The sequence below is a fragment of the Aliivibrio sp. SR45-2 genome (assembly GCF_963890165.1).
GTDB classification, from domain to species: Bacteria; Pseudomonadota; Gammaproteobacteria; order Enterobacterales; family Vibrionaceae; genus Aliivibrio; species Aliivibrio salmonicida.
The window spans coordinates 1-57,671 of the sequence record NZ_CAWPRC010000161.1 but is presented as its reverse complement, the minus strand read 5'-3'; the positions used below and the strand labels follow the sequence as shown (position 1 = coordinate 57,671).

At 38.7% G+C, this 57,671-nt stretch carries 49 protein-coding genes, 4 tRNA genes and 4 pseudogenes (1 of these 57 running past the window's edge); 25 read left to right on the top strand and 32 right to left on the bottom strand.

From position 1 onward, the window contains the following. The 4 genes from pstB to AACV33_RS12535 form a co-directional block, all read right to left on the bottom strand. A protein-coding gene (gene pstB, locus AACV33_RS12550) for a phosphate ABC transporter ATP-binding protein PstB (RefSeq protein ID WP_017022192.1) crosses the window boundary here: on the bottom strand, positions 1 to 724 show its 5' portion. The gene continues 26 nt to the left of window position 1, outside the view; the window shows 724 of its 750 coding nt (coding positions 1–724); its start codon is at positions 722 to 724; its stop codon lies off the left edge, out of view. Between the two features lie 74 nt (positions 725 to 798). After that, positions 799 to 1,653, bottom strand: a complete 855-nt coding sequence (gene pstA / locus AACV33_RS12545) for a phosphate ABC transporter permease PstA (RefSeq protein ID WP_017022193.1) — start codon at positions 1,651 to 1,653, stop codon at positions 799 to 801. 4 nt (positions 1,654 to 1,657) lie between these two features. Then, a complete protein-coding gene (gene pstC / locus AACV33_RS12540; RefSeq protein WP_012550647.1) occupies positions 1,658 to 2,584 on the bottom strand; it encodes a phosphate ABC transporter permease subunit PstC in 927 nt (308 codons plus the stop codon). A gap of 76 nt (positions 2,585 to 2,660) precedes the next feature. Further along, a complete protein-coding gene (locus AACV33_RS12535; RefSeq protein WP_017022194.1) occupies positions 2,661 to 3,482 on the bottom strand; it encodes a phosphate ABC transporter substrate-binding protein in 822 nt (273 codons plus the stop codon). A gap of 342 nt (positions 3,483 to 3,824) precedes the next feature. Between AACV33_RS12535 and AACV33_RS12530 the strand changes: the two genes are divergently transcribed. Further along, on the top strand, positions 3,825 to 5,456 hold the full coding sequence (locus tag AACV33_RS12530; RefSeq protein WP_182699298.1) for a methyl-accepting chemotaxis protein: 1,632 nt from the start codon (positions 3,825 to 3,827) through the stop codon (positions 5,454 to 5,456). Positions 5,457 to 5,541: 85 nt separating this feature from the next. Here the strand turns inward: AACV33_RS12530 and moeB are convergent, their stop codons facing one another. Then, on the bottom strand, positions 5,542 to 6,291 hold the full coding sequence (gene moeB / locus AACV33_RS12525) for a molybdopterin-synthase adenylyltransferase MoeB (protein WP_182699297.1): 750 nt from the start codon (positions 6,289 to 6,291) through the stop codon (positions 5,542 to 5,544). A gap of 11 nt (positions 6,292 to 6,302) precedes the next feature. Then, on the bottom strand, positions 6,303 to 7,547 hold the full coding sequence (moeA, locus tag AACV33_RS12520; protein ID WP_182699374.1) for a molybdopterin molybdotransferase MoeA: 1,245 nt from the start codon (positions 7,545 to 7,547) through the stop codon (positions 6,303 to 6,305). A gap of 153 nt (positions 7,548 to 7,700) precedes the next feature. Here moeA and folE point away from each other — a divergent pair, with 153 nt between their 5' ends. Beyond that, entirely contained in the window at positions 7,701 to 8,354 is a 654-nt protein-coding gene (folE, locus tag AACV33_RS12515; protein WP_012550500.1) for a GTP cyclohydrolase I FolE, read from the top strand. Positions 8,355 to 8,421: 67 nt separating this feature from the next. On the opposite strand, the gene cls is transcribed toward folE, so the two are convergent. After that, positions 8,422 to 9,876, bottom strand: coding sequence for a cardiolipin synthase (cls, locus tag AACV33_RS12510; RefSeq protein WP_017022198.1), 1,455 nt, complete (start codon positions 9,874 to 9,876; stop codon positions 8,422 to 8,424). A gap of 275 nt (positions 9,877 to 10,151) precedes the next feature. Here cls and AACV33_RS12505 point away from each other — a divergent pair, with 275 nt between their 5' ends. Continuing rightward, entirely contained in the window at positions 10,152 to 11,498 is a 1,347-nt protein-coding gene (locus AACV33_RS12505) for a sodium-dependent transporter (RefSeq protein ID WP_017022199.1), read from the top strand. Positions 11,499 to 11,590: 92 nt separating this feature from the next. On the opposite strand, the gene AACV33_RS12500 is transcribed toward AACV33_RS12505, so the two are convergent. The 4 genes from AACV33_RS12500 to AACV33_RS12485 form a co-directional block, all read right to left on the bottom strand. Continuing rightward, complete coding sequence (locus AACV33_RS12500; RefSeq protein WP_023603529.1) at positions 11,591 to 11,989, bottom strand: YchJ family protein; 399 nt, start codon at positions 11,987 to 11,989, stop codon at positions 11,591 to 11,593. A 12-nt stretch (positions 11,990 to 12,001) separates the two neighbouring features. Continuing rightward, entirely contained in the window at positions 12,002 to 13,204 is a 1,203-nt protein-coding gene (locus tag AACV33_RS12495) for an EAL and HDOD domain-containing protein (RefSeq protein ID WP_017022201.1), read from the bottom strand. 115 nt (positions 13,205 to 13,319) lie between these two features. Next, on the bottom strand, positions 13,320 to 14,045 hold the full coding sequence (gene lpxH, locus AACV33_RS12490; protein ID WP_182699296.1) for a UDP-2,3-diacylglucosamine diphosphatase: 726 nt from the start codon (positions 14,043 to 14,045) through the stop codon (positions 13,320 to 13,322). Positions 14,046 to 14,101: 56 nt separating this feature from the next. After that, entirely contained in the window at positions 14,102 to 14,599 is a 498-nt protein-coding gene (locus AACV33_RS12485) for a peptidylprolyl isomerase (RefSeq protein ID WP_182699295.1), read from the bottom strand. 148 nt (positions 14,600 to 14,747) lie between these two features. On the opposite strand from AACV33_RS12485, the gene cysS reads away from it, so the two are divergent. Continuing rightward, positions 14,748 to 16,136 carry a cysteine--tRNA ligase gene (cysS, locus tag AACV33_RS12480; protein WP_017022203.1) on the top strand — a complete coding sequence of 463 codons (1,389 nt, stop codon included), beginning with the start codon at positions 14,748 to 14,750 and terminating at the stop codon, positions 16,134 to 16,136. Between the two features lie 81 nt (positions 16,137 to 16,217). After that, complete coding sequence (locus AACV33_RS12475) at positions 16,218 to 16,796, top strand: thymidine kinase (RefSeq protein ID WP_017022204.1); 579 nt, start codon at positions 16,218 to 16,220, stop codon at positions 16,794 to 16,796. Between the two features lie 87 nt (positions 16,797 to 16,883). Here AACV33_RS12475 and AACV33_RS12470 read toward each other — a convergent pair whose 3' ends face one another. Beyond that, entirely contained in the window at positions 16,884 to 19,418 is a 2,535-nt protein-coding gene (locus AACV33_RS12470; RefSeq protein ID WP_182699294.1) for a glycosyl hydrolase family 18 protein, read from the bottom strand. Positions 19,419 to 20,048: 630 nt separating this feature from the next. On the opposite strand from AACV33_RS12470, the gene AACV33_RS12465 reads away from it, so the two are divergent. The 6 genes from AACV33_RS12465 to AACV33_RS12440 all read left to right on the top strand — a co-directional run bounded on the left by AACV33_RS12465 (position 20,049) and on the right by AACV33_RS12440 (position 28,011). After that, the gene (locus tag AACV33_RS12465; protein ID WP_182699293.1) at positions 20,049 to 21,713 is read left to right on the top strand and encodes an ABC transporter substrate-binding protein; all 1,665 of its coding nucleotides are present in this window, start codon (positions 20,049 to 20,051) and stop codon (positions 21,711 to 21,713) included. A 108-nt stretch (positions 21,714 to 21,821) separates the two neighbouring features. Continuing rightward, entirely contained in the window at positions 21,822 to 22,742 is a 921-nt protein-coding gene (oppB, locus tag AACV33_RS12460) for an oligopeptide ABC transporter permease OppB (RefSeq protein WP_017022207.1), read from the top strand. A 15-nt stretch (positions 22,743 to 22,757) separates the two neighbouring features. Next, entirely contained in the window at positions 22,758 to 23,660 is a 903-nt protein-coding gene (oppC, locus tag AACV33_RS12455; protein WP_017022208.1) for an oligopeptide ABC transporter permease OppC, read from the top strand. Positions 23,661 to 23,710: 50 nt separating this feature from the next. Next, entirely contained in the window at positions 23,711 to 24,676 is a 966-nt protein-coding gene (locus AACV33_RS12450) for an ABC transporter ATP-binding protein (protein WP_017022209.1), read from the top strand. Further along, positions 24,676 to 25,668 carry a murein tripeptide/oligopeptide ABC transporter ATP binding protein OppF gene (oppF, locus tag AACV33_RS12445; protein WP_017022210.1) on the top strand — a complete coding sequence of 331 codons (993 nt, stop codon included), beginning with the start codon at positions 24,676 to 24,678 and terminating at the stop codon, positions 25,666 to 25,668. Before AACV33_RS12450 ends, oppF begins: the two co-directional genes overlap by 1 nt. 207 nt (positions 25,669 to 25,875) lie before the next feature. Beyond that, the gene (locus tag AACV33_RS12440; protein ID WP_255458470.1) at positions 25,876 to 28,011 is read left to right on the top strand and encodes a methyl-accepting chemotaxis protein; all 2,136 of its coding nucleotides are present in this window, start codon (positions 25,876 to 25,878) and stop codon (positions 28,009 to 28,011) included. Positions 28,012 to 28,113: 102 nt separating this feature from the next. On the opposite strand, the gene AACV33_RS12435 is transcribed toward AACV33_RS12440, so the two are convergent. From AACV33_RS12435 to focA, 4 genes are all read right to left on the bottom strand, one after another. Beyond that, a complete protein-coding gene (locus AACV33_RS12435; RefSeq protein WP_182699291.1) occupies positions 28,114 to 29,280 on the bottom strand; it encodes a cupin domain-containing protein in 1,167 nt (388 codons plus the stop codon). Positions 29,281 to 29,343: 63 nt separating this feature from the next. Next, complete coding sequence (gene pflA / locus AACV33_RS12430) at positions 29,344 to 30,081, bottom strand: pyruvate formate lyase 1-activating protein (RefSeq protein ID WP_012550515.1); 738 nt, start codon at positions 30,079 to 30,081, stop codon at positions 29,344 to 29,346. A 163-nt stretch (positions 30,082 to 30,244) separates the two neighbouring features. After that, positions 30,245 to 32,521: a formate C-acetyltransferase gene (pflB, locus tag AACV33_RS12425; protein ID WP_012550516.1), complete on the bottom strand. Its 2,277-nt coding sequence runs from the start codon at positions 32,519 to 32,521 to the stop codon at positions 30,245 to 30,247. 397 nt (positions 32,522 to 32,918) lie between these two features. Next, positions 32,919 to 33,734, bottom strand: a complete 816-nt coding sequence (focA, locus tag AACV33_RS12420) for a formate transporter FocA (RefSeq protein WP_051108265.1) — start codon at positions 33,732 to 33,734, stop codon at positions 32,919 to 32,921. A gap of 574 nt (positions 33,735 to 34,308) precedes the next feature. On the opposite strand from focA, the gene AACV33_RS12415 reads away from it, so the two are divergent. The 4 genes from AACV33_RS12415 to AACV33_RS12400 all read left to right on the top strand — a co-directional run bounded on the left by AACV33_RS12415 (position 34,309) and on the right by AACV33_RS12400 (position 37,450). Beyond that, positions 34,309 to 35,079: an ABC transporter ATP-binding protein gene (locus AACV33_RS12415; RefSeq protein WP_017022215.1), complete on the top strand. Its 771-nt coding sequence runs from the start codon at positions 34,309 to 34,311 to the stop codon at positions 35,077 to 35,079. A gap of 84 nt (positions 35,080 to 35,163) precedes the next feature. Then, positions 35,164 to 35,940: an ABC transporter substrate-binding protein gene (locus AACV33_RS12410; protein ID WP_012550519.1), complete on the top strand. Its 777-nt coding sequence runs from the start codon at positions 35,164 to 35,166 to the stop codon at positions 35,938 to 35,940. Positions 35,941 to 36,029: 89 nt separating this feature from the next. Beyond that, positions 36,030 to 36,770 (top strand): ABC transporter permease, encoded by a 741-nt coding sequence (locus tag AACV33_RS12405; RefSeq protein WP_182699290.1) that lies wholly within the window; start codon positions 36,030 to 36,032, stop codon positions 36,768 to 36,770. Between the two features lie 2 nt (positions 36,771 to 36,772). Then, positions 36,773 to 37,450: an ABC transporter permease gene (locus AACV33_RS12400; protein ID WP_012550521.1), complete on the top strand. Its 678-nt coding sequence runs from the start codon at positions 36,773 to 36,775 to the stop codon at positions 37,448 to 37,450. A 284-nt stretch (positions 37,451 to 37,734) separates the two neighbouring features. Here AACV33_RS12400 and grxB read toward each other — a convergent pair whose 3' ends face one another. From grxB to AACV33_RS12385, 3 genes and pseudogenes are all read right to left on the bottom strand, one after another. Further along, entirely contained in the window at positions 37,735 to 38,385 is a 651-nt protein-coding gene (gene grxB, locus AACV33_RS12395) for a glutaredoxin 2 (protein WP_017022218.1), read from the bottom strand. Between the two features lie 153 nt (positions 38,386 to 38,538). Beyond that, a complete protein-coding gene (gene xthA, locus AACV33_RS12390; protein WP_012550523.1) occupies positions 38,539 to 39,345 on the bottom strand; it encodes an exodeoxyribonuclease III in 807 nt (268 codons plus the stop codon). Positions 39,346 to 39,433: 88 nt separating this feature from the next. Then, positions 39,434 to 39,775, bottom strand: a pseudogene (locus AACV33_RS12385) (tyrosine-type recombinase/integrase); the annotation flags it as partial. An 88-nt stretch (positions 39,776 to 39,863) separates the two neighbouring features. Between AACV33_RS12385 and AACV33_RS12380 the strand changes: the two are divergent. Beyond that, positions 39,864 to 40,396 (top strand): annotated as a pseudogene (locus AACV33_RS12380) (IS1595 family transposase); the annotation flags it as partial. Between the two features lie 11 nt (positions 40,397 to 40,407). Here AACV33_RS12380 and AACV33_RS12375 read toward each other — a convergent pair. Continuing rightward, positions 40,408 to 40,530: pseudogene (locus AACV33_RS12375) on the bottom strand (IS6 family transposase); the annotation flags it as partial. A 587-nt stretch (positions 40,531 to 41,117) separates the two neighbouring features. Here AACV33_RS12375 and AACV33_RS12370 point away from each other — a divergent pair. The 3 genes and pseudogenes from AACV33_RS12370 (at position 41,118) to AACV33_RS12365 (ending at position 43,403) form a co-directional block, all read left to right on the top strand. After that, positions 41,118 to 42,710 (top strand): methyl-accepting chemotaxis protein, encoded by a 1,593-nt coding sequence (locus AACV33_RS12370; RefSeq protein WP_182699288.1) that lies wholly within the window; start codon positions 41,118 to 41,120, stop codon positions 42,708 to 42,710. 73 nt (positions 42,711 to 42,783) lie between these two features. Continuing rightward, a pseudogene (locus tag AACV33_RS21540) lies at positions 42,784 to 42,902 on the top strand (DNA methyltransferase); the annotation flags it as partial. A gap of 225 nt (positions 42,903 to 43,127) precedes the next feature. Continuing rightward, positions 43,128 to 43,403 carry a transposase domain-containing protein gene (locus AACV33_RS12365; protein ID WP_255458469.1) on the top strand — a complete coding sequence of 92 codons (276 nt, stop codon included), beginning with the start codon at positions 43,128 to 43,130 and terminating at the stop codon, positions 43,401 to 43,403. Positions 43,404 to 43,626: 223 nt separating this feature from the next. Here the strand turns inward: AACV33_RS12365 and AACV33_RS12360 are convergent, their stop codons facing one another. From AACV33_RS12360 to AACV33_RS12340, 5 genes are all read right to left on the bottom strand, one after another. Further along, on the bottom strand, positions 43,627 to 43,848 hold the full coding sequence (locus AACV33_RS12360; RefSeq protein WP_244886296.1) for a hypothetical protein: 222 nt from the start codon (positions 43,846 to 43,848) through the stop codon (positions 43,627 to 43,629). Between the two features lie 177 nt (positions 43,849 to 44,025). Then, positions 44,026 to 44,109 (bottom strand) — tRNA-Tyr (locus tag AACV33_RS12355). 87 nt (positions 44,110 to 44,196) lie between these two features. Then, positions 44,197 to 44,280, bottom strand: a tRNA-Tyr gene (locus AACV33_RS12350). Positions 44,281 to 44,367: 87 nt separating this feature from the next. Continuing rightward, a tRNA-Tyr gene (locus AACV33_RS12345) sits at positions 44,368 to 44,451 on the bottom strand. Between the two features lie 87 nt (positions 44,452 to 44,538). Further along, a tRNA-Tyr gene (locus AACV33_RS12340) sits at positions 44,539 to 44,622 on the bottom strand. A gap of 303 nt (positions 44,623 to 44,925) precedes the next feature. Between AACV33_RS12340 and AACV33_RS12335 the strand changes: the two genes are divergently transcribed. Next, positions 44,926 to 45,984, top strand: a complete 1,059-nt coding sequence (locus tag AACV33_RS12335) for an efflux RND transporter periplasmic adaptor subunit (protein WP_182699287.1) — start codon at positions 44,926 to 44,928, stop codon at positions 45,982 to 45,984. Beyond that, on the top strand, positions 45,984 to 49,094 hold the full coding sequence (gene vexH / locus AACV33_RS12330) for a vibriobactin export RND transporter permease subunit VexH (protein WP_182699286.1): 3,111 nt from the start codon (positions 45,984 to 45,986) through the stop codon (positions 49,092 to 49,094). The genes AACV33_RS12335 and vexH overlap by 1 nt, the downstream gene beginning before the upstream one ends. Before the next feature lie 87 nt (positions 49,095 to 49,181). Here vexH and queC read toward each other — a convergent pair whose 3' ends face one another. Both queC and AACV33_RS12320 read right to left on the bottom strand, forming a co-directional pair. Further along, entirely contained in the window at positions 49,182 to 49,865 is a 684-nt protein-coding gene (gene queC / locus AACV33_RS12325) for a 7-cyano-7-deazaguanine synthase QueC (protein WP_182699285.1), read from the bottom strand. A gap of 105 nt (positions 49,866 to 49,970) precedes the next feature. Then, complete coding sequence (locus tag AACV33_RS12320; RefSeq protein WP_182699284.1) at positions 49,971 to 51,035, bottom strand: PLP-dependent cysteine synthase family protein; 1,065 nt, start codon at positions 51,033 to 51,035, stop codon at positions 49,971 to 49,973. 119 nt (positions 51,036 to 51,154) lie between these two features. On the opposite strand from AACV33_RS12320, the gene AACV33_RS12315 reads away from it, so the two are divergent. Continuing rightward, positions 51,155 to 51,622 carry an Lrp/AsnC family transcriptional regulator gene (locus AACV33_RS12315; RefSeq protein ID WP_012550527.1) on the top strand — a complete coding sequence of 156 codons (468 nt, stop codon included), beginning with the start codon at positions 51,155 to 51,157 and terminating at the stop codon, positions 51,620 to 51,622. A gap of 68 nt (positions 51,623 to 51,690) precedes the next feature. On the opposite strand, the gene tesB is transcribed toward AACV33_RS12315, so the two are convergent. Then, positions 51,691 to 52,554 carry an acyl-CoA thioesterase II gene (tesB, locus tag AACV33_RS12310; RefSeq protein ID WP_023603512.1) on the bottom strand — a complete coding sequence of 288 codons (864 nt, stop codon included), beginning with the start codon at positions 52,552 to 52,554 and terminating at the stop codon, positions 51,691 to 51,693. A gap of 262 nt (positions 52,555 to 52,816) precedes the next feature. Between tesB and AACV33_RS12305 the strand changes: the two genes are divergently transcribed. Then, positions 52,817 to 53,305, top strand: a complete 489-nt coding sequence (locus tag AACV33_RS12305) for a YbaY family lipoprotein (RefSeq protein WP_017021005.1) — start codon at positions 52,817 to 52,819, stop codon at positions 53,303 to 53,305. Positions 53,306 to 53,346: 41 nt separating this feature from the next. Here AACV33_RS12305 and AACV33_RS12300 read toward each other — a convergent pair whose 3' ends face one another. Beyond that, entirely contained in the window at positions 53,347 to 53,649 is a 303-nt protein-coding gene (locus AACV33_RS12300; protein WP_017021004.1) for an MGMT family protein, read from the bottom strand. 116 nt (positions 53,650 to 53,765) lie between these two features. On the opposite strand from AACV33_RS12300, the gene AACV33_RS12295 reads away from it, so the two are divergent. Next, complete coding sequence (locus AACV33_RS12295; protein ID WP_182699283.1) at positions 53,766 to 54,506, top strand: hypothetical protein; 741 nt, start codon at positions 53,766 to 53,768, stop codon at positions 54,504 to 54,506. 81 nt (positions 54,507 to 54,587) lie between these two features. Here the strand turns inward: AACV33_RS12295 and AACV33_RS12290 are convergent, their stop codons facing one another. The 3 genes from AACV33_RS12290 to AACV33_RS12280 are packed head-to-tail and all read right to left on the bottom strand — an operon-like array spanning position 54,588 to position 57,080. Continuing rightward, positions 54,588 to 55,499 carry a metal ABC transporter substrate-binding protein gene (locus AACV33_RS12290; protein ID WP_182699282.1) on the bottom strand — a complete coding sequence of 304 codons (912 nt, stop codon included), beginning with the start codon at positions 55,497 to 55,499 and terminating at the stop codon, positions 54,588 to 54,590. Next, on the bottom strand, positions 55,492 to 56,373 hold the full coding sequence (locus tag AACV33_RS12285; RefSeq protein ID WP_182699281.1) for a metal ABC transporter permease: 882 nt from the start codon (positions 56,371 to 56,373) through the stop codon (positions 55,492 to 55,494). The genes AACV33_RS12290 and AACV33_RS12285 overlap by 8 nt, the downstream gene beginning before the upstream one ends. Then, positions 56,373 to 57,080: a metal ABC transporter ATP-binding protein gene (locus AACV33_RS12280; RefSeq protein ID WP_182699280.1), complete on the bottom strand. Its 708-nt coding sequence runs from the start codon at positions 57,078 to 57,080 to the stop codon at positions 56,373 to 56,375. Before AACV33_RS12280 ends, AACV33_RS12285 begins: the two co-directional genes overlap by 1 nt. A gap of 255 nt (positions 57,081 to 57,335) precedes the next feature. Here AACV33_RS12280 and AACV33_RS12275 point away from each other — a divergent pair. After that, on the top strand, positions 57,336 to 57,671 hold a 336-nt coding region (locus AACV33_RS12275; protein WP_182699279.1), incomplete at its 3' end, for a DUF1007 family protein.

The window sequence follows — 57,671 nt, the reverse complement described above, 5'->3', positions numbered from 1 at the left end:
CTTGAGTACGGTCATCTTTAGGGTTTGAGAAAATAACATGAGTGTCATTATGCTCGACCAATTCACCCATTAAGAAGAACGCGGTTTTATCTGAAATTCGGCGAGCTTGTTGCATTGAGTGAGTAACGATAACGATCGTGTAATCTTGTTTTAGTGTTTCCATTAACTCTTCAATTTTGTGTGTTGCAATTGGATCCAGTGCTGATGTCGGTTCATCCATTAAGATGACATCAGGTTCCATTGCGATAGTACGAGCAATACACAAACGCTGTTGTTGTCCACCAGATAGGCCAAAAGCATGAGATTTTAAGCGATCTTTTACTTCATCCCAAAGAGCAGCACTGCGAAGTGACTTTTCAACGACGGCATCTAGTACTTTTTTGTCTTTTACGCCTTGTGCTTTTAAGCCATAGGCAACGTTTTCATAAATGCTCATTGGAAATGGGTTCGCTTTTTGGAAAACCATTCCAACTTTGATTCGTAAATCGGCAACATCGATATTACCGTAAATGTCATGGTCATCTAAACTAACAAAACCAGTAATTTTTACGCCAGGAATTAAATCATTCATGCGGTTCAAACAACGTAATAATGTTGATTTTCCACAACCAGAAGGACCGATCAAGGCGGTTACTTGTTTTGCAGGGATCGGTAAGTTAATGCCTTTTAATGCTTGGTTTTGTCCGTAAAAAAGATCTAGGTTTTCAATATTAAATTTGTTCATTGTGTTTTCCTTACTGATCGCATCTTATGCCGTGCAATCAGTCAATAATTAGTGATAGATAATAAATCGATTAATTAAGACGCTTTATTGATTTTTCGAGCCAATAGCTTCGTTAGCGTGTTAATTATTAATACAAGAACAATCAATACTGTCGCTGTTGCGTAAGCTTGATTCCATTCTTCGATGGTAAATAATTCAGTGGTTAATTTGTACAGGTGAACGGTTAATGTTCTGCCTGAATCAAGCAATGAATCAGGAATACGTGCCACCATACCAGCGGTTAAGAATACAGGTGCGGATTCACCAATAACACGACCAATACTTAAAATAACAGAGGTTAAAATACCTGGCATTGCGCTTGGTAGTATTAAGCGCCAAATGGTATAGATTTTTGATGCCCCTAAACCATAAGAGCCTTCTCTAAAGGTTTGAGGTACAGCCATTAATGCTTCTTCTGTTGTACGAATAATCACGGGTAAGATTAAAATACTCAGCGTAAGCGCACCGGATAAAATAGAGAAACCTAATCCTAAAATACCGACAAAGAAAGTCATACCAAATAGACCAAAGATTATCGATGGAATACCCGCTAATGATTCTGTACAGAAGCGAATGACTTTAACGAGTTTACTGCCTACTTTTGCGTATTCGGTTAAATAGATGGCCGTCATGATCCCGAGTGGCGCGGCAACCGCAATTGAAGCTAATACCATGTAAAGGGTGGCGACGATCATTGGGAAGATACCGTGTTCTTCACCAGTACGAGTGTAGTTATCGGTAATGAATGACCAACTTACGTGTTGTAGGCCATTCGATAAAATGTACCACATTATCCAAAATAGAAAGCCGACGGTGATGGCTGCTGAGAACCAGATGAATCCTGCTGCGATCTGATCTTTTATGTGACGTTGTTTTTTAAGTTTATTCATTGTCTTATCTCGCTGTTTCACGATTTAGATAAAGAAGAATGCCATTCAGAGACATGATAAAGACGAGTAATACTACGCCTGTTGCATATAGAGCACTGGCGTGGATGCCACTTGCGTATGACATTTCAATCGCAATGTTTGCTGTTAATGTACGCGCAGAATCTAAGATACCTTCTGGCATGGCAGGGGCGTTCCCCATAACCATAATGATAGCCATTGTTTCTCCAAGAGCGCGAGCAATACCTAAAATGACACCCGTCATAATGCCTGAACGAGCAGCAGGAAGAAGAATACGGAAAATTGTGAATATTTTAGAAGCGCCAAGGGCCAATGAACCTTCTTTATAGGTCGCTGGGACGGCTCTGATTGAGGTTTCTGATACCGTGATTACGGTAGGTAAAATCATAACACCTAAAACGATAATACCCGCAAGGATAGTGTTACCTGCAGGGACTTGAAATACGTCTTGAATCAATGGAACAATAATAACAAGGCCAAAGAAGCCATAAACAACCGATGGGATGCCAGCCAGTAATTCAACCGCAGGGCGGATAATATCGGCAAGGCGTTTAGGCGCGATTTCAGCGATAAAAATAGCCGTAAGGATACCGATTGGAACACCGACGAGAACGGCACCAAAGGTAGAAACAACGGATGCAACGATCATGGTGAAAACACCATAAAGAGCTGGTGGTAGCCAATCTTGACCTAAAACGATGCCACTAACACCAACTTGTTGAAATGCAGGAATACTTTCTTTAACGATAAAATACGCAATGGTGGCTAAAGATAACGTACCGATGATGGCACAGCTGAGAAATAATACGTGGAAAATACGCTCTCTCCAATCCACACGTTTTTTCTGTCGTAACGGATTAAGAGAAGGCTTGTCTTGATTGACAGTATCTTGATTATTCATGGCGATGGTCATAATAAATACTCACATGTCGAAAAATTCGAAATGGAAAAGCCTGGCCTTTGCAGGCCAGGAAAATTAAGGTAATAAATTAGTTAACTGAAATGTAGCCGTTCTTTTCAACTAGATTTTGTGCTGTTTCGTCTGTCATCCAGTCTAGGAATTTTTGAGTTTCTACTGATGGCTTACCTTCACGGTACAGTACAAGGAAAGGACGAGAGACTTTGTATGTGCCATTTTTAATATCAGCAACGCTTGGTACTACGTTATCGATAGAAAGGGCATGAACTGAGTTATCTACGGTACCTAAAGAGATATAACCAATAGCGTATGGGTTGCTTGCTACCATTGTTTTTAGCGCGCCGTTGCCATTTGCTACTTGAGCTCGTTGAGAGATAGCCGATACTTTCATACCTGAGATTTTTTTCTTAAGACTCATGATGTCTTCGAATGCGCCACGAGTACCTGATGCCGTGTCGCGTGTAATTGCAACGATTGGCTTATCTTCGCCACCCACTTCTTTCCAGTTTTTCACTTCACCTTTGTAGATAGCGGTAACTTGTTCTGACGTTAGGCCTTTAAGTGTATTGCTTGGGTTAACCACAACAGCGATACCATCGTGTGCAACCACTAATTCTTTTAATGTCGCTTCTTTTTCTGATGCTTTTAGATTACGTGATGACATACCTAAATCCGCAGAACCATTCTTCGCTGCTTTTACACCAGCAGAAGAACCAGGGCCTTGAACTTCGATATAAACGTTAGAGTGGTCTTTCATGTAGGTTTCAGAAAAAACTTCCATAAGAGGGGTCACGCTGCTTGAACCAACTGCAGAAATTGTTTCTTTCGCTGATGCTGGTAATGCTACTACTGAACTCAGAATTGCTAGTGCGCCGATAACTGACTTTTTCATTTTCATTTCCTTTGAGGCATACGTGCCGTAATTAAGTTGACGAGGCCACTTTAGGAAACTTATGTGACAGTAATATTTCAGTTTTCTTAAAAGTGTATGACATTCTGGTTTTTTTATTAAAAAGGCGTATTCATTAGAAATGAATGTTATTTAATCTTATTGTTCAAATTCATAGCGTTATGTGTTTTTTATTGACGTAAATGTAAAATTTGACGGTTTTTTTGTATTGATTATTGAACGGTTTGTAAAAATAGATCTACGTCACAGTGTACTATTTGAAAATAAAACCAGAGATAATGACATTATTAACAATTATTTTTGAGAGTGTTATGAGGGTAAATAATGCGTAAGTTGATCAATGGTTTTTCTATTAAAGTTCAGGTTTTAATTCCTGTATTACTTATTTCTATCATTATGACTGGGGGCGTGTTGCTCGCTCGTGGTGATTTTGAAGCATCAATGACGAACATGGCGTCTGCTTCGAATGAATTAAGTGAAAGCAAAGATGAGCTAGCAACCATTATCAACACAACGTATGCAATGCGAATCAGTGCCGTTTATAGTTTGTATGATTCTGAAGAATTAAAGAAATTAGCGGCTAATCTAGATTCAGGATTTAGAAAAAATATCATATCAATGGATAAATTAAGGAAGATGAATGGGCTTTCTCAAGAGATTGATACGTTAAAATCAGCAATGAATTACTACGTTCAATACAGTAAATCACCAATGATGCCTCTATTGAAAGAAAAGCATACTGGTGAATACAATACGACAAAGTATGATCTGGCTCGTACTGAGTACAGGCGTGCAGGTGCTGCCATGGTTAACGCCATTGATGAGTTATCAGCAAAATTGAATCAAGTGGTTGAAACGGAAGTTTCCAAAGCAAAAATGGCGCATGATGCGACATTAACACAAGTGACTATTGCCATTTTTATTGCCATTTTTGTATCGCTTATTTGCGCTTGGTGGTTAGCAAGTATTATTGTTGCACCAATTGGTACAATACAACAAATTATGCAGCGCATTGCGAAAGGTGATTTGAATGTAACGGTTAATGAAGAAGGGGATAATGAAATTACCGCCCTTAGCCGTGATATTAATACAACGGTACATCAACTGCGTACGACTATTGATTCGATGGTTCGTATTTCTGAAGATGTGGCTTCAGCGTCAACGGAACTGGCTACGGTGATGACACAAGCTCAAGTAAATTCAGATCAAGAAAAGCAAGAAATTGAGCAAGTTGCTTCTGCCGTAAATCAATTATCAAGTACCGCGGATAATGTAAATAGCAGCGCGTTAAATGCAGATACCGCAGCGCATCAAGCGAGTGAAATGGCCTCTCATGGCTTAAAGTTATACCAAGAAAGCACGGACGCAAGTTTAAAAATGGTCGATCAAATCACATCAGCTGCGAATGTGGTGACTGGCTTAAAAGAACAATCTGAAAAGATCGGTAATGTGATTGACGTGATTCAAAGTATTTCAGAGCAAACAAATTTATTGGCATTAAACGCTGCGATTGAAGCAGCTCGTGCGGGAGAAAGTGGACGAGGCTTTGCTGTGGTGGCGGATGAGGTTCGTATGCTTGCTGCTCGTACTCGAGAATCAACTCAAGAAATTCAGGTGATTATTGAAGAGTTGCAAGTGCAGTCGACAAAAGCCAATGATGGAATGCAATCAAGTCTTGATGTATTGGCGAATGATCAAGCATTAGCGAGCCAAGTCAATGAGGCTTTGATGAGCATAATGGGATCGGTTAATGGTATAACTGCGATTAATACACAAGTAGCGACAGCGGCAGAAGAGCAAAGCCAAGTTACGAATGACATTAATCGTAACATCACAAATATTCATGAAATTGTAAATCAAAACGTAACGGGTATTACACAGAGTGCGGCTGCAAGCCATGAATTGTCACAGTTAGCAGAGCAACAGAAACAACAGTTAACCTATTTTAAATTGTAGGATCTTTGTTTTAAGTCGAAATGAAAAAAGGCGTTAATCCAAATGGGTTAGCGCCTTTTTATTGATCTTGATATTGTGGAACGTGCTATTTACCGCATACAGAGCAGTGGGGTGTTTTTGCTAATTTCATCTCACGCCAGTTCATTGAAAGGGCATCTAAGATCAGAAGTTTCCCGATTAAGGGTTGTCCGTAATTAGTTAATACTTTGATGGCCTCAAGAGCTTGTGTTGCACCAATAATGCCAACAACAGGAGACATTACACCGGCTTCAACACAAGTAAGCGCCTGCTCACCAAATAAACTACTTAAGCATTGATAACAAGGCTCGTTATTTTGATAAGTATAAACGCTCACTTGGCCTTCCATACGAATTGCCGCACCTGAGATTAACGGTGTTTTAGATTCAAAGCACAGTCGGTTTAACTGATTTCTGGTTTCTACGTTATCGGTGCCATCTAACACTAAATCATGAGATGAAATAAGAACACGTAACTCATCATCAGATAAACGTTTATCAATAGGGGTAATATGACAATTAGGATTAATACGGTTTAAGGCATTTTTCGCTGAAATGACTTTCTTTTCACCAATGGTATCGTCGCAATGCAAAATTTGACGTTGCAAGTTTGAGAGTTCGACAACGTCATCATCAACCAGTGTCATTGACCCTAATCCGGCAGCGGCTAAATATTGAGTTGAAGCACAACCTAACCCGCCAGCACCAATAATGAGAATGGTGCTGTCTTTGAGTTTCTCTTGGCCTTCAAAATCAAAATTTCTCAAAATGATTTGACGATTATAGCGCAGCATCTCTTGATCAGATAATTCAGACATTGGGATCACTTCTAATAAAGAGAGGCGTTAAATAGTTCGATATTAACGGTTTCGCCAACACTAACACGATCACGCTCTCGTTCCAGAACAACAAAACAATTAGCAATACTCATTGAGCTAAATGCTCCTGAACCTTGATTGCCCGTAGTGGCCACTTCAAATTGACCTTTATCATTGATGGAGTAAATACCGCGTTGATAATCAGTACGACCAGGACGTTTTTTAAAGACCGTCGTTGCCACTGCTGGGATCGCTTTAGGCGCTTCCCATTTAGAGTGACCTGCAAGTTTCGCTAGCATCGGCTGAACCAATACATACATTGTTAACATTGCAGAAACGGGGTTTCCCGGTAAACCACAGAAATAAGAATCAGGCAGCTGACCAAAGGCAAAAGGTTTACCCGGTTTTATGGCTAATTTCCAAAAGCCAATTTGGCCTAATTCATCTAAGATGTCTTTTGTGTAATCGGCTTCACCAACACTCACACCACCTGATGTCACCACCACATCCGCTTCTTTATCAGCTTTAAGAAAGACGTCTCTTAGCGTTTGTGGGCAATCTGGAATAATACCAAGGTCAATGGCTTCACAACCAAACCTCTCGATTAATACTTTAATACCGTAGCGATTACTGTCATAGATCTGACCATCTTCGAGTGGTTGACCTAATGGTGTCAGTTCGTCACCCGTTGAGAAAAAGGCAACTTTAGGTTTATGAACGACGGGAATATCATTAATACCAAGTGAAGCAATTAATGGAATGTCTCTTGGTGTTAAGCGGTGACCTTTCTCTAAGACGGTTTGTCCTTGTGAAACATCATCACCAATCGGACGAATATTGGTTTGAGGTTTTATATCAGAAAGAGTGACATCAAACGTAATGTTACCATCAGAATTCGAGGTGAGTTCTTGCATAATAACGGCATCACAACCAACAGGGATCTTCGCACCAGTCATGATTCTAATTGTGCTTTGTTCTTGCCATTCACCTTCAAAAGGAATACCAGCAAAAGACTTACCTGCAACTGGTAATGTCAGAGAGAGTGCTAAATCAGACAGACGAACTGCATAACCATCCATTGCTGAGTTTGAAAAAGGAGGAACGTTAATTGGGGAGCAAATATCTTCAGCCAAAACAAAACCAATGGCATCAGAGAGAGGCAATGTTTTTGCTAATGAAATAGGGGTAACTTGGGATAAAAGGGTATCCAATGCCGTTTCTACGGGGATGAGACCTTGAGTTGCGCAGCAATCCATCATGATATTCTCTGAACTAGTAGTAATAAGGAAGAACATTACCATATTTTGGTGCTGAACATCTAATAGACCCATGAAAATCAGGGTGTATTTATTTTACAGAGCGGGTATCCTTAGCGCAGGATTTTTAAATAGAATACTCTGGAGTATATGATGTCATCATTCAGTGAATCAGCCATTTTGGTGCGTGATGCTCTTGTTGCGCGTGGCCTTGAGACGCCAATGAAAGAAAATGGAATTAGTCGTGAAGAGAAAAAAGAACGTATTGAAGAGCATATGCGTGAGATCTTGTCTCTGCTTACTCTCGATCTTAGTGATGACAGCCTTGAAGAGACGCCTCATCGAATTGCTAAGATGTACGTTGATGAAATCTTTTCTGGGTTAGATTATGCGAATTTCCCTAAAATTACCGTCATTGAAAATAAAATGAACTGTGATGAAATGGTTCGAGTGAACGACATTACATTAACGAGTACGTGTGAACATCATTTAGTGACGATTGATGGAAAAGCCACCGTTGCTTATATTCCTCGTGAAAAGATCATTGGTCTATCGAAGATTAATCGTATTGTTCGATTTTTTGCCCAGCGTCCTCAAGTTCAAGAGCGTATGACACAGCAAATATTAGTGGCACTGCAAACATTGCTTGGCAGTGACGATGTTGCGATCACAATGGAAGCGACACATTATTGTGTTAAGTCTCGTGGTGTCATGGACGCGACGAGTAGCACAACGACAACTGCGCTTGGCGGGATTTTCAAACGTAATCCAGCGACAAGACATGAATTTTTAAGTGGCATTCGTTAATATTTACGGATGCTAAAAAAGCCCACGATAATTAAATTATCGTGGGCTTTTTAATTTATGTTTTGTTTTAAAGTAAGGGGCTAAACATAGAGAAGAAACGCTCAGTAAATCGATGAGCCCAATTTCGTTGCTGCCAATTTTCTAAAACAATCGCATCAGAATGTTCTAGGTAGCCATCTAATACCCACGTTAATTGTTTTGTAAATTCAGGATCATCAACAATCAAACTGACTTCAAAATTCAACCAGAAGCTGCGCATATCTAAATTCACAGTACCAATAATGCAATAGTTATTATCAATGACCACTGATTTAGTATGCAATAACCCGCCTTTAAACTCAAAGATATGAACCCCTGCGTTTAGAAGCGTTTCAAAGAATGATTTTGAAGCCCAACTTACCATTAATGAATCGTTCTTCTTGGGTAAAATTAACGTAACTTTTACTCCTCGGTGAGCTGTGGTTCTTAAGGTATGGAGCAATAACTCACTAGGAACAAAATAAGGTGTTGTGATTGTGAGTGATTCTCTAGCTTGATTAATTGCTGTGATCAATACTTGCTGAATAATGTCATCTGGCATACCCGGACCCGAAGGCACTACCTGAGTAGTGTGGTTAAATGGGTCTATTTCAAATGGGCATTCAGGTATTGTTGGCAGTGCTCGTATTCCCGTTTCTACTTCCCAATCCCATGCATAAATCGTATTTAAGATCGCTACATTAGGGCCGGTAATACGAACCATTACGTCAACCCATTGGCCTACGCCCGAATTTTGTTTGAAATATTGAGGATCGACTAAATTCATTGATCCTGTATAGGCAATTTTATTATCGATAACGACAATTTTTCGATGTAATCGTAGGTCAAGTCGTCTAAAGAACATACGGAATGGACTCACGCTTAAGGCTTCAACAATATTGACCCCAGATTCTCGTAACATTCTTGGCCAGTGGCTTTTGAAAAAATCAATACTCCCAGCCGAATCCAGTAAAACATTAACGGTTACGCCTCGTTTAGCCGCTTGAATTAATGCGCTTGCGACACCATCGGCTAATCCACCATGATGCCAAATGTAGAATTCCATATTGATTTCATGCTCTGCTTTTTCAATATCTCGAATAATGGCGGTCAAAATTTCTGACGGGGTATTTAATAAAGAAAGGGTGTCGCCACTTAATGCTGGAATACCTAATCGATTTGAACACAAATTATGAATGGATGAAATTCGATGTGAAATAGAATGAGGCTGATGAGACTGACAGTGATGAACTTGAGCAAACCACTGTTCATAAGGAGTAAACATTGCTTTTGCTCGCTCACCACGAGTACGGCCTAAATTAAGCTCACCAATTAAGAAATAAGCCATTACACCAATAACGGGAAGGATATAAATAACCATTAACCAAGCAAGAGAGACGCCTACAGGCCTTGGTTTAAAGACGACACGAATCGTTACCCCGGCGACTAAAAGCCAATACAAGATAAAGCTAACGATAGTGAGTGCTTGGTAGAACTTATCCATTCGTGATTTCATATATATAGAGAGAATATGTATTAATATCAGGACTTGAGGCAAAAGAGTAGGTAAAGGGGATAAAAATTCGAAATAAGAGAGGTTTGATTGTTTTGTAAACAGGTTATAACAAAAATAGAGAGTTTTGTTATAAAAATAAAAAGCATCGCTTTCAATTTTATTCTTAAACTGGTTTACTTGCCACTATTCTAATAATTTTAATACATACGGTATGTAAAATATAATTTACAACCTGTAATTTCTCAAGCACAGATGGAATAAACATGGATAGTAATGCTTCAAGAGGTCAGTTTACCTCAAAATTAGGTTTTATTATGGCAGCTGCAGGTTCAGCTGTTGGTTTAGGTAATGTATGGGGTTTTCCTACAAAAGCTGCCAGTAATGGTGGCGCTGCTTTTTTATTAATGTACCTTTTAATGGTTTTCCTATTGGCTTTCCCTATGTTAGTCGCAGAGCTAACCATTGGTCGTCATGGGCAATCTAACCCTATTGCTTCTCTAAAGAAAATTTGGACTAAAAATAAGCTCGCCGCTGGAGTGTTTGGTTTTATTGCCATGCTGGCCGCTTCTATGATTTTAAGTTTTTATTCTATTCTTGCTGGTTGGTTAATGGGCTTTGCTGCTGCTCCTATTTTAGAAATCATAGGCCTACAAAGTGTTGCTGATTGGTTAGTGAATTTTGGTGACAGTCGTAATGTGGTATTAACGATTCTATTTTCTGTATTTACTATTTATGTTGTTCAGAAAGGTGTTGCTGATGGTATTGAAAAGTGGTCAACACGTTTAATGCCAATGCTATTTATATTATTCGGGATCATGATTGCTTATATCTTTACTCAAGATGGTGCAATGGAAGGCCTTAAAATGTATCTAGTGCCTGACTTCTCTCACATCAATAGTGGTTTGTTAGTCGATGCTATGGGGCAGGCCTTTTTCTCTCTATCATTAGGTGTTGGCTCAATGATGGTATACGGTTCATATTTAAAGAAAGATGTGAATATTCCTAAAACGGCAGCTCAAGTAGCGGCTATTGATACCGGTGTTGCTTTTGCCGCAGGTCTTCTTATCCTTCCTGCGATGTTTGTTGCTAAAAATAATGGCGTTGAGATATTTAATGAAGCGGGTCAATTGATCAGTTCTGGTGACCTTGTCTTTGCTGTGTTACCTGCGATGTTTGAAACGATGGGGGGAATGGGTGTTGTTTTAGGTACGGCTTTCTTTGTACTCATGGTAATTGCTGCATTAACGTCTTCGATCTCACTGCTTGAAGTTCCTGTTTCTTGTGCGCAAGAAGAGTTAAAAACGGACAGAACAAAAGCAACGTGGCTTATTGGCGGAGCGATTCTTGTTCTGAGCTTATTTATTGTCTTTAATTTTGGCACATTGTTTGGATTGATTGCAGACATCTCTACGGTTTATATGCAACCGCTGCTAGGGGTTGTTTGGGCTATCATTGTTGGTTGGATTTGGAATCGTAATAAGGTATTAGAAGAGATCAAACAGGGTAACCCTGAGATTGCACAAGGACTATTCTGGAAAATTTGGCCTTGGTATGTACGAGTTGTATGTCCAGTCGCTATTCTTGTTGTATTTATGGTTTCTATTCTTTAAATATAAAAAGTAAAAATAAAAACGCCGCATTTAAATAAATGCGGCGTTTTTTATGTGTTTATTATCTTTCAACAAGAGCCATTGAGCTTAAATTATTCAATTTCACCATCAATGTAATACCATTTGCCATTTTCTTTAAGAAAACGAGAGTGCTCTTTTAGTTGATGAAGTTGATTGTTTTCTGAGTATGTTGCTTTAAAAGAAACGAAACCCTCATAAGGACTCATTGTTGATAAGTGACTTGATAGTACTTTTAGCTTTCGCCACTCTAATTCTGTGGATTCGACAATACCGTCTCTAAATTCTTCTGCATGACAAGAGGGATGATAGGTATCAATAATGTACTGAACAAGTTGTTTAACATGAGCTGAATAACGTGAACGCATTAGTAGTTCGGGTGTTTTTGCTAGTTCATGTTGATTATGAATAGGTTCACAACAAACTGAATAATTTTTTTTAGTGCCACAAGGGCAATGGTTGTTTTTAGACATTATTACACTCGTTTAGTGGGCTAAATCATCGACCCATTCAGCGGATTCATTATAACAAGCTGAGAATTCTTGTTCAGTGATATGTAGATCAGAACAACATTTAGCGACAATGTCCCAATCGGCTTTTTCGTAGCTCTCTATCGCAAGGATAAGAGATCCAAGAGGGCCTTTTCTTAATGTTAGGGCGTGTTTTATTTCATCTGAAATAGGGAGATGTTGGATCAATACTTCTAAGGGTTGATCTAATAATGGCTCTAATAACGAAAATAAACCGACTAAAAAGGCTTGGCTTGGTTCTAAGTTGATTTTTGTTTTATTAACGATCAATTCGCACAATTTAGCGCGATGGATCGACAATGTATAAAGAGATTGAGGCTTATGTTGGGTTGCATGAGCGACAGCAACCAAAGATACGAATTGACGTAATTTGGTTTCACCAAGATATACTAAAGCTTGCTTGAATGACGTGATAGGCTTGTCTATTACTGATGATGAGTTGACAAATCTCAGCAATTTATAAGATAACGAAACATCTTGAGCAATGTGTTTTTCAACCGCCACAAAATTAACAGTAGGAGCAGATATTTCTTGGTACAACTGTATTATTGACAGTTGATTGGGTTGAATCGCACGTTGTTGCAACATTTCAGGTTTACTAAAGAAATATCCCTGAAAATACGTAAAACCAGCTTCTTTTGCTTGCTCGAACTCTTCGTATGTTTCTACTTTTTCAGCCAAAAATACAATGTTGTATTTTGCACAGTGGCGTATAAATAGTTTTGCTTTTAGAACTGGAGTTACACGCATATCAAACTTTATGATGTCGATATAAGGTAAAAAAGGTGTCCATTGAGGGCTTGGCTCAAAATCGTCTAAAGCAAGCTTATACCCTCGTTCGGATAGCGTTTTAATCGCTTCAAGCAATTCGGGGGTAGGAATGCAATCTTCAAGAATTTCAATAACGAGGTTGCTAGCATTAAATAACGTAGGTACTAAGTTTAATAAACTTTGCTGTGGAAAGTTTACAAAACCTAATTTGTCATTGGTCGCATTACAATGGGAACTTAAAAAATGGTCTGATAATAGACGACTCGTTGCTTCTTCAGCTTCTACTGCAGGAAATGTATTTTTAGGCCCGTCTCTAAATAAGAGTTCATACCCAATCGTGTTCTTTTTTAGGTCTAAAATAGGTTGACGAGCAACGTATGAATACATGAGTTCTTTTCTCTACAGCATACTGGAACAATGAGTTTTAATGATAATCGTATTTACACAAAAAAACTATGTCTCAATAATGATTAAGCACCAAATGAACGCTTATAACTGTGAGTTATTTAAAGCTTTTATTTAAAAGTGTAAATGTATTGTCTTTATAGGTAAGTATTGAGCCTTGTGTGTACCAATCTCCAAGCACAATTCTTGTCATTTGATTATCATTTACTGTGAAAACATGAGTGTCTGGACGATGAGTATGACCATGAATTAATAGGTTGACGCCTTCTTTATGCATGACTCTTTCGACTTCACTTTGGGTGACATCCATTATTGATAATGTTTTATGCTGTTTTTTTTCTTTTATTTTATCTTGTACATTTTTGACAATACGCTGGCGAATAAATAACGGGATACGATTGAAAACCCACTGTAGCCACGGTTGATGAACTTTTGCTCTGAATTCTTGATATTTAACGTCGTCAATGCAAAGCGTGTCACCATGCATGATCAGCACTTTTTTTCCATCAACATCAATTACGGTATGATCGGCAAGTAAGGTGATGCCCGTTTCTTTACAGAATCGTTTATTTAATAAAAAGTCACGGTTTCCTTGGATGAAAAAACAATGGACACCTTGGTTGGTTAATGTCGTAAAGGCATTTTTAATTAATGAACTAAATGAAGAGTTATCATCATCACCAATCCAAAATTCGAAGAGATCACCTAAGACATACAGCTCTTTAGCGTGTACGGCTTCATTCTCCATAAAATCAAGAAAGCAGGTTGTGATTTCAGGGCGAGTAGGGCAGAGGTGCAGATCGGAGATAAATAGGATAGTCATAAGTCACATTGTAGTAGATAAAATGCCAGCGATTAACGCTGGCATAAAAAGAACAATTATTCTGTAATTGTTGTACCAGTGATGAATACTTCTTCAACAGGTACATCTTGGTGTACGTAACCGTAGTTACCAGTTGCAACACCTTTGATTTTGTTTACTACGTCCATGCCGTCAACAACTTCAGCAAATACACAGTAACCCCAACCATCTACAGACTCTGATTTAAAGTCTAAGAATTTGTTGTCATTAACGTTGATGAAGAACTGAGAACTTGCAGAATGCGGTTCCATAGTACGAGCCATCGCTAATGTGCCTACTTTATTGTTTAGGCCATTGTTTGCTTCATTTTTGATTGTTGCGCGGCTTGTTTTTTCTTCAAGACCAGCAGTCATGCCGCAGCCTTGAACCATAAAGCCATCAATTACACGGTGGAAAAGTGTGTTGTCGTAGAAACCATCTTGACAGTATTGTAGGAAGTTAGCACAAGTTACTGGTGCTTTGTCTTCATGAAGTTTAACTGTAATGTCACCAAAAGAAGTGTGAAGGATGATCATGGAATTACCTTTGTAATTGTATTTAAATAGAATTTTATTTTACCTAAGATTAAGTCGGATCTACAGGGAATTTTCTTGCTATCATTACTTATTATAGGTTTAATAGCCTTTATATATCCTTAAAACAAATAACGAGTAAAAAAAGAACATGTTGAAAATATATAATTCCCTAACACGCCAAAAAGAAGAATTTAAACCAATTACCGAAGGTAAAGTCGGTATGTATGTGTGTGGGGTTACGATTTACGATTTGTGTCATATTGGCCATGGTCGTACTTTTGTATCTTTTGATGTGATTTCTCGTTACTTACGTTTTTTAGGCTACGATCTTACATTTGTTCGTAACATCACTGATATTGACGATAAAATCATTAAACGTGCTGCTGAAAACAACGAAAGCTGTGAAGCACTAACTGAACGTTTGATCGCAGAAATGCATGCGGATTTTGATGCTTTGAAAATGAAACGTCCAGACGTTGAACCACGAGCGACTGAATACATTACGGAAATTGTAGAATTAGTTGAGCGCTTAATTGAACGTGGCTTTGCATACGTTGCTTCAAATGGCGATGTAATGTTTGAAGTAAAGAAATTTGATGAATATGGTCGTCTTTCTCGTCAAGATCTTGAACAGCTTCAAGCGGGCTCTCGTGTGACTCTTGAAGAAACAAGTGTTAAGCGCAGTGGAATGGATTTTGTTTTATGGAAAATGTCTAAACCAGGTGAGCCTACATGGGAATCCCCTTGGGGTCCCGGTCGTCCCGGTTGGCACATTGAATGTTCTGCGATGAACTCTTCTATTCTAGGTAATCATTTTGATATACATGGTGGGGGGTCTGATCTTATGTTCCCACATCATGAGAATGAAATTGCTCAATCATGTTGTGCGCATGACGCTAAGTACGTAAATACTTGGATGCACAGTGGTATGGTGATGATTGATCGTGAAAAGATGTCTAAGTCATTAGGCAACTTCTTTACTATCCGTGACGTATTAGCGCATTACGATTCAGAAACGGTTCGTTACTTTTTAATGTCTGGTCATTACCGTAGTCAATTGAACTACAGCGAAGAGAATTTAAATCAAGCTCGTTCTTCATTAGAGCGTCTATATACTTCGTTACGTGGCCTTGATTTAACGGTGACACCTGCGGGTGGTGAAACGTTTGTTACTCGTTTCTCTACGGCAATGAATGATGATTTCAATACACCAGAAGCTTATTCAGTGTTGTTTGAAATGGCGCGTGAAGTAAACCGTTTAAAAACCGAAAATATCGAAGCCGCATCGAAACTTGGTGCATTAATGCGTGAATTGGCTGAGGTATTAGGTTTATTGTCACAAGAACCAGAAGCTTTCTTACAAGGTGATAGCGGCAGTGATAATGAAGTGGCTGAAATAGAAGCATTGATCAAAGCGCGTAACGATGCTCGTGCAGCAAAAGATTGGTCAGCAGCCGATGCCGCTCGTGATGCCATCGCAGCGTTAAATATTGTATTAGAAGATGGCCCAGAAGGAACAACTTGGCGTCGTAAATAATATAAACCGTTTTATGTAAAGGGCTGGTTTTTCCAGCCTTTTTTATTACCAAATTTTTAAACTTTAATAGAGGACACATTTGTGGCTCAAATGTACTTTTATTACTCGGCAATGAATGCGGGTAAATCAACAACACTTCTTCAATCGTCTTTTAATTACCAAGAACGCGGAATGAATCCTGCGATTTTTACTGCGGCTATTGATGATCGTTATGGTGTAGGAAAAGTGAGTTCTCGTATTGGCTTAGATGCCGATGCGCATTTATTTAATACCGATATGGATATGTTTGAAACGATTAAAACGCTGCATGAAGCAAAAAAAATACATTGTGTATTAATCGATGAATGCCAGTTTTTAACGAAAGAACAAGTTTACCAATTAACAGAAGTCGTCGATAAATTGCATATCCCAGCGTTATGTTATGGGTTACGTACTGACTTTTTAGGTGAGCTATTTGAAGGCAGTAAATATTTATTATCATGGGCTGATAAATTGGTTGAGTTAAAAACCATTTGTCATTGTGGTCGTAAAGCGAACATGGTTATTCGTACTGATGAGCATGGTGTTGCTATTGCTGATGGTGATCAAGTTGCTATTGGTGGTAATGAATTATATGTATCCGTTTGCCGAAGCCATTATAAAGAAGCACTAGGTAAGTAATTATACTTAGTTCTAATTGATAAAAAGTAAGGCCGAATTCAAAGTCATGAATTTGGCCTTTTTTATATTGATTATAATAAGTTGGTATTAGTTACAAGCAGAGATACCTACTTCTTTCCATACTCCCCAATCACCAGAGGTCGATGGATCATCACCTTGAGTCCACCATTTAGCTTCCCATACTTTACCTGAGTTAGAAACTTGGTCACCACCATTATAAACAGCGGATGCATCCCATGCATTATCACAAGTTACAGGCGGATCTCCTGCATCTTTTAGCACAGTAACACTTACTGTTACTGTATTTGATGCTTGTCCGTCATTTGCTGTGACAGAGAATGATAGTGGAGTATCTACCGTATAAGAATCAGCAATAAAGGTGACTGTAGACCCTGTAACCGTTGCATCGATTCCTGATGGAACTGCCCACGTAAACGTTAGAGGGTCACTTTCTGCATCAGTAGAAGAAGAGGCATCTAGCGTTACTACATCCCCTTTATTAACCGAACTTGGTGCAATAATTATGGCTACTGGTGGGGTATTAACCGGCTCAGTTCCTTTAACGGTTACGACTACAGAGACTGAATCAGAAGCTGTTGCGCCTTTATCATCCGTTACCGTTAAGGTGAATTGAAGAGTTTCCGATTGAATAAAACCATCAGTTACAAAACTAGCATTAACCGTATTGTGATTACTTAACGCTACCGCTGGTCCAGATATTTGAGTCCAAGTATAAGATGCGATTGTTCCATCACTGTCTGATGATAATGAACCATCAAGTTGAGCTGTTGCTGGAGTGGTTACCGTAATATCGACACCAGCATTAGCAATTGGTTTTTTATTCGCAGGAGGGGTTACCGTTCCACCAGCAAGGCCTTCTTGCATTGCATTAAGAATATCACCGTTATCAGCATCTATCTCCCATGCGAATAAACCCCCTAAACCTAAAGAGCGAACGTATTCCCCTTTTGCTAATACAGATTGTTTATTATCATAAGTAATTAGATCGCCATTACTTGGGTCATAAGCAAAAGCTGCTTGTGCGGCATCATCGTAACCTACTTCTACGCCTGCTTTATTTACGTAATTAGTGACGACATCTTTGTAATCAATAACGCCAGCTTCCCAAGAACCCGCAACTTTACCATTACCAACGCCTGTCATTGGGTTTGTTGGATCAGTCATGCTTTCACGTGTCACGCCAGTCCAACCACGAGCATACATACCAGCACCAACAACCAGTTTCTTAGCATCAACACCTTGCGCTAGCAGTAAATCGATAGCATTAGAGATGGTATAAGCTGGGCCTTTTCTAGGTTCGCCTTTATCGTCTAATCCTGTGCCATCACATTCACCTTGTGACATATGTGAGCCACAGTAAACCGCAGTTTGATGTCCAACGACGTTATTCCAACCACCGAAGAAATCATAAGTCATGGCAAAAATGTAGTCCATGTATTGAGAGGCTGCTGCATAATCAACATCTTCAATTTTATCGTAACCAGCACCAATCGCAGACGTTAGTTCATAAGTTTTTCCTGTTTCAGCACTTAACTCATCAAGCATAGCTCTCAGCTCTTGCATTAAAGCAACATAAGCTGGGCCGTCATTTACAGGGTCACCACCGGTCGAACTTGCACCGTCACCACCTGGGAATTCCCAGTCAATATCAACGCCGTCGTAGAATTTCCATGTTTTAAGGAATTTCTTAACCGAAGTGACGAAAATGTCACGTTTAGATTTATCAACAAAGTCATAGAAAGGGTCTGATAAAGTCCAACCGCCAATAGAAGGAACAATTTTCAGGTCTGGATAGCGTTGTTTAAGAGCCATCATTTGACCATAGGTTCCTTTATATGGCGTGCTATGTACATGACCGGATTGTGGCTGCGGCATTTGAACGGCTGCCCATGGGTCATGAATAACAACTTCATAATCAGGAGTGCCAGCACACGCACGATTTAGAGCCGCTAAACTGTTTCCGTTTTCGATTTCACCTAAAGAGGGATTAGGACCACAAATAGGAATAAAGCCATAAAGAATATGAGTTAGATTTTGTGCCGGTATTTGGTCTACGGCAAATTTACGACCGTAAACGCCCCATTCAACAAAGTAAGCACCAGAGACCATACCCTCAGGGGTTGTGTAATTACCATTTGCAGGATCGATGTTCATTGGTAATGGATCTAAATGACTGCCATCAGTATCTGCGACAACAATGTCTTTTGGCGCACTTGTACTACATTCTTCTACTGCACCTGTGCCGTTACACAGCTGAACCGTCATTGAGTATTGGCCGCCTTGTCTGACTTGAAGGACGGTAGAGGCTTTTTGAGAGGCAGTAGCAGAGATAGATTCTTCATGGACGATTTGTCCATTCAATAAGACTTTCCATGTTTCAGCGGATTCACCTGACCAGCGATCCCAAGTAACAGGAACTTCAGCAAACTCTTTAACGGTAACGAGATTTTTATAAGAAGTGGCCGCTTGGTCTACATCGATGATTGAAAAATCCGTTTCCATCCAAGAAATAATGGCTTGGCCAGGAACGGCTGCATACGTAGGGGCAGAGAGGGCAAGAGTGATTGCCGCAGTGCAAAACCCAAGTTTAGTTTTAAACATAAAGTAACATCCTTGATTAAATTATCCACAAATGGATACAAATATCTGCTGTAAAGAACAGCATTACCCCCAGTGTTACTGAAGTTTTTGATAGTTCAATTCGACTTTCTGAGTTTTGCAGCAAACTAAAACAATATTGAAAGTTGTATGAAATGGGGCCGAATGAATTTCATAGTGACGCGAATTTTTATATATCGAATATTGATTTATAAAATATAGAGTGGTATTCGCGTAGTAACTAAAGCTAATAAAAGCTAATTTTATTCTTTTTTATGTGGCTATATGTTTACTTTTTGTGTGGTTAATTGGAGTTAAACTCTGATTTTTTATTAAAAAACAGTTGAATAGATAATTAATGCTCGCTTATTTAGTTTTTGTATATCAAGCAATCAATTGCTCTTCCTTTATTGGAGTTTTATTCTGCTAATTGTGATGATATTAAAAGTTATCGGGCATTTTGTGACAAAAATGTGGCAAATTACTTCGATGATTGATAATGTTGCCCACGATTCTTCGAAGGATTTTATGTTTTTTAGACGTATTTAACGTTTTTTAGAACATTAAAATGATTGGCAAATCGCTTTGTCCGAAGATTGTCATGGATGCAAAAAAATGTATTGGAGTTAATGCATGTATAAAAATAAAATTACACAAGCAATTTTGCTTGGTGGCCTGTCACTGACACTTATTGGCTGTGGAGATAAAACCGCAGAGCAACCAGTAAAAGAAACAAAACCTGCTGAAAAAGCAGTATCAACTGATTCTGTTTATGCCGACGTTCAAGAATTGACTCGTGGTAATGGAACAGAAGTAGCAACTCTTGATCCTCATAAATCTCAAGGTGTACCTGAGTCTCACGTTATTCGTGATTTACTTGAAGGTCTTGTTAATCAAGATGCGGCAGGTAATACCATTCCTGGAGTCGCAGAGAGTTGGGAAACGACCGATAATAAAAAATTCACTTTCCATTTACGTAAAGACGCTAAGTGGTCAAATGGTGATCCTGTCACTGCGGATGATTTTGTATACAGCTTCCAACGTGCAGTTGATCCAGCAACGGCTTCTCCATACTCTTGGTATATGGAATATACTAAGATGGCGAATGCAAAAGACATCGTTGCAGGTAAAAAAGACAAAAGTGAGCTAGGTGTTAAAGCGATTGATGCAAATACATTAGAAGTTCAACTTGATACTGCCGTTCCTTATTTTGTGATGATGATGGGGCATACAACAATGATGCCTGTTCATAAAGCCACAATCGAAGAGTTTGGTGACCAGTGGACCAAACCGGGTAATTTCGTTGGTAACGGTGCATTTGTTGTAAATAAATGGGTTGTGAACGAACGTTTAGAATTAACTCGTAACGAGCAATATTGGGATAATGCCGATACAAAACTGACGAAAGTGACGTTCTTACCGATTGAAAATCAAGTCTCAGAAATGAACCGTTTTCTTTCTGGTGAACTCGACTTTACTAATGAATTACCGGTTGAACACTTTAAGCGCTTGAAAAAAGAAGAGCCAGAATCAGTGTCGGTAGTGGGTAGTCTATGTACTTACTATTATTCATTTAATACGAAAAAAGCACCCTTTGATGATGTTCGAGTTCGTAAAGCGATTTCTTACGCGATTGACCGCCCAATTATATCTGACATTATTTTAGGTCAAGGCCAAAAACCTGCGTATTTCCTAACACCAGAGATCACCGCAGGCTTTAATCCTGAGCTACCAGCTTACGGTAAAATGACTCAAGATGAACGTAATGCTGAAGCAAAACGTCTATTAGCTGAAGCTGGATTTGGTCCAGAAAATCCACTGAAATTTACTCTTCTATACAATACGTCAGAAAACCATAAGAAAATTGCAGTCGCTGCCGGTTCTATGTGGAAGAAGACTCTTGGCTTAGAAGTTGTTTTAGAAAACCAAGAATGGAAAACCTATCTAGATTCAAAAGACCAAGGTCAATTTGAAGTAGCGCGTGCTGGCTGGTGTGGTGATTACAATGAAGCCTCTGCCTTCTTAACATTAATGGTTAGTAAGAATACAACTGGCGGTCAACATTACGGAAGTGCTGAGTATGATGCGTTAATTGAAAAAGCATTAGCTTCAACGTCTGAAGAAGAACGCACTGCAATTTATCTAGAAGCTGAAAAATTACTAGCGAAAGATATGCCAATTGCTCCTATCTATCAGTATGTAAAATCTCGTCTATTATCTCCACAAGTAGGTGGCTTCCCTGTTGAAAATGCGGAAGAAAAAATCTACTCGAAAGACCTATACATAAAAGCTAAATAAATTTAGCAAATAAAAACTATAAGTATAAGCCACTGCATACAGTAAATGTATGTAGTGGTTAGATCCATCTTTTAATTATTTTTGTCACAGACACTGGAAGTATGAATTATGTTTCAATTCATTATCAAACGGATACTTGAAGCAATTCCAACAATGTTGGTATTGATCACTATCTCATTCTTTTTAATGAGATTTGCTCCCGGCAATCCATTTTCTACAGAACGTCCACTTCCTCCAGAAGTAATGGCGAACATCAACGCCAAATATGGTTTGGACAAGCCCGTCTTTGAGCAATATACAACCTATCTTGGTAATATTATTCAAGGTGATTTTGGTCCATCATTTAAATATCAAGATTATACCGTAAATGAACTGGTTGAGGCGGCATTGCCTGTATCGGCTAAGATCGGCTTTTTTGCTTTTATTTTTACGGTGGTGTTTGGTGTATCAATTGGTACTTTAGCGGCATTGAAGCAAAATACTTGGCTTGATTACAGTATTATGTCCACCGCGATGATTGGGGTGGTGATGCCTTCCTTTGTATTAGCCCCCGCACTAATTTATTTATTCTCTATTGAACTCGGTTGGTTCCCAGCAGGGGGGTGGCATGATGGTTCGTTTAAATACATGTTATTGCCTATTCTCGGTATGTCATTCTTATATATAGCGACGTTTGCTCGTATTACTCGCGGCAGTATGATTGAAACATTAAACAGTAATTTTATCCGTACCGCTCGTGCGAAAGGATTGAGCTACCGTTACATTGTGTTAAAGCATGCACTTAAACCAGCATTGCTTCCCGTGGTTTCTTATATGGGACCTGCATTTGTCGGTATTATTACAGGCTCAGTGGTTATTGAAACCATTTTTGGTTTGCCGGGTATTGGTAAGTTGTTTGTGAATGCTGCTTTTAACCGTGATTATTCACTAGTAATGGGGATCACTATTTTGATTGGTTTCCTATTCATTCTGTTCAACGCCATCGTTGATGTATTACTAGCAATAATTGACCCGAAAATTCGTTATTAACAGGGGAACGGACGCATGTTAACGAAAAAAGAAAATTTAGAAGCGATCGCCAATTTCTCTGAAAACCTAGAAATTGAAGGTCGTAGTTTATGGCAGGATGCCCGTTTACGCTTTATGAGAAATAAAGCTGCAATGATCAGCCTATGTGTATTAACCGTAATGACACTTTCCGTTGTCTTTTTACCGATGTTTAGCCAGTACGCTTATGATGATACGGATTGGTATGCATTGCACGAAGCACCAAGCCTTACGCATCTTTTTGGCACCGATAGTTTAGGGCGTGACCTTTTTGTACGTACCTTGGTTGGTGGTCGAATCTCCTTGATGGTGGGTATTTTAGGGGCACTGGTAGCGGTAGTTATCGGTACGCTTTATGGCGCAACCTCTGGTTTTGTCGGTGGTAAAGTTGACCGAGTTATGATGCGTTTTATTGAGATCCTATACGCGGTTCCATTCATGTTCTTAGTTATTGTACTAGTGACGTTTTTTGGTCGAAATATTATCCTGATCTTTGTTGCGATCGGTGCCATTGCTTGGCTTGATATGGCACGTATAGTTCGTGGACAAACATTGAGTTTACGAAGTAAAGAGTTCATTGAAGCGGCACATGTTTGTGGTGTGAGTAAGTGGGGAATTATTACTCGTCATATCGTGCCTAATGTACTGGGTATTGTTGCGGTATATTCAACGTTACTTATCCCAAGCATGATCTTAACTGAATCATTCCTATCTTTCCTTGGCTTAGGGGTACAAGAGCCAATGACGAGTTGGGGGGCTTTACTCCAAGAAGGCTCTCAAACCATGGAAGTGGCTATTTGGCAGCTCATTTTCCCTGCGTTATTTATGGTTGTTACCTTGTTCTGTTTTAACTATGTAGGTGATGGTTTACGTGATGCGTTGGATCCAAAAGACAGATAATCCTCTGTATGGACAGCTAATTATTTAACGGATTTAAGCAGGAAAGAATTATGAGTTTATTAGATGTAAAAGATCTGCGTGTCGAGTTTACAACTCAAGATGGCAATGTCACCGCAGTAAATGATTTAAATTTTTCACTAGAGCAAGGTGAGACATTAGGCATTGTTGGCGAATCTGGTTCGGGTAAATCTCAAACTGTTTTCGCATTAATGGGTCTATTAGCAAAAAACGGTATTATTACGGGCAGTGCTAAATTTGAAGGTAAAGAAGTCTTAAATTTACCAGAACATGAATTGAATAAAATTCGTGCAGAACAAATGGCAATGATTTTCCAAGACCCGATGACATCATTAAATCCTTACATGAAAGTCAGTGCCCAGCTAATGGAAGTATTAATGCTTCACAAAGGCATGGGAAAAGCAGAGGCATTTGAAGAATCAGTTCGAATGTTAGAAGCGGTTAAAATCCCTGAAGCTCGTAAGCGTATAACGATGTACCCACATGAGTTCTCAGGCGGTATGCGTCAACGAGTAATGATTGCAATGGCCTTATTATGCCGACCAAAATTATTGATTGCAGATGAGCCAACAACGGCTTTGGATGTCACGATTCAAGCTCAAATCATGCAGTTGTTGAATGAGTTGAAAAGTGAATTTAATACGGCAATTATCATGATTACTCATGACTTAGGTGTTGTTGCTGGTTCTTGTGACAAAGTATTAGTGATGTATGCTGGGCGTACGATGGAGTACGGTACCGTTAATGAAATATTTTACGAACCAAGTCATCCATATGCGGAAGGCTTGCTAAAAGCGATCCCTCGTTTAGATCAAGTTGGCGATATACTACCAACGATTCCTGGTAATCCACCTAACTTACTGCGTTTACCTACTGGCTGTCCTTATCAAGAGCGCTGCCATCGTGTTATGGACCGTTGTAAGCAAGAAGCGCCGATTCTTCTGCCATTTGGTGATGGTCGCTTACGTGCTTGTTTTTCTGATCAGGGGACGTGGTAATGTCAGCAGATAAAAAACTTCTTTTGGAAGTTAAAAACTTAAAAGTTCATTTTAGTATTGCATCTAAATCAGTGTGGCCATGGGCAAAACCAGCCAACTTAAAAGCGGTTGATGGGGTGAATGTTCGCTTGTATGAAGGTGAGACTCTAGGTGTTGTTGGTGAGTCTGGTTGTGGTAAATCTACTTTTGCTCGAGCGATTATTGGCTTAGTTGAAGCTACCGAGGGTGAAGTTCTTTGGCTTGGTCAAGACTTGACGAAGTTGGATGATGAGCCTTTACGCCAAAAACGAAAAGAGATTCAAATGATCTTCCAGGATCCGCTGGCGTCTTTGAATCCTAGAATGACTGTTGGCGATATCATTGCTGAACCTCTGCAAACGTTTTATCCTAAACTTACGAAAGAAGAGGTGAAGGATCGAGTAAAAGAGATGATGATGAAGGTTGGTTTGTTACCAAACGTCATTAACCGTTATCCACATGAATTCTCTGGTGGTCAATGTCAGCGCATCGGAATTGCACGAGCCTTGATACTTAAACCAAAAATGATCATCTGTGATGAGCCAGTATCGGCGCTTGATGTTTCTATTCAAGCTCAAGTTGTTAACTTACTTAGAGAGTTACAAAAAGAATTAGGTTTAAGCTTAGTTTTTATTGCTCATGACCTTTCTGTGGTTAAGCACATTTCTGATCGTGTACTTGTTATGTATTTAGGTAACGAAGTTGAGTTAGGTGAATCTGATGCCTTGTTTAGCGATCCTAAACACCCGTACACAAAAGCATTAATGTCAGCGGTACCAATTCCAGATCCTAAACTTGAAAGAGCAAAGGTGATTGATATGCTAGAAGGGGATCTTCCTTCTCCAATCAATCCGCCATCAGGGTGTGTGTTTAGAACGCGTTGCCCACAAGCAACGGAAATATGTGCACAAACAAAACCTGAGCTTAAAGGTACTGATGTTCATGCTGTCTCTTGTTTAGCGGTAACTAGCTAAGTTTTCTATATAAAGTAATTCAGCCAGTGACAGGCTTAAGCGCGATAATTTTTTATATCGCGCTTTTTTTATACCTAAAATCTAAATGTTTAAATTTCGTTAAATATTATTAGCAAACTTTCGATAAATAAAGGTAAGTATTTTAATTAGCTATTCTAGTTAAAAAATAAATAGATTTTAATGAACTCATATATAGAAGGATATTGTATGCAGTCACTTTCTCTTCAGTGGAAAATAACCATCGCGGCAGCCATTGGGCTTATTACCCTTGCTTCTTCGCTCATTAGTTTTTCCATTTATTCCTCGATTGAAAATCAAGTGGTTGTTCAAAAGCAGACGTCAGATTCTGTTATTAAGCAAACTCAAACGCTATTAATGGCAGAAGCAAAAAATCAATCAAAACAAATTCAAACTTACTTAGATGAAGCGATTTATCGAGCTGAAATGCTTGCTGAAAGTGCGCTGTTTTTTCAACAAAGTGCAGAAGATACCTTTATGGACAGTGGTGACTTACGTCAGTCTTTAAGTGACATGATGAAGAGACCAGTACAGAAATACCCTAATATTTATGGTGCATACAGCGTATATCAACCAGATATGTTAGATGGGGAAGATTTTAATTATCATGATGCAGGTTATGCGAGTTCAAATAAAATAGGGCGCTTTGCTCCTTATTGGTTTAAATCAGCAACCAAAGAAACTGAAATGCGTGTCTTTACAGAAAAAGATCTGAGTAACACAGAAAGAGATGGAAGCGGAGATGCGTCGAATTACTGGTTTACGTGTAGTTTAAAAGAAAGCCGTTTGTGCATTATTGATCCTTATTATTATGAAAATGATGGGGTAACGACACTTATCAGTTCTATTACCACTCCTTTGATAAAAGAAGGACAAACAATAGGAATTATTGGTATTGACCTTGATATAGGTCGTCTTTCTGACCTAGTCACTCAAGCTGATAACGCTATTTTCAATGGTGATGGTGCGATTTATGTCGTCAATGGAAAAGGCAAACTCATATTATCAGATCAGAAAAACACCTCTTTTGGTCAATCTTTAGATTCTCATAATAATACATTATCAATGGTACCTTCGTGGGTCTCTGCTGGAAACTCACAATTAATATGGTCTGATAATAAAGATAAGTTGTTTGTGTTTGTGCCTATTAATTTAAAAACACAGCGTTGGGGAGTCATTATTGAAGTCGATAGAGAAACGGTGTTTGCAGATGTCAATAAATTAGACCGTTTACTTATTGAACATGGGAATGAATCTTTATTAATGCAAGGAATGGTTGGTTTAGTCTTAACCGTTTTAGTGTTAACTGCTTTATGGTTTGCCACGAAACAGATTGTAAAACCTATTTCATTAGTGGCTTTACGTTTAAAAGATATCGCTTCTGGTGAAGGGGATTTAACCCAACGCTTGGCTGTACAAAGTAAAGATGAAGTAGGGCAATTGGCACATTGGTTTAATGCTTTTTTAGAAAAACTTCAATTAACAATTAAAGATGTGGCTCAAAGCAGTGATGAATTATCGAATGTAGCTGCGCGATCAAGTTCTATTGCGAGCCAATCTAAAGAAGGCAGCGATGTTCAATTCCGAGAAGTCGATATGGTTGCTACTGCGGTGGAAGAGTTAACACAAACGGCGAGCTTAGTGGTTGATCATTCAACACTCGCCGCTGATGCTGCAAAGCAAGCAGAATCAGCTTCTAATGAAGGAAAAGAATTAATATTGACGACTGAGTCCGTTATTCAATCTTTAGTCAGTAATATGGAAAAAGCGGTCCCTGTTGCTCAGGAATTAGAGTGTAATAGCACAAATATAACCGCCATATTATCGGTTATTGAGGGAATATCTGAACAGACTAACTTACTTGCATTGAATGCGGCGATTGAAGCGGCGAGAGCGGGTGAGCAAGGAAGAGGATTTGCTGTTGTGGCTGATGAAGTTCGTCAGTTAGCAAGACGTACCGGAGATTCTGTGGATGAAATTCGCACCGTGATTGAGAAGTTACAATCAGGAACTAAATCGGTTGTAACTGCAATCACTGAGGGAAATACGATTGCACTGGATGGCGCATCGACGATTAAATTGTCGGTAGAAAGTCTGCAACAAATCAGTGCGGCTGTTGTGACAATACAGGACATGAACATGCAAATTGTGAGAGCCGCAGAAGAGCAGCAAGCCGTTTCTAATGAAGTGAATCAAAGTGTCAGTAATATCCGAGATTCAAGCCATAAGATGTTAGAACAAGCCAATTCTGGTGAAGCGGTAGGTTTAGAGCTTTCATCGTTATCAACGCAACAAAAACAATTGATGTCCCAATTTAAAGTTTAACTGTCGAAACGGTGTAAATAAAAAACGCCCATGGGATGAGACCTATGGGCGTTATTATTTAATCCGTACAATTCATTGTGATTGTATTGATTATATGACCGTTTATTCTTCGTCTTCGTCTGATTCTACGAACCAGTAACCTGTGTTGACAAATTGCAGCAGGTTAGCCACTGAGTGCGGATCTTGCAGTAAGTTCTCAATATCAAGTAGTGTAAATTCTGATGATTCACATAAAGCAATCACATCCTCTTTTACTGTTAGTGGGAACACATAGCTCTCACCATCAATATAAAGTGTCATGTTGTCTTCACATGCTTCTTCTTCATGATAGAAAGCACGAACACCGGCCACTTTAATCAGAGCTTGACCTGATTGTAGATAAGCCAATAACTCTTCTGTTGTCCACTTCTCAGTATCAGGCAAAATGTTCAAGTGATGGCGAGAGTTACTTAAATACTCTCCCATAAATTGCTTAAGGCTCTGTTCATCCGACAACGCATTTAGCATCATGGCTTTTAAATCTTCAAAACTTTGTGTGGTGATCTCTGTGCCATGTGCTTGCGCTTTAAGATCTGGATTATGGTAATGCACATCATTTTTTTCATTTTCAATAATGAAATCCGCAAAATTACTCACTAGCTCTTGTTCTTTTGGAGAGCGGAAGCCGGCAGAGTAACTCATTGATGGTTCTAGTGCATAGCCATCGTGTGGAAAGCCTGGTGGAATATAAAGAATATCACCCGGTTCTAAGATTTGATCAATGATCGGATCAAAACCGGTAATTTGCTTTAATGCACCATGACGATGTTCTTCTTCGTATTCGCCGATATCACCCACACGCCAATGACGCTTACCTTGGCCTTGAATAATAAAAACATCATATTGATCAATGTGCGGGCCTACGCCACCATCGGGTACTGAATAGCTGATCATTACATCATCAAATAACCAATTTGGCATTTGTTTAAATGGTTTAAATAACTCAGCTGCACCTTCATGCCAATGGTTAGCGGCTTGAACGATAATAGACCAGTTAGTTTCGCCCAGTGTATCAAATAGTTCTTCAGTTAATGGGCCGTGTTCTGCTTTCCATTCGCCATTTAAGTTAGAAACAAAGCGTGAGTCCACTTCGTTTTCTAGTGTTAAACCTGCTAATTCTTCAGGTGTGACTGGATCTTGAAAGTTCTCAAAACCACCTTTGATGATGACGGGTTTTTTCTGCCAATATTCCGAGAGAAATTCTTGTAGTGAAAAGCTTAATTGATACATTATTTATTCCAATAAAAATGCCCGTCGTCGGGCATTTTGTATAAATTTAGGGATGAGCGACGATCAGTATCTAACGTTATCGTGGTATTGGCTTAGGATAGCAACCATTTTTTCCATTGTCTCTTTTGAAGGAGGATTAACACCATCAAGCGGATATTTTAAACCCATGGCTTCCCATTTATGAGCACCAAGTTGGTGGTATGGAAGTAATTCTACTTTCTCTATGTTATCCATATCTTTAATGAAATCACCTAGCATGTGTGCTGATTCTTCATCATCAGTGTAGCCAGGAACAATTACGTAACGGATCCATGTTTTTTTACCGATCTTATGCAGGTAGCGAGCAAAGTCCAATGTTCGTCTATTTGATACACCAATAAAATCGTGGTGGATTTCATCTTTCATGTGCTTAATATCAAGCATAACCAGATCAGAAGCAGCAAGAACTTCATCAACGACATCAGTATGCTTACGAATATAGCCATTGGTATCTAAACACGTGTGCATGCCTTCGGCTTGTGCTGCTTGAAAGAAATCACGTACGAATTCTGGTTGAAGCATGGCTTCACCACCAGAACAGGTAATGCCGCCACCTGACGCTTTCATAAAGTGACGGTAGCTTTTGGCTTCTTCGATTAATTCAGTCACAGAGACTTCTTTGCCTTCATGGGTATCCCAAGTATCGCGATTATGGCAATACATACAACGCATTAAGCAGCCTTGTAAAAAAATGATAAAGCGAATACCAGGACCATCAACGGTACCACAAGATTCAAAAGAGTGAATACGACCTACAGACATGACGACATTTCTCCGAACTATAATTATAAGGTCATTTTATTACACTTTCGGATAATTAAGTAGGGCAAACCACAGAGAAATTAGGGGATTTAAGAGGGGATTTGTGGAAATAAAAAAGCCCCACCAAATGGCAGGGCTTAAATATGACTTACTTAGTGCTGAATTATAGAGTCGCAGTGAAAGTACGTGCGATTACATCAGCTTGTTGCTCTGTCGTTAGAGAGTTAAAACGCACAGCATAACCCGATACACGGATAGTCAGTTGTGGGTAGTTCTCTGGGTGCTTAACTGCGTCTTCTAGAGTTTCACGGTTAAGAACGTTAACGTTAAGGTGTTGACCACCTTCTACGTTAGCTTCATGGTGGAAGTAACCATCCATTAGGCCAGCAAGGTTAGAACGACGGTTGTCATCGTCTTTACCTAGTGCGTTAGGTACGATAGAGAATGTGTAAGAGATACCATCTTGAGCATCAGCAAACGGTAGTTTACCTACTGATGTAAGTGATGCTACTGCACCTTTCTCATCACGGCCGTGCATTGGGTTAGCACCAGGAGCAAAAGGAGCACCTGCTTGACGACCATCTGGTGTGTTACCAGTTTTCTTACCGTATACAACGTTAGATGTAATAGTAAGGATAGATTGAGTAGGGATAGCATTACGGTACATAGTAAGCTTACGGATTTTACCCATGAACGTAGAAACTAGTTCACATGCGATATCATCAACGCGAGCGTCGTTGTTACCAAATTTAGGGTAGTCACCTTCGATGTCGAAATCGATAGCAATGCCGTTTTCGTCACGAATTGGTTTAACTGTTGCGTATTTGATTGCAGATAGTGAATCGGCTGCAACAGATAGACCAGCAATACCACACGCCATTGTACGACGAACGTCACGGTCATGAAGAGCCATTAGAGACGCTTCGTAGCTGTATTTGTCGTGCATGTAGTGGATAGAGTTCAATGCTGTAACGTATTGAGTTGCTAACCAATCCATGAAGTGATCTAGGCGATCCATTACTTTAGCGTAATCAAGAACTTCATCTGTCATTGGTGCTTCTTTAGGACCAATTTGGATTTTCAGTTTCTCATCAACGCCGCCGTTGATAGAGTAAAGCATTGTTTTCGCAAGGTTAGCACGAGCACCGAAGAACTGCATTTGCTTACCAACGATCATTGGAGATACACAACAAGCGATTGCGTAATCATCAGAACCTAGGTCAGGACGCATTAGGTCATCATTTTCGTACTGGATAGAAGATGTATCGATAGATACCTTCGCACAGAAACGTTTGAAGCCTACAGGCAGTTGCTCAGACCAAAGAACAGTGATGTTTGGCTCTGGAGAAGGACCCATTGTGTATAGGCTGTTTAGGAAACGGAAGTTAGTACGTGTAACTAGTGTACGACCGTCAAGACCCATACCACCCATAGATTCTGTTGCCCAGATTGGGTCACCAGAGAACAATTCATCGTATTCAGGAGTACGTAGGAAACGAACCATACGTAGCTTCATTACGAAGTGATCGATCATTTCTTGAGCTAGTTCTTCCGTTAGAAGACCTGCTTCGATATCACGTTGGATGTAGATGTCTAGGAAAGTCGAAGTACGACCTAGAGACATTGCAGCACCGTTTTGAGATTTAACAGCAGCTAGGTAACCGAAGTAAGTCCACTGAATTGCTTCTTGAGCAGTTGTAGCTGGACCTGAGATATCACAGCCGTATTTAGCTGCCATCACTTTGATTTGACCTAGAGCGCGGTGTTGCTCAGCAATTTCTTCACGAAGTTGCATTGTTGCTGTTAGGTCTTCGCCTTTTTCAAAACGTTCTTGTAAAGAAGCGAATTGAGCCAGTTTGTCTGTGATAAGGAAATCAATACCGTAAAGTGCAACACGACGGTAATCACCAATGATACGACCACGGCCGTAAGCATCAGGAAGACCTGTTAGAACACCTGATTTACGACAGTTTAGAATGTCTTTAGTGTAGATATCGAAAACACCAGCATTGTGTGTTTTGCGGTATTCAGAATAGATTTTTGAAACCATAGGATCAAGAACGCGATCGTATGCTTTACAAGAACCTTCTACCATACGTACACCACCATTAGGGATGATTGCACGTTTTAGAGGAGCATCAGTTTGAAGACCAACGATTGTTTCTAGGTCTTGGTTGATGTAGCCCGCATCGTGAGATGTGATGGTAGAGATAAGAGAAGTATCAAAATCAACAGGCGCATGAGTTGCGTTTTCCTGCTTGATGCCTTCCATTACTTTAGCCCAAAGCTTGTTAGTTGCTTCAGTACCTTCAGAAACTAAGAATTCTTCATCACCTTCATAAGGTGCATAGTTCTTTTGGATGAAATCGCGAACGTTAACTTCGTTTTGCCACTCACCGTCTGCAAAACCTGTCCAAGCTTTAGCAAATTGCTCTGCCATGATATACCTACCTTTTTAGTAGAAAAAATACGTACTATTTTCAGTGGTGTAATGAATAGACCACAACCCGTATGGGCAAATAGTACACTCTATATTTAATAACAATATGGATGGTTATAAAAACTAGTCTATAAGCATTCATATTGCGACTAACGTTTCGATTTTTCAATCATAGCTTAAACTTTTTTTGTAAACCTTAAACTAAATCAATAAATCTTCAATTTTTTTAATAAAGTTTGGGTAGCGGTTGACGCTACCCAAGAAGTATTATACTGACGCTTACTTGTTAAAGTAAAGAAGGGATGCCGTACTGGGTTTCAAGCATTCCTATAACATCTATTGTGATGAAATAAACAACAATCACAATAGACTCAGTCATTGATCTCTGTATTAAGAATTAATGACGAGCGTCTGGTTTTAAATAAATATTCCAATAAGTAATACCGACTAAAAGTCCGCCACCAAGAATATTACCAATGGTGACTGGAATTAAATTATTTACTACAAAATTACTTATTGTCAAATCAGCAAATGCTGATGGGTCAACATTGATTACTGTCCAGAACTCAGGACTAGCAAAAGCATGAATTGCGATGCCTAGTGGAACCATAAACATGTTTGCAATACTGTGCTCAAAGCCTGCCGCAACAAACATTGCAACTGGTAATAGCATCACAAGTACTTTATCAGAGTTACTACGACAAGAGAAAGTCATCCAAGTCGCTAAACAAACCATCAGATTACACAATGTACCTAAAGCAACGGCTTGGCCAAAAGTATGATGAATTTTATGTTGGGCTACCTTCATCGCTGTAAGGCCCCATTGTCCATTATCCAGTAAATGCATTTTAGCAAACCAAATCATTGCAACAAAAAACATAGCACCAATGAAGTTACCAAAATACACAATGCACCAGTTTTTTAATAGTTGGCTCGTTGTGATTTTATTACTTGCTCTTGCAACCGTTGTTAATACAGATGATGTAAATAATTCACCACCACAAATAACAACAAGAATAAGTCCTAAGCTAAAGGCAAGACCGCCAACCAGTTTAACCATGCCCCAAGGTGCATCGCCAGCACCCGTTGTTACGGTAATATAGAATACAAAGGCGATAGAAATAAATACACCAGCAGTTATTGCAAGGTAAAAAGATTGGAAAGGGGCTTTAGTGGCTTTATAAGTACCAACATCTTCGGCTTTTTTAGCCATATCTGGTGGAACGATAGCATCGAATTGGTTGTATTCTTTTTTCACGAGCAGATGTCCTTTGTAATGATATGAAATATAAAACCATTTAGTTTTAGGGTCTGTTTATCATTATACGAATATAATTTATTTGTGACATAAATTTTGAGCATGGAGAAATCGTTAATCAATTAACGTTAGCGAGGTCACAGTATGCTTTTATATGTCGTCACAAATCACGATACATTTATTACCTGAATTGCAAAAATAGGTAATGATTTGTCTTGTATTTAACTAACGATTGAAGCTTATCAGATATGTTTCAAAGGTGATTGATCTCGATCATTTTATGTTATTTAGTGAAATAAAATGACAGTTTCCTGTGTTTTTTTCTGTGATTAGATAAAAAGCTGTAATTTAATTTCATTAAAATCAAATTATAGTAATCGATTTGAAGGTTCTAATTTTTATAATTAAGTGTTTCACATGTCATATTTAGTTGATGATTTGTTGCTACTTTGGTTGCTCGGTGTTATGTTTTGTTTGTATTAAAGATCTCAATATAATAACAATACTGACAAATTAGGAGTTATGGCGCATGAAGGATGTTGTCGCGCTAGAAGTGAAAGATTTACATAAGCACTTTGGGCAAAATGAAGTATTAAAAGGGATATCACTGGAAGCCAACAAAGGTGACGTAATCTCTATTATTGGCTCATCTGGCTCAGGTAAAAGTACCTTCCTACGTTGTATTAATTTATTAGAAACACCGACCAAAGGCGAAATTTGGGTTAATGGTGAATTGATTGAGATGAAGAATAACCGCCTTGGTGAATCCATCCCAGTTAACGAAAAACAAGTCCAACGAATTCGCTCACGCCTCGCTATGGTATTTCAAGGATTTAACCTTTGGTCTCATATGACGGTTTTACAAAATGTAATAGAGGCACCAATACATGTTCTTGGTGTACCAAAAGCAGAAGCGATTGAGAAAGCAGAACAAATTTTAAAGCAAGTTGGGTTATATGAGCGTCGCGATTATTACCCAGGACATCTATCTGGTGGCCAACAACAACGTGCAGCCATTGCTCGAGCACTCGCCGTTGATCCTGAAGTCATGTTATTTGATGAACCAACCTCAGCCTTAGATCCTGAATTGGTTGGTGAGGTTTTAGGCGTAATGCGTGACTTGGCAGAAGAAGGACGAACCATGTTAGTTGTCACTCATGAAATGGCTTTTGCTCGTGATGTATCAAATCATGTCATGTTTTTACATCAAGGTTTGGTCGAAGAGCAGGGGGATCCAAAGAAACTCTTTACTGAACCAGAATCCGAACGATTACAGCAATTTATTTCGTCAATATACTGATTGGTTTATTGATGTTTTAAGCAATACCGAAATAACGCAGTGTATTAAATCAATAAAAATGAAGTTAGTTACAGGAGCAAGGAAATGAAGAAGTGGTTATTAGCAGCAATTGTTGCATCTACAGCCGTTACTGGCGCAGCTCAAGCAAAAGAATGGAAGCAAATTCGATTTGGTATTGAAGGGGCATATCCTCCATTTAGTTGGACTGAACCATCAGGTGAACTGAAAGGGTTTGATGTCGATATCGCTAACGCACTATGTAAAGAGATGGAAGCTCGTTGTAAGATCGTTGCTCAAGATTGGGATGGTATTATCCCATCACTATTGGCTCGTAAATATGATGCGATTATTGCAGCAATGTCTATTACAGAAGAGCGCAAGAAAAAAATCGATTTCACTGAGAAATACGCACTGATCCCGAATAAATTTGTTGCTAAAAAAGGCACAGAATTAGTCATGACTAAAGAAGGTCTAAAAGGGGTAACCGTTGGTGTTCAACGCGCGACAACACACGATAAATATTTGACAGACAACTTTGGTTCTGGTGTTGAGCTTAAGCGTTATGGCTCATTTGATGAAGCATATCTAGATCTTAAAGCGGGTCGTATTGATACTGTTCTTGGTGATGCATCAGCATTAGAAGAAGGGTTACTAAACAAACCTGGCGGTAAAGAATACGAATTTGTTGGTCCTTCGCTAACGGATCCAAAATGGTTTGGTGATGGGTTTGGTATCGCAACTCGCAAACAAGATAAAGATTTAACAAAACAATTGAATGCCGCAATTGATTCACTTCGTGAAAAAGGTGTTTATCAAGAAATTGCAGCAAAATACTTCAACTATGATGTATATGGTGAATAAGTACAAAAAGTACTAATTCATATGAAAGAGGCCGTAATCTATAGCCTCTTTCAATTTTCTAATAGTTAAAGCGAAAGCTTGGAAGCAGTATGTTAGATTTGCAAGGATATGAGTCCTCGATTTTAGATGGGGCATTAGTTACGTTACAAGTCGCACTGCTATCACTCATTTTAGCCGTGTTTTTAGGGATGTTAGGTGCGTTAGCTAAATTAGCGCCGTATCGCTGGGCTCGATCTATTGCGACAGTCTACACTACCGTTGTTCGTGGTATTCCTGATCTTGTCTTAATGATGTTGCTATTTTTTGGCGGACAGATGCTATTGAATAATGGCCTGTATGAGTCAAATGAATGGATCAACGAATGGATGACAAGTTCAGACCCAAATCATGAATGGGTTGCCTACCTTCCTGATTATATAGAAATTAGTCCATTTATTGCTGGTGTTCTCACGATAGGTTTCATTTTTGGTGCTTATATGGCAGAGACGTTTCGTGGGGCGATTATGGCTGTTGACCGAGGTGAAATGGAAGCAGCCAAAGCCTATGGTATGAGTGGTCCAATGGCCTTCCATCGTATTTTGTTTCCACAGATGATTAGGCATGCGTTACCGGGTTTTGGTAATAACTGGTTAGTGTTATTAAAAACGACTGCTTTAGTTTCAATCATTGGATTAGAAGACATGGTTCGTGTTAGTTCTATGGCAGCTGGTACAACCAAAATGCCGTTTACTTTTTATATGACCGTTGCTTGTATTTTCTTATTATTCACTGCCGTGTCGACTGGTGCTTTAAAACTGGTTGAGCGTAAATTTAGTATTCATACGAGGTAAGCATGGATTTTTCAATTATTATTGAGAGCCTACCCGTTTATTTGGATGGCCTTTGGACTACTGTTTGGTTAGTCGCTTTATCTCTTATTATTGGGTTGTGCATTGCCGTCCCTACCGCGATTGCTAGAAACAGCAATAATCCATTAATTTGGGTTCCTGCGTGGGCCTATATTTATTTCTTTCGCGGTACACCATTACTGATCCAACTGTATTTGATTTATTACGGAATGGATCAATTTTATCCCGTGAAAGACACAGTATGGGAACATGCTTCATTTTGTGCTTTGGTTGCTTTTGCATTAAATACAGGCGCTTATACTTCGGAGATCGTTCGAGGCTCTATTAATGGCTTACCTCAAGGTGAAATTGAAGCGGCAAAAGCGTATGGCATGAGTCAATTTCAAACTTATAAACGCATTATTTTACCGAGTGCATTACGCAGAGCGTTGCCTGCATACAGTAATGAAGTAATTTTCATGTTACATGGTTCTGCGATTGCGGGCATTGTAACTTTGATGGATTTGACTGGCGCAGCACGATTAGTGAATTCTCGTTACTACGCACCTTTTGAATCATATATTGCGGCAGGTTTGTTTTACATGTGTCTAACGTTCATTATTATTTTTGTATTTAAACAGTTAGAGACACGAATGCTTAGATTTATGAGACCACTAAGTTAATTGTATTTTAAGTTATAATCAAAAAGAGCACAGAACTGTGCTCTTTTTGTTTTAATGTAGTATAGCCAGATTATACTCTTTGAGGAGGTCGTTATGGGCTTATCACTTTTATTGGTAAGGCTAGTGAAATTCGTACTGATTTGTGCATTATTTTTGAGTGTTTTTGATTTCATTGAATATGGTGAAATTATTTGGTACCAACGCTGGTTATAGTCGTAATGATAAGAAAAGAGCACTTTTTATGTGCTCTTTTTTGATCCTATAACCACTGATTAGCATTAACGCTATACCGCGACATCTAAGTATAGATTCACACCGGTAAGCTCACTGATCTCTTCTAAATAGTTTTTTAAATGAGGAGGGAAGTCCAATCCTTTTACTACTGTCAGATTACGCAGGAATGGGAAAAAATTGATGTCATCCCAAGTGATCTTATTTCCTTTCTCTGAAGGTAAAGTGATGAAGTTAACATCAACCAATAAAGGTGTTAATTCATTAATAAACTTATCGCTTTGGGCAAAAGCATCGTCAAAACTCATCCCAATAAACGCTTCTTTTTTGTCCGTAAACCAAGTAACGGCTTCAGGACGTTCGAACTCTGGTAAATCAAATTTAGTCCAACGAGGAAAGGTCAATTTATTAAATAAAGGACGAACGTTACTTAACCATTCTGAAATATCATCAGCACAAGTACCTTGTTCAATGACCGGGTAATGGTCGTTTTCGTCGAGGTATTTTGCAATATCAAGGCTTTCAGCCATGTAGGTGCCGTCGTCTTTCTCTAAAATAGGTACCATATTTGCACCTACCATTTCGATACGCGTATCGACATCATCATTTTGAAGGTAAGTAAATTCAACAGGAAGATTTTTTATTCCTGCGACCATTTTTGCTTTCATGCAAAACGGACAGTGATCAAAGATGAATAATTTCATTGTATTTCCTCAATAATACTCGTTTAAATAAGCGATGGTTCTATAACCAAAATCATTAAATAGGGATCGAATGAATATTTTGGGCTAGCTTATTTTTACTCGTAACAGCAACGCAATAAAAAAGCTCCCCCTTAAAAAGGTGAGAGCTTAATACTATTTAAAAGTAGACCAGATTGGTGCGTGGTCAGACGGTTTTTCAATTGCACGTAATTCGTAGTCAATACCCGCTTCAGTACACTTACCTGCTAATGAGGGGGTAGCCATTACAACATCAATACGAAGGCCACGATTATCAACAAAGCCTTTTGAACGATAATCAAACCAAGAGAATTGATCGGTTACTTCAGGATGAAGATTGCGGAAAGTATCTTCAAATCCCCAATCTTTTAGCGCTTGTAGCCATTCACGCTCTTCAGGTTGGAAAGAACATTTCCCAGTTCTCAACCAACGTTTTGCGTTGGGCTCGCCAATACCGATATCTGCATCTATTGGGCTAATATTAATATCACCCATAATGATCAATTCTTCATCATTAGTATGATGAGTATTCAGATGAATCATTAAATCTTTATAAAATTGACGTTTATATGGAAATTTAGTTTCGTGCTTAATGCTATCACCTTGTGGGAAATAGCCATTCATCACGGTTACTTTTGAGCCATCATCGCGTTCATGTGTTGTCATGATCATGCGTTTTTGATGCTCTTCAGTATCGGTATCAAACCCATATTGAACAGAAATTGGTTCTTTTTTACAAAGCATTGCCACGCCGTAGTGCGCTTTTTGGCCGTGGAAATACACGTTATAACCCATGGCTTCAACGGCTTCGACTGGAAACATGTCATTATGTACTTTGATCTCTTGAAGACCAATAACATCAGGGTTGTGTTTATCAATGATAGCTTGTAATTGATGAAGACGAGCACGAAGGCCATTTATATTGAAGCTAATTACTTTCATTGTTTTCTAGACTCCTTGTTTTATATAGGGCTTCTTTAGTTTTCAATGTGTTAGTTATGTGATCAAAACTAAATAAGGACAATGAAAACTAATGGTTGTTAACCGCTGCCGCCACTTTGTCGCCATATTTTATGTCGTACTTGGTGGCATTTAATGGGTTTAACGAAACCGCATCATTTAGGTGATCAGGTGCAAAATGTGAATAAGCCATAGTTTGCTTAATATCCTGATGACCGAGGATTTTATGTAATACCAAGATATTACCACCATTCATCATAAAATGGCTCGCAAAAGTATGTCTCAAAACATGAGTGGCTTGTCCTTTGGGTAAATCATGTAATGCCAAGGTTAGCCATTTATGAACAACACCATAACCACAACTAAAAACTCGGCCAGAGGTTGGCTGATAAAGTTCATCATATAATTCTTCCTGATTACCTCTCAAATTTCGCTTATAAAGTGAAGTAAAAAAATAAGGTGGTTATCATGGCTAAAATAAAGTCCAATTTCAAAAAAGCATTTCAATACATGGGTTTATTTCACAGTTAGGTACTGAAGAACAATGTCGTAAACGACTGTTCGATATAGGATGTCCTTCTGATTATCGTTGTGACAATTGCGGCCATGATAAATACTGCGAGCTTAAAGCAAGACAGCTTTTCCAATGTAATCAGTGTCATTACCAAGGCTCATTAACTTCAGGAACCTTGTTTTCAGCGTCAAAATTGCTATTAAATATATGGTTTTTAACTATTTATCTCATCACTCAAGAGAAGAATGGCATTTCAGCATTAGAGCTCTCTTGACCGCTTGGTATTTCTTATAACGCAGCATGGGTATGAAGCATAAGCTGATGCAAGCAATGAAAGAACGAGACGATGAAACCCCATTGAATGGTTAAATTCAATTAGATAACGTTTATTGGGGAGGGGTTCAACGTGGCACTCGTGGCAGAGGCGCAAAAGGAAAGCGTCCTTTCGTAGCTGCGGTATCTATGAATGGCGAAGGACATCCAATAAGTATACGATTTAGTGTTGTGACAGGCTTTAAAACCAAAGGATTTTCAACAAACCAATGGTAGATAGTGGAGCTATTAACCGATATGCCTCGCTCTGTGAGCATATCACTGAGATTTACGTAACTAATTGGTGTCGAATCATACCAACGTAAGCATCAAAGTATAATGTCTGGTGCAAAGTGTTTTCATTTAAATTCAGAATTAGTCATTAGCTACGAAATCATATGAAAGATTATGGGATCTTGACGTTAAATTAATTTTTGCAACAAATTATTTATTATTGCTATAAGAATCAATGTTATACGCCATCACATGTAATTTTCTGCAAGTTAATGATATGTAAATTATATTCAAATGTGTTAATTATATTTAAACATATAAGTTGTGGTTATTATTTCTTTGAGTATTATGTCCTCGCACGTTTGGCTTGCCATATATTTTCAATAAAAAATCTATTTATGGTTGTATGTTGACCTTAGTGAATTTGATGGGTTTTGTGACTGAAATTACTCAAGCTATGATAATAAATAGGAAGTAAAGATATTAAGTAAATAAAAAATTATGCGACGTAATTTTTCATCTTGATGGAATGGAATATTACAGTTAAATCTGAAACCAATTATTGGTTCCGGATTTTTTATATAAATGAGCTAGAATATCTTAAAACAGACGCCTCTTTCCATAATGATCGCAGATTCTATTCATTGTTTTCTCGGTATTTGTATTTATTAACCTCAATAAGAAATAATATAAAATGTTAAAGTTATCTGTAAAACAAACGTTTCTCTCTTTACTCGCTATTGTGATATTGATTGCTGTGGCATCTTTAGCAGTATTCACCGCAAATAATAACCACGCGAATGAAAGGGAGGTTTATCTTTTTGAGGATGTATTTTCTTCATTGTTAAGCATCATTGAAATTGAACAAAGCATAAACGTAGTTAGACGTTATGATTTAATTGCTTTTAGTAATATAAATAAAGAAAATGCGATAAAAATCAGGACAAATACTTTCAAAAAACTTGAAGAAGAATTACATATTTACAGCACTTTTTCAGCTAATGAAGAAGACGAGAAAGTATACGGACTTCTGTTAGATAAAATAGACGAGTATAAGAACATTTCTTACGATCTTGAAAATTATGAAAATAGTAAAGTAATTATTGAGGAAATCTATCCTTTAATAGCTAGACTTATCAATGTAAATATGCAGTATGTTAGCGACTACAGAGTAAGTGAAAAAGAGCGTAGAGACAATTCATTAATTAATACTATGATCTTATTTATTTTTATTTTAGCTTTGAGTATGGCTTTTGTTTTATATGTAATGAAAGATATAACCGGGCGAATCAATCTAATCAATAACGCAATTTTAAGATTTGTTTCACTGGATTTGAAGAAAAGTGAGTTGTGCTATTTTATCGAATCAAATAAATTCAAAGCAGATGAAATTGGTTCAATTATGAGTAATCTAAGAAAATTTAGAGAAAGTATTTCAGAAAAATTAACGTCTGTCTATTCGTCGATTGAAAGTAATAAGAATAGTGTAGATAGAATTGATGAAATCGTTAATGAAAATAAAATAGCGATGTCTTCTCAAATGGATCATATTAACCAGTTAGCTACCGCCATTAATGAAATGCAATGTACTGCAAATGAAGTGGCAAATAACATTGTTACATCGGCAGAATTAACACAAGAATCATCAAACCAGTGTAGCAATACCTGTTTGATTATCGAACAAGCTAACAACGCAATAAATACAACAAATGAAAGTTTAAACGAGTGTGATCACATTGTTGATTTGCTGAAAACAGACAGTGAAGAAATAGCAAGCGTATTAGACATGATTAGCAACATAGCTGATCAAACCAACCTCTTAGCTTTAAATGCTGCTATTGAAGCAGCAAGAGCAGGAGAGCAAGGTCGTGGTTTTGCGGTTGTTGCTGATGAAGTCCGAGTATTAGCTAAACGAACACAAGAATCTACTGTTAATATTGAAAAAATCATAAGTACACTTCAAGGAAGAATATTAGACGTTAGAAATAAAATGGATGAAAGCAATCAATTAATGCTTTCTTGTGTTGATCAGATTGATACCGCAAAAACACATGTTGAAGACGTTTCAAATAACCTTTATTCACTATCAGAAATGAGTCACCAAATAGCAGCAGCCACCGAAGAACAAACAACCGTGATAAATGAAATCAATATTAATGCTGTGAATGTAAATGATATTACAGTAAGTAGCGTTAAAATTTCAGAGAATATTGCAGATGAAATGTATATTATTAATACAGAGGTTAGTGATACTAAGGCAATAATAAATCAATTCAAATTATCATAAAAACAATTATTGATGCCATTTAATGTTACTGGTTAAGTGTCTTATATTTATATATGAAGGTATAGGCTGTTAATATTGTCAGGGGAAACATCCTTGTGAGAAGTCTATTGATTACTTGAACATATCATTTCAGCAAGTAGCAGAGAAAATGCGCTCGTGTTGGATGCGTTCATGGGTTCAGGCTCAACAGGATAGGCGTGTATAAAGCTGAATAGAAAGCTCAGTGATATATTGAGATGGAAGAGGAGATTTAATGGCTACGGTTGATAAATTGTCCTCTTAGGCCTGATTTAGTTAGTAAAATATAAAGCCCCAGTAAGGGGCTAATGCCGATCAGTTAAGATATTTTTGAGATCATTTGACTGATCGTTAAAAGTCTTCAAAATCCGATATTGGGTAACCAATATCGGATTTTTTATGCAACTAACTAAAGCTTTAAGACTCGTCAATGGTTTCGTTCCTGATTCGGAATCTCTCGGAAAACTCAGTGATATCTTACCTCCTGAATTTATTAACCAATGTTTAGAAGAGGCTGGCATAGTAACGATCCGCAAGCGTCGATTGCCATTGGATATGTTGTACACAATGTCACTAAATAGTGCAGGTAATATCCCGAAGACTATCGCTTCTTTACAGGCAAATACCGCCCACTACATTTTACCGCCAAAGAGAGAAGGTAGGCATTACCAGTAAGGGGTTTCATTGTATCTGTTGTCATAAATATGGAGGTGTAGTCATTTTTGTAACAAGTGAGACTAGCTAAGTATCTTAACTATCTGAAAAGTAATATATTTAATTATTACTTAATATTAAATGAGATTACTTTCATAGTGGTTAAAGTCCTTGTTTTTCTTATGATCCTAGTTGAGCGAGGATCTTTTAATACAATGATATTACCACTAATTTACGATAAAGTTTAATTCATTAACCGGGCTGTCGGTTGGCAAGTTTCACAACGCCATGTGCATTTTTGTTGCCCTAATCCTGCTTTGATCCACGCCATTGTTACACTTGTGGAAGGAGAACAAAACGCTTCTTTATTACATAAACTGCATGTTTTCCATTGTGAAGGTTGTTCTTGATTTTTTTGTACTTCTGCAATGTGCATTTCAATGGTCTCTATGTATACCAACGGCATTAATTGGCTTGAGAATCTAATTAATGAGGCGGTAATATGAAATATATTATTAACTGTATATTTATACAGTTCCTTTGGCAAGGCTAAAAAGAGGAGAATATGATTTATTTTCTTAACAGGCACAAAAAAGCCAACTCATTTCTGAATTGGCTTTTCGATCTCTAACGAGATAAATAATGGTGGAGGGGGACGGATTCGAACCATCGAAGCTTACGCGGCAGATTTACAGTCTGCTCCCTTTGGCCACTCGGGAACCCCTCCAACGGGGATTTTTATACTTAATTAACTCGTTTCCCAACGGAGCAATCAAGTTATCTTAATCGTTAATAAAAACAATCAAGAAGAATATGGTGGGGGGGGACGGATTCGAACCATCGAAGCTTACGCGGCAGATTTACAGTCTGCTCCCTTTGGCCACTCGGGAACCCCCCCAACGGGGATTTTTATACTAAATTAACTCGTTTCCCAACGGAGCAATCAAGTTATCTTAATCGTTAATTCAAACAATTAAGAAGAATATGGTGGGGGGGGACGGATTCGAACCATCGAAGCTTACGCGGCAGATTTACAGTCTGCTCCCTTTGGCCACTCGGGAACCCCCCCAACGGGGATTTTTATACTTAATTAACTCGTTTCCCAACGGAGTAATCAAGTTATCTTAATCGTTAATTCAAACAATTAAGAAAAATATGGTGGGGGGGGACGGATTCGAACCATCGAAGCTTACGCGGCAGATTTACAGTCTGCTCCCTTTGGCCACTCGGGAACCCCCCCAACGAGAGATTTTTATACTTAACAAGAGTTTTCCCAACGACCTTGCCAAGTTCGGAGCGAATAATAGCAAACTTCGTTTTTCTGTAAAGCACTTTTATGTGTTTTTTGATTTGAATGCTGACTTTTTCGTCATAAAGGGTTAAAAATCACCATTTATGAACTAAATGAGTGAATAGTAGATAGATTGAAGTGATTGTTTTTACAGTTTATTGCGTCATCTTTACATTCATTGACGAACAAATGCCTTTTCACTTGGTAAACTATGTTCACTAACTGAATTCCATAATTAAAATAAGTCACAGTATGAATCAAACAAAGTCTATCGCCCTTGCCGTTTTATTAGCATGTACTTTATCTACACCTTCTTATGCTAAAAGACCAACTAGTAATGAATCTGTTGCTGTTGTTGCTGAAGAAGTAGCAACTCATGAGATATCTCAGTCTTTATCGTTAATTGGAAAGCTTGAAGCCGCAGAATCCGTCATTATTTCACCTGAAGTTTCAGGAAAAGTCGATCGTATTGCGATTAAGGCCAATCAAACGGTGAAAAAAGGTCAGCTATTGATTCAGTTAAATGATGATAAAGCAAAAGCGGTAATAAAAGAGGCTCAAGCGTATTTACATGATGAACAACGTAAATTAAAAGAGTTTCAGCGTTTGTCGAAAAAGAATGCGATTACTCAAACTGAGATTGATGGGCAAAAAGCCAGTGTAAATATTGCACAGGCACGTTTAGAAGCCGCAAATGCTGAATTACGTGACTTACATATCTCAGCGCCTTTTGCCGGAACGGTTGGTTTTATTGATTTTAGCTTAGGTAAAATGGTCAGTGTTGGTAGTGAATTACTTACATTGGACAACCTTTCTTTAATGCAATTGGATTTACAAGTGCCTGAGCGTTATTTATCAATGCTATCAACAGGGATGAAAGTCGAGGCTAAGAGCCAAGCATGGGGAGATCTTGAGTTCTCTGGTGAAGTGGTTGGTATTGATTCTCGTATAAATGCAGAAACACTTAATTTACGCATTCGAATTGATTTTCCTAATAAAGAACTAAAAATGAAGCCGGGTATGTTAATGGCCGCAACGTTGGATTTCCCTGCTATCAATGCACCGATTATTCCTGTTCAAGCACTTGAGTATTCAGGTACAAAACGTTATGTGTATGTCATTGGTGATGATAATAAAGTGATTCGTACGGAAGTGATTTTAGGTGCTCGTGTAGAAAACCGAGTGGTTATTGAAAAAGGCTTGGATATAGGCCAAGACATTGTTGTTCAAGGTCTTGTCAATATGCGTGATGGTGTAACGGTTAAAATGATCTCAACAGATGCTGAGACGATAAAAGCTGAGGTTCAATAATGTGGTTATCTGATACGTCAGTAAAAAGGCCAGTAGTTGCCATTGTTCTAAGTTTGTTGTTGTGTGTGTTTGGTGCGGTGTCTTTTAGCAAGTTAGCCGTACGTGAAATGCCGGATATTGAAAGTCCAGTCGTGTCGGTTAGCACGACTTATGATGGCGCTTCTGCGACCATTATGGAAAACCAAATCACCTCAGTATTGGAAGATCAATTATCCGGTATTAGTGGCATTGATGAGATCGAATCAACGACTCGAAATGGCATGTCACGTATTACGATTACGTTTGATTTAGGGTATGACTTAAATACAGGGGTGAGTGATGTCCGTGATGCCGTTGCTCGAGCTCAAAGTGGATTACCTGATGAAGCAGATGACCCGATTGTATTTAAAAATAATGGCAGTGGTGAAGCGTCGGTTTATATTAATTTAAGTTCAAGCGTAATGGATCGAACTGAATTAACGGATTATACCGAGCGTGTGCTGATTGACCGTTTTAGTTTAATTAATGGCGTCAGTTCGGTTGATATCTCGGGTGGTTTGTACAAGGTTATGTACGTTAAACTAAAACCCGCGCTTATGGCTGGACGTGGTGTTATTGCTTCAGATATTACTGCCGCGCTTCGTTCTGAAAATATTGAAAGCCCCGGGGGGGAAGTTCGAAATGATGCCATCGTAATGTCGGTTCGAACTGAGCGTCTTTATAACAAAGCGGATGATTTTAACTATCTTGTTGTGAAAACGGCGAGTGATGGTACGCCTATTTATTTAAAAGACGTGGCTGATGTTTACATTGGTGCTGAGAACGAAAACTCGACGTTTAAAAGTGACGGTATTGTCAATGTAAGTATGGGCATTGTTCCTCAATCTGATGCGAACCCGCTAGAAATGGCAACGCTAGTTCATGAGGAAGTCGAAAAGATCCAACAGTTTTTACCTGAGGGGACTCGATTAGCGATTGATTATGATTCTACCGTATTTATCGAACGGTCGATCTCAGAAGTATATAGCACGCTCTTTATTACGGGCGGCTTGGTTATTTTGGTTCTTTATATCTTTATTGGGCAAGCTCGTGCCACGTTGATCCCGGCAGTTACTGTGCCTGTTTCTTTAATCTCTTCTTTTATTGCCGCCTACTATTTTGGATTTTCGATTAACTTAATCACCTTGATGGCGTTAATTTTATCCATCGGTTTGGTGGTTGATGATGCCATTGTTGTTGTTGAGAACATATTCCATCATTTAGAAAAGGGAGAATCGCCACTGCTTGCTGCATACAAAGGCACAAGAGAAGTTGGTTTTGCTGTTATTGCAACGACGTTAGTGTTAGTGATGGTGTTCTTACCCATTTCTTTTATGGAAGGAATGGTGGGGTTATTGTTTACTGAATTTTCAGTCTTACTGGCTATGTCGGTGTTGTTCTCCTCGTTAATCGCATTGACGCTAACCCCTGTTCTAGGGAGTAAGATTTTAAAAGCGAATGTAAAACCAAATCGTTTTAATATTTTCGTTGATAAGATGTTTTCCTCTTTAGAGCGTGGTTATCGAAAGTCTGTCACTAAAGCGGTTGCATGGCGTCTACTTGCTCCTGTGGTTATTCTTGCGTGTATTGGCGGTAGTTACGGCTTAATGCAGCAAGTACCATCACAATTGACTCCACAAGAAGATCGCGGTGTGTTGTTTGCGTTTGTGCGTGGTGCTGATGCAACCAGTTATAACCGCATGAGTGCGAACATGGATATTGTTGAAGAGCGATTGATGCCTCTACTAGGCAAAGGGTTCTTGAAATCATTTAGTGTTCAATCACCGGCTTTTGGTGGTAATGCAGGGGATCAGACGGGCTTTGTTATCATGATCTTAGAAGATTGGGCGGATCGAGATCTGACGGCCCAAGAAGGACTCGGTGTCATTAAAAAAGCACTGGCTGATATTCCTGATGCGCGCGTATTTCCAATGATGCCAGGTTTCCGTGGTGGTTCAAGTGAACCGGTTCAATTTGTACTTGGTGGTTCTGATTATAAAGAGTTACAACAATGGGGTGAGATATTAAAAGCGGAAGCAAATAATAGCCCATTAATGGAAGGTGCTGATATTAACTATTCTGAAAAAACGCCTGAATTGGTTGTTTCGGTTGATCGTGATCGCGCCTCAGAATTAGGTATTAAGATTTCAGACATCTCAGATACGCTTGAAATCATGTTAGGCGGTAAGAGTGAAACAACCTTTATTGAGCGTGGTGAAGAATACGATGTGTATTTACGTGGCGATGAAAATAACTTCAATAATGCGGCCGATCTTAGTCAAATTTACATGAGAACCTCCAGTGGTGAATTGGTTACCTTAGATACGGTCACCAAGATAAATGAAGTCGCCTCAGCGATCCGTTTGTCTCACACCAATAAGCAAAAATCGATTACGTTAACGGCAAACTTAAAAGATGGAGCAACATTAGGTGATGCATTGGATTATTTGGATGCGAAAGCCATTGAAATGTTACCAAGTGATATTTCAGTTGCTTATACGGGGGAATCAAAAGACTTTAAAGAGAATCAATCCAGTATTTTAGTTGTTTTTGGCTTGGCGCTATTGGTGGCTTATCTTGTTCTTGCCGCTCAGTTTGAAAGCTTTATTAACCCAATGGTCGTTATGTTTACCGTACCTATGGGGGTATTTGGTGGCTTTTTAGGCTTAGTGGTTATGGGACAAGGTTTAAATATTTACAGTCAAATTGGTATGATCATGTTGATAGGCATGGTGACTAAGAACGGTATTTTGATTGTTGAATTTGCCAACCAACTTCGTGATAAAGGCGTTGAGCTAGAGCAAGCAATTGTTGATGCTTCTGCTCGTCGTTTACGCCCTATTTTAATGACGGCGTTTACAACACTAGCTGGTGCTATACCGTTAATTATGTCAACAGGGGCAGGCTATGAAAGCCGAGTTGCTGTAGGTACGGTTATCTTCTTTGGTATGGCTTTTGCCACCTTGGTGACGTTATTTGTTATTCCTGCGATGTATCGATTGATCTCAGGTAAAACACATTCCCCTGGTCATGTCGAAGAGTTGTTGAATAGAGAATTAGATCACGACATCAAAGGACGAATATCACACTAAGTACATAGATGTGATTGATATAAAAAACCGCAAAGTAATACGATTACTTTGCGGTTTTTTTATGCATGAATAAAGCAAATATCAGTATTAAACTTTTGACTCTAAGTCAGCCATTACTGATTCTTTATTTGCTAAATAGTCGTCTAAACCATTTTTGCGTAAGTCACATGATGGGCAATCACCACAGCCATCACCAATAACGCCGTTATAGCAGGTTAATGTTTGATTACGAACATAATCTAACTTGCCGTACTTATCGGCTAATGCCCATGTTTCCGCTTTATTTAGCCACATTAAAGGAGTATCGATTTTTAATTTACGATCCATTCCTAATACAAGAGATTGATTAATCGATTTTACAAATTCATCTCGACAATCAGGGTAACCAGAAAAGTCAGTTTCACATACGCCCGTGATAACGCTTTCTGCACCTAATTGGTATGCATAAATACCAGCAAGAGTTAAAAATAAAATATTACGACCAGGAACAAATGAATTCGGTAAACCATTCTCTTGCAGTTCATGAGAAACCGGAATGTTATCGCGAGTTAACGAACTGACGGCCAATTCATTTAATAAACCCACATCCATGACTTTGTGAGAGGTTGCCCCTAAGTCTAAAGCGACAGATTTAGCTACTTCAATTTCTTGATTATGACGTTGGCCATAATCAAAAGTAATACAATGAACATGATCATAATGGGTAAGTGCTTGAATTAAACAAGTGGTCGAATCTTGACCGCCACTAAAAACAACAATAGCTGTAGACATAGGTCATTAACTCCAAGTTTTGTAATTAGTGAGCATAGTAAGGAAGAATAGATAAAAAAGCCATCACGTTAATGATGGCTTTGATAATGGGGTTTACTCGTAGGGTTACAGCTGACCTGTGTGTTCGAAGTTTTTTAACTGAGCGAGATAAGGTGTTAGGTCGCCAATATGTTTAGCTACCCATTCATCGTTATAGTATGTATCCAAATAACGGTCACCACTGTCACACAATAAAGTCACAATAGATCCTTTTTCACCACGTTGCTCCATTTCACAAGCCAATTGTAATGCGCCATGTAAATTGGTTCCTGTTGAAGCCCCTGCTTTTCTGCCTAGAATGCCTTCTAGCCAACGTGCTGTTGCAACACTTGCTGCGTCAGGAATGGTGCGCATTTCATCAATGACGCCTGGAATAAAGCTAGGTTCCACTCGCGGACGCCCAATTCCTTCAATTTTACTTCCACATTCTAATGTTAGATCTTTATTGCCTGTTTTATAGAAATCATGGAATACCGAATTTTCAGGATCAACCACACACAATTTCGTGTGGTATTTTTGATATCGAATGAAGCGACCAATGGTTGCTGACGTTCCGCCAGTCCCTGGATTCATTACGATCCATGTTGGTTCAGGGTGATCTTCTAATTTCATTTGACTGAATATACTGTCAGCGATGTTATTGTTGCCACGCCAATCCGTTGCTCGCTCTGCGTAAGTAAATTGATCCATATAATGACCATCTAACTCTTGCGCTAAACGGTGAGATTCTGCATAAATTTCATCAGAACGTTCGACAAAATGCGTTTTACCGCCATAGAACTGAATCATTTCTATTTTTTTACTCGCGGTACAGCGAGGCACGACAGCAATAAAAGGAAGACCTAAAAGACGTGCGAAATAGGCTTCAGATACCGCAGTACTGCCTGATGAGGATTCAATAATCGGGGTGTTAGGGCCAATCCATCCATTTGAGATGGCATAAAGGAAAAGAGAGCGGGCTAAGCGATGCTTAAGTGACCCTGTTGGATGCGTACTTTCATCCTTTAGGTAAACATCAATACCATTAAGCATTGGCAAATCAAGCTTAATGAGATGAGTATCCGCAGAGCGTTGGTAGTCCGCTTCAATTTTACGAATAGCGTTATTAATCCAGTCATGATCTGTACACATAATTCTTTTCCTTAAATATGGACGATGTGAATAATTTACCTCTGTTACTTGAGAAAAACTTTGCTATATTTACTGTATATTAGCAGTTAAAGAGAAATTAATTCTACAGGTGGGAATGAATGGGAAAGCATGAACTAGATAAAGTGGATATTACCTTACTTTCTTTACTACAAAAAGACAGTACGATTTCTCTGAGTGAACTTGCTGAAGCGGTAAACTTAACGACAACCCCTTGTTGGAAGCGATTAAAGCGCTTAGAAGAGGATGGGGTTATTGAGAAAAAAGTGGCCTTGTTAAATCCTGAGAAATTGGGACTGAGCTTTAATGCGTTTGTATTAATAAAAACATCAAATCATTCGCATGAATGGTATTCAAAATTTGTTGATACGGTGTCTGACTTTCCCGAGGTCATGGAGTTTTATCGTATGGCTGGTGAATATGATTATATGATGAAAGTTTTAGCTGAAGACATGAAAGCTTTCGATAGCTTCTATAAGAAATTGGTTAATAGTGTGGATGGTATATCCAATGTAACCAGTACCTTCGCTATGGAACCATTGAAATACACAACTGAATTACCTCTGTAATAAAAGTGAGATCAAAAATGCGTAAGAGCAATTGATGCGCCTTACGCGTTTTTAAACAGATTAAGTACTTATTTGTTTTTCATTCTCATTAAGCCTTCTTGCATTGCAGATGCCACAAGTTCGCCTTTTTGGTTGAATATCTCGCCACGAACTAAGCCACGAGAACCGCTGGCGTTGGTACTTTCAATTGAGTAAAGCAACCATTCATCCATTTTGAATGGGCGGTGGAACCACATTGAATGATCAATGGTTGCCACTTGGAAATTCGGAGTGAGCAAGCTGACTTCGTGCGGGTGAAGTGCCGTCGTTAAGAATCCCCAATCAGACGCATAAGCCAATATATATTGATGGATCAACTGGATATCAGGTAAATCACCATTGGCTTTGATCCATAAATGTTGTGTTGGCGCTGCTTTTTTAGGGGCTAATGGATTTATGATATTTACTGGGCGAACTTCGATCGGTTTTTCGCTGCAGAATATTTTTTGTATTTGAGGTGGAAGTACGTGCTTAATTGCTTCTGCAAGTTGAGTTTCAGAGGCGAAGTTTTCAGGGCCCGCAATTTCTGGCATTTTTGATTGATGTTCAAATCCAGGTTCATCACCATGATAAGACGCCGTTAAGTAGAAAATAGGGCGACCATTTTGAATAGCTTTCACTCGACGAGTGCTGAAACTTCTGCCATCTCGTAGGTTTTCTACATCGTAGATGATGGCTTTTTCAGGATCGCCAGGATAAAGGAAATAGCTGTGAAAAGAATGCACCGTTCTGGCGTTATCAACGGTATAGCGAGCGGCCGATAAAGCCTGTCCAATGACTTGACCACCATATACTTGAGGTAAGCCTAGGTTCTCGCTTTGCCCTCTAAATAGCCCTTGTTCGAGTTGTTCTAATTGCAACAGGGTTAATAATTCATTAAGTGGTTTGTTCATCAAGAATGCCTTTTTAATTCTAACGTTATCGCTCTATTGTGAAATAGATTCAGCTTGAGTTCAATAAGTTAAATAGGGTGTTAATAAGAGGAGGATCAACATCAAGGTTGTGTTATGAAATCTTATACTGAGTCAGCGTTTTGTCAAAGATGAAGTAAGGAGGAAGACAGCGTCGATTATTGGGTTTATATTTGTTGTCAGTCGAATGGAATTGTACATTTAGAACATCGACACACATTTATAATTAAAAGAGAGTAAAACAATGAAAAAGTCATTATTAATTGCTTTGTCAGTGGTTACAAGTGTTGCTATGGTTGGTTGTAATTCAACAGAAAAAACAGCGAAAGCGCCTGTTGCTTCTGAAGTGGCTGTTCAAGTTGAAACTGCTCAGGTAGAAGAGCCTCAAGCGGTAGTTACACAGACAGTAACGGGTTCAGTTGGCTATCGTGAGCGTATTGCATTGCCACCAACGGCTGTTATTACCGTAACTCTGGCGGATGTATCTTTAGCTGATGCACCATCGAAAACGATTTCTGAGCAAACATTTAAAGCGGCTGACAAATCATCGCCATTTAATTACGCTCTGGATTTCAAAACAGCAGATATTAAAGCGAATCACCGTTATTCAGTACGAGCAACGATTATGGTTGATGGTAAATTACGTTTCACAACGGATACCAATTATGCGGTGATTACTGACCAAGAAAAAACAATGACTCAAGACCTATTGCTAAAAGGTGTTCGTCAGTAAGTCGTCATTATAAATGATATGAAGTAATAATGTGCTTTAGATTAGCGCATTATTACTTTCTTAAAATGTTCAATTCTACCGTCGTCTTTAATGCTAATCCCTTCCTCTTCTAATTTCGCTTTTTGTACGAAAAAACGTTCTCCAGTCAATGATATTTTTCCTTGTGAATTGATCACTCGATACCAAGCCAGTTTTGTATCGTTAGGCAGTTTTGCGAGTAATTTACCTACCTGTCTTGAATGGTTTGGGTATCCTGCAAGTTTGGCAAGTTGCCCATAGGTTATCACTCGTCCTTTTGGGACATGAAGAAGATTCGTGTAAATACTTTGAGCAAAGTCATTCATTGACGTAACAACCTTTTAATTAAAGTGAGGTGAATCAGTGATAAAACCCTATATTGCCGCTAAACTAAAACGATAACAAGGTTAACACCCTTAAGCTAAACCATGGAGGGGAAGCGATGTTTTTGTTTGTATTGAATATTTTGTTAAGTTTGGTTCTTGTTGTTGTTGGTGTATTGGCTTTTGGGGTCAGTGGTGGCGATTTACCATTATTAGCCTTAGCGATCCCTATTTTATGGTTGTTGCCACAAGGGGGAGTTGCTACTTGGATTTTAATTGCTGGTTTGTCTCTATTTGGTTTAACATTAAGCTATCAGCCTCTTCCTTTGTCTATTTCTGTTTGGACTTTGTTTCCGCTTCTTATCGTTATCTTTTCTCATCGTAAAAGTATTCATTTGATTGTTTTTGTTGCGTCAGTGGTTATTGCTATGGAAGCGGGGATCATGGCGTTGCAGTATGAAGGAAAATTACTAGGAAGTGCGTGGTCGACGTTGACTCAAATTATTAGTGTAATTTTAGTTTGGGTTGCCGCGAGAAGTTGGAAACCGGTGAATAAGAACGCATGGTGGCCGATAGTCCTTGTTATTCCTTTATGGATTGGTGGTTTGCAGCATGCTGCACTTGTCGCATTATCGATCACTGGATTGATTGTTTGTTTACAAAGTGTGGGGCGTTCAAAATACCACAGTTGGTTATCAATGCTTTCTTGGGTATTGCCAGTGCTGGGTTTTGCAACATTAATTATTTCACCGCAATTTGAAGTACCCAATTCGATAATGGTGTCGTGGGTGATGATTCTTTTGATCGGTTGGGTTACGGATTTCATGCTTCAAGTCGATGAAGAAGAAACGCCAGATTAAGTGGCTTTAATTTTATTTATTAGTGTTCTTTATGTAACTAAAGGCTGTTTGAGTGCTTTTAGTTACATAATAGAACAATGGTTATTTTAGGGCTTGAGTTATGGTATTTACATTGTGCTGCATTAGTTTTATATAGCTTGTTGCTGGCTCATCAGGACCTGAAAGTGCATCTGAATACAGCTTTCCACCAATGTGAGCGTGTGTTTCGTTACTTATTTGTTCGATCATTCTATTATCAGTAATATTTTCGATAAAGACGGCTTGGATATCGTCCTTTCTTATTTGTCGAATTATGGTTGCAACATCCGCAGCACTGGCTTCCGATTCGGTACTTGTTCCTTGAGGTGCATAGAACGTGACATTGTAATCGCGAGAAAAATAACCAAATGCATCATGCGGTGTGATTATGGTTCTTTTGGATTGTGGTATTTGATCCAATTCTTGATGAATGGTGATCTCTAGCTTATCCAGTTTTTGTAAATAATTATCTGCATTTTTCTTATAATCATCGCTGTTTTTAGGGTCCGCGTTGATTAATCCTGCTTCTATATTTTTAACGTAAATTTTCACATTTCTAACACTGTTCCATGCGTGTGGGTCGTAGTTTCCATGCTGATGATCAGTTTCATGATGATGATCTTCCTCCTCCCTTGTTAACGGTGTTATTCCATTTGATGCAATGATTTCGATTCCTTTAAAATTGGAGGATTCGATTAAACGAGGCATCCAACCTTCAAATCCCAAGCCATTCATAATAACTAATTTCGCCTGTGAAATTTCTTTTGCATCAATAGGGGTTGGCTGATAAACATGGGCATCCCCATTGGCTTTGACTAGATTAGTTATCGCAATATGGTCTCCTCCTATTTGAGATACGATATCGCCTAAAATAGAAAAGCTAGTGATCACTGGCATTTGCTCTGACGCGATGGCTGAGTGGCTAAGTCCTAGAGTGAGGGCTAATACTGGAATTGTGAACAATGTGTTAGACATGTTTTTTCCCTGTTTGTAATTTGAGTACGTGATTAGAAATAAAGCCGCTTTGTGAACCGAAGAATAAAGAGAGCAAATAAAACACTCCCATAACGAGAACGATGGCGGGACTAGTGGCAAAACTGAAGTAATAAGAAAGAATTAAGCCGAGGTAACAACTTAATGCGGCAATAATGAAAGCAATGAGTAACATTGATCGTAATTGTTTGGACCAAAATTGAGCAATAGTGGCCGGCAATACCATCAGTCCTACCGCCATTAAGGTTCCTAATGCATGAAATCCGGCAACAAGATTTAAGACCAGTAAAAATAAAAAACTGAAATGAGCAACACTACTTAAACGACTTATGGTTTTAAAAAAAGCGGGATCAACACATTCAAGGACGATAGGGCGATAGAGAATCGCAAGAATACACAATGTGACGCTGGTAATGATCGTGATTAAAATCAGCGCATCGTTATTAAGAGCAAGTGTCGAACCAAAAAGAACGTGGAGTAGATCTAAATTACTGCCTTTAGACGAAATAATAATAACGCCTAACGCGAGTGACATTAGATAAAAGGCTGCCATGCTGGAGTCTTCTCCAATTTTCGTATGGCGAGCGACTAGACCTGATAATCCGGCAACAATACACCCTGCAACTACCCCTCCAATCGTCATAGCAGTAACCGATACACCTGAAATAAGAAAACCGATAGCGGCTCCAGGAAGAATAGCGTGAGACATTGCATCTCCGGTGAGGCTCATTTTTCTTAATGTAAGAAATACCCCGATAGGCGTAGCGCTTAAACTAAGAACAACACAGCCCCATAATGCGCGTTGCATAAACGAAAACTCGATAAAAGGGTTAATTAAAAAGTGATATGACGTCATTATTCGATTACCCCACAACCATGTTGATAGCCTGCCTTAGAGAGCCAAGTGGGCTGAAGAACATCACTTGTGCTACCTGCTTTAATTAATGTAGTGGCCATTAATATGGATTTATCAAAATAGTGCTGAACAAGAGAAAGATCATGAACGACTGCAATGATGGTTTTACCTTGTTTCTGGCAGTCACGAAGAACCTGCATTAAATCGAAAACGGTTTGACTATCAATGGCGGTAAAGGGTTCATCAAGCAGTAATATTGACGCATCTTGCATTAGCATTCTTGCAAATAACATGCGCTGAAATTGTCCTCCAGATAATTCACTTATTTGTCGTTTCTCCATTCCTATTAGCTTTACGGTTCTAAGTGCTTCATGCAGGCGAGTATGTTCTTTGTGAGAAAAATGACGCCAGAAACTGGTTCGTAACCAAGCACCCGCTGAAATAAATTCTTCTACTGAAATTGGGAAGTTACGTTCTATTTGATGTGATTGCGGTAGATAAGCCATTATTTTTTTGTGCTCTTTTGGGAGACTAATAGAGCCAGAAACTGGTTTTATTTGGCGTATAATCGATTTTAATAACGTCGATTTACCTGCGCCGTTTGGACCAATAATAGCAACGAAATCTTGTGGCTGAATATCGACAGAAACAGAATCAAGTGCGAGATTATCATTGTAATAGACCGTTAAAGAGTCAATTTTAATCATTGTTTTTTCTCTACAGCAACGAAATTAAGACAAAGTAACATATTGATATTATGAATATAACGATGGTTAATCGTTGAATAGCACTGGAAAATAACCACGATTTATTTTGTGATTTTGGAACTCTTTTTTTCATTTTAAGGCCATGAGTGAATAAGTGTTCTGTTGCTTTTAATGTTATGTTATAACATAACATCAATGCAAGCCTTCATTTATATTAAACGTAATAAGAGAGGGTAATACGAGGTATTAGATTTAATGGATAGCCGAGAGAATAAAGTAAAAAAATCAGAAAAAAATGAAAGTAATAAAATTCCTAAGTGGGCAAAAACGATCTTGATAGCCGCGGCGTTTTTTCCTTGTATTGTGTTTGCTCATCCTCATTCTTGGGTTGATATGACAACAACAATTGAAGGCACCGAAAATACAATTACTGGTTTAGCAATGAATTGGACGTTTGATGCAATGACATCTGCGTATGCTCTTGATGGGGAGGATTTATCTTCTGAAAATAGAGTAGAAACGATGAGGAAATTGGCTGATTCAATGATAAATAATGTTTCAGGTTCACACTATTACACCTATTTTGATGAG

Coding starts and splice junctions, on each gene's coding strand:
- pstA (WP_017022193.1), bottom strand. CDS start 1,653: ATGAATAAACTTAAAAAACAACGTCACATAAAAGATCAGATCGCAGCA.
- pstC (WP_012550647.1), bottom strand. CDS start 2,584: ATGACCATCGCCATGAATAATCAAGATACTGTCAATCAAGACAAGCCT.
- AACV33_RS12535 (WP_017022194.1), bottom strand. CDS start 3,482: ATGAAAAAGTCAGTTATCGGCGCACTAGCAATTCTGAGTTCAGTAGTA.
- AACV33_RS12530 (WP_182699298.1), top strand. CDS start 3,825: ATGCGTAAGTTGATCAATGGTTTTTCTATTAAAGTTCAGGTTTTAATT.
- moeB (WP_182699297.1), bottom strand. CDS start 6,291: ATGTCTGAATTATCTGATCAAGAGATGCTGCGCTATAATCGTCAAATC.
- moeA (WP_182699374.1), bottom strand. CDS start 7,547: ATGGATTGCTGCGCAACTCAAGGTCTCATCCCCGTAGAAACGGCATTG.
- folE (WP_012550500.1), top strand. CDS start 7,701: ATGTCATCATTCAGTGAATCAGCCATTTTGGTGCGTGATGCTCTTGTT.
- cls (WP_017022198.1), bottom strand. CDS start 9,876: ATGGATAAGTTCTACCAAGCACTCACTATCGTTAGCTTTATCTTGTAT.
- AACV33_RS12505 (WP_017022199.1), top strand. CDS start 10,152: ATGGATAGTAATGCTTCAAGAGGTCAGTTTACCTCAAAATTAGGTTTT.
- AACV33_RS12500 (WP_023603529.1), bottom strand. CDS start 11,989: ATGTCTAAAAACAACCATTGCCCTTGTGGCACTAAAAAAAATTATTCA.
- AACV33_RS12495 (WP_017022201.1), bottom strand. CDS start 13,204: ATGTATTCATACGTTGCTCGTCAACCTATTTTAGACCTAAAAAAGAAC.
- lpxH (WP_182699296.1), bottom strand. CDS start 14,045: ATGACTATCCTATTTATCTCCGATCTGCACCTCTGCCCTACTCGCCCT.
- AACV33_RS12485 (WP_182699295.1), bottom strand. CDS start 14,599: ATGATCATCCTTCACACTTCTTTTGGTGACATTACAGTTAAACTTCAT.
- cysS (WP_017022203.1), top strand. CDS start 14,748: ATGTTGAAAATATATAATTCCCTAACACGCCAAAAAGAAGAATTTAAA.
- AACV33_RS12470 (WP_182699294.1), bottom strand. CDS start 19,418: ATGTTTAAAACTAAACTTGGGTTTTGCACTGCGGCAATCACTCTTGCC.
- AACV33_RS12465 (WP_182699293.1), top strand. CDS start 20,049: ATGTATAAAAATAAAATTACACAAGCAATTTTGCTTGGTGGCCTGTCA.
- oppB (WP_017022207.1), top strand. CDS start 21,822: ATGTTTCAATTCATTATCAAACGGATACTTGAAGCAATTCCAACAATG.
- oppC (WP_017022208.1), top strand. CDS start 22,758: ATGTTAACGAAAAAAGAAAATTTAGAAGCGATCGCCAATTTCTCTGAA.
- AACV33_RS12450 (WP_017022209.1), top strand. CDS start 23,711: ATGAGTTTATTAGATGTAAAAGATCTGCGTGTCGAGTTTACAACTCAA.
- oppF (WP_017022210.1), top strand. CDS start 24,676: ATGTCAGCAGATAAAAAACTTCTTTTGGAAGTTAAAAACTTAAAAGTT.
- AACV33_RS12440 (WP_255458470.1), top strand. CDS start 25,876: ATGCAGTCACTTTCTCTTCAGTGGAAAATAACCATCGCGGCAGCCATT.
- AACV33_RS12435 (WP_182699291.1), bottom strand. CDS start 29,280: ATGTATCAATTAAGCTTTTCACTACAAGAATTTCTCTCGGAATATTGG.
- pflA (WP_012550515.1), bottom strand. CDS start 30,081: ATGTCTGTAGGTCGTATTCACTCTTTTGAATCTTGTGGTACCGTTGAT.
- pflB (WP_012550516.1), bottom strand. CDS start 32,521: ATGGCAGAGCAATTTGCTAAAGCTTGGACAGGTTTTGCAGACGGTGAG.
- focA (WP_051108265.1), bottom strand. CDS start 33,734: ATGGCTAAAAAAGCCGAAGATGTTGGTACTTATAAAGCCACTAAAGCC.
- AACV33_RS12415 (WP_017022215.1), top strand. CDS start 34,309: ATGAAGGATGTTGTCGCGCTAGAAGTGAAAGATTTACATAAGCACTTT.
- AACV33_RS12410 (WP_012550519.1), top strand. CDS start 35,164: ATGAAGAAGTGGTTATTAGCAGCAATTGTTGCATCTACAGCCGTTACT.
- AACV33_RS12405 (WP_182699290.1), top strand. CDS start 36,030: ATGTTAGATTTGCAAGGATATGAGTCCTCGATTTTAGATGGGGCATTA.
- AACV33_RS12400 (WP_012550521.1), top strand. CDS start 36,773: ATGGATTTTTCAATTATTATTGAGAGCCTACCCGTTTATTTGGATGGC.
- grxB (WP_017022218.1), bottom strand. CDS start 38,385: ATGAAATTATTCATCTTTGATCACTGTCCGTTTTGCATGAAAGCAAAA.
- xthA (WP_012550523.1), bottom strand. CDS start 39,345: ATGAAAGTAATTAGCTTCAATATAAATGGCCTTCGTGCTCGTCTTCAT.
- AACV33_RS12370 (WP_182699288.1), top strand. CDS start 41,118: ATGTTAAAGTTATCTGTAAAACAAACGTTTCTCTCTTTACTCGCTATT.
- AACV33_RS12365 (WP_255458469.1), top strand. CDS start 43,128: ATGCAACTAACTAAAGCTTTAAGACTCGTCAATGGTTTCGTTCCTGAT.
- AACV33_RS12360 (WP_244886296.1), bottom strand. CDS start 43,848: ATGCCGTTGGTATACATAGAGACCATTGAAATGCACATTGCAGAAGTA.
- AACV33_RS12335 (WP_182699287.1), top strand. CDS start 44,926: ATGAATCAAACAAAGTCTATCGCCCTTGCCGTTTTATTAGCATGTACT.
- vexH (WP_182699286.1), top strand. CDS start 45,984: ATGTGGTTATCTGATACGTCAGTAAAAAGGCCAGTAGTTGCCATTGTT.
- queC (WP_182699285.1), bottom strand. CDS start 49,865: ATGTCTACAGCTATTGTTGTTTTTAGTGGCGGTCAAGATTCGACCACT.
- AACV33_RS12320 (WP_182699284.1), bottom strand. CDS start 51,035: ATGTGTACAGATCATGACTGGATTAATAACGCTATTCGTAAAATTGAA.
- AACV33_RS12315 (WP_012550527.1), top strand. CDS start 51,155: ATGGGAAAGCATGAACTAGATAAAGTGGATATTACCTTACTTTCTTTA.
- tesB (WP_023603512.1), bottom strand. CDS start 52,554: ATGAACAAACCACTTAATGAATTATTAACCCTGTTGCAATTAGAACAA.
- AACV33_RS12305 (WP_017021005.1), top strand. CDS start 52,817: ATGAAAAAGTCATTATTAATTGCTTTGTCAGTGGTTACAAGTGTTGCT.
- AACV33_RS12300 (WP_017021004.1), bottom strand. CDS start 53,649: ATGAATGACTTTGCTCAAAGTATTTACACGAATCTTCTTCATGTCCCA.
- AACV33_RS12295 (WP_182699283.1), top strand. CDS start 53,766: ATGTTTTTGTTTGTATTGAATATTTTGTTAAGTTTGGTTCTTGTTGTT.
- AACV33_RS12290 (WP_182699282.1), bottom strand. CDS start 55,499: ATGTCTAACACATTGTTCACAATTCCAGTATTAGCCCTCACTCTAGGA.
- AACV33_RS12285 (WP_182699281.1), bottom strand. CDS start 56,373: ATGACGTCATATCACTTTTTAATTAACCCTTTTATCGAGTTTTCGTTT.
- AACV33_RS12280 (WP_182699280.1), bottom strand. CDS start 57,080: ATGATTAAAATTGACTCTTTAACGGTCTATTACAATGATAATCTCGCA.